The sequence below is a fragment of the Methylobacterium crusticola genome, assembly GCF_003574465.1.
GTDB classification, from domain to species: domain Bacteria; phylum Pseudomonadota; class Alphaproteobacteria; order Rhizobiales; family Beijerinckiaceae; genus Methylobacterium; species Methylobacterium crusticola.
On sequence record NZ_QOWC01000041.1, the window covers coordinates 1 to 46,093 of the forward strand.

General features: G+C 73.8%; 36 protein-coding genes and 1 pseudogene. 25 read left to right on the plus strand and 12 right to left on the minus strand.

The annotated features are described in order from the left end of the window. Nucleotides 1–217 (plus strand): annotated as a pseudogene (locus DT057_RS17140) (glutamine--fructose-6-phosphate transaminase (isomerizing)); the annotation flags it as partial. Between the two features lie 97 nt (nt 218–314). On the opposite strand, the gene DT057_RS17145 reads toward DT057_RS17140, so the two are convergent. The 3 genes from DT057_RS17145 to DT057_RS37240 form a co-directional block, all read right to left on the minus strand. Then, a complete protein-coding gene (locus DT057_RS17145) occupies nt 315–1,196 on the minus strand; it encodes a beta-keto acid cleavage family enzyme (protein WP_128563320.1) in 882 nt (293 codons plus the stop codon). An 88-nt stretch (nt 1,197–1,284) separates the two neighbouring features. Further along, nucleotides 1,285–2,043: an SDR family NAD(P)-dependent oxidoreductase gene (locus DT057_RS17150; RefSeq protein ID WP_128563321.1), complete on the minus strand. Its 759-nt coding sequence runs from the start codon at nt 2,041–2,043 to the stop codon at nt 1,285–1,287. A 73-nt stretch (nt 2,044–2,116) separates the two neighbouring features. Continuing rightward, the gene (locus DT057_RS37240) at nt 2,117–2,968 is read right to left on the minus strand and encodes an IclR family transcriptional regulator (protein WP_128563322.1); all 852 of its coding nucleotides are present in this window, start codon (nt 2,966–2,968) and stop codon (nt 2,117–2,119) included. Between the two features lie 285 nt (nt 2,969–3,253). Between DT057_RS37240 and DT057_RS17160 the strand changes: the two genes are divergently transcribed. From DT057_RS17160 to DT057_RS17180, 5 genes are all read left to right on the plus strand, one after another. Continuing rightward, on the plus strand, nt 3,254–4,492 hold the full coding sequence (locus DT057_RS17160; protein ID WP_128563323.1) for a branched-chain amino acid ABC transporter substrate-binding protein: 1,239 nt from the start codon (nt 3,254–3,256) through the stop codon (nt 4,490–4,492). Between the two features lie 130 nt (nt 4,493–4,622). Continuing rightward, entirely contained in the window at nt 4,623–5,576 is a 954-nt protein-coding gene (locus tag DT057_RS17165) for a branched-chain amino acid ABC transporter permease (RefSeq protein WP_128563324.1), read from the plus strand. Next, a complete protein-coding gene (locus DT057_RS17170; protein ID WP_128563325.1) occupies nt 5,573–6,907 on the plus strand; it encodes a branched-chain amino acid ABC transporter permease in 1,335 nt (444 codons plus the stop codon). The genes DT057_RS17165 and DT057_RS17170 overlap by 4 nt, the downstream gene beginning before the upstream one ends. Beyond that, nucleotides 6,904–7,656 carry an ABC transporter ATP-binding protein gene (locus DT057_RS17175; protein WP_128563326.1) on the plus strand — a complete coding sequence of 251 codons (753 nt, stop codon included), beginning with the start codon at nt 6,904–6,906 and terminating at the stop codon, nt 7,654–7,656. Before DT057_RS17170 ends, DT057_RS17175 begins: the two co-directional genes overlap by 4 nt. After that, nucleotides 7,653–8,408: an ABC transporter ATP-binding protein gene (locus tag DT057_RS17180; protein WP_128563327.1), complete on the plus strand. Its 756-nt coding sequence runs from the start codon at nt 7,653–7,655 to the stop codon at nt 8,406–8,408. Before DT057_RS17175 ends, DT057_RS17180 begins: the two co-directional genes overlap by 4 nt. An 8-nt stretch (nt 8,409–8,416) precedes the next feature. Here the strand turns inward: DT057_RS17180 and DT057_RS17185 are convergent, their stop codons facing one another. Then, nucleotides 8,417–8,839, minus strand: coding sequence for an FKBP-type peptidyl-prolyl cis-trans isomerase (locus tag DT057_RS17185; RefSeq protein ID WP_128563328.1), 423 nt, complete (start codon nt 8,837–8,839; stop codon nt 8,417–8,419). A gap of 162 nt (nt 8,840–9,001) precedes the next feature. After that, nucleotides 9,002–9,754 (minus strand): trehalose-phosphatase, encoded by a 753-nt coding sequence (otsB, locus tag DT057_RS17190; RefSeq protein ID WP_128563329.1) that lies wholly within the window; start codon nt 9,752–9,754, stop codon nt 9,002–9,004. A 371-nt stretch (nt 9,755–10,125) separates the two neighbouring features. Here otsB and DT057_RS17195 point away from each other — a divergent pair, with 371 nt between their 5' ends. The 4 genes from DT057_RS17195 (at nt 10,126) to DT057_RS17210 (ending at nt 15,088) form a co-directional block, all read left to right on the plus strand. Then, nucleotides 10,126–11,439: an FAD-dependent oxidoreductase gene (locus tag DT057_RS17195; RefSeq protein WP_128563330.1), complete on the plus strand. Its 1,314-nt coding sequence runs from the start codon at nt 10,126–10,128 to the stop codon at nt 11,437–11,439. A 128-nt stretch (nt 11,440–11,567) separates the two neighbouring features. Continuing rightward, nucleotides 11,568–12,041 carry a DUF427 domain-containing protein gene (locus DT057_RS17200; RefSeq protein WP_128563331.1) on the plus strand — a complete coding sequence of 158 codons (474 nt, stop codon included), beginning with the start codon at nt 11,568–11,570 and terminating at the stop codon, nt 12,039–12,041. Between the two features lie 272 nt (nt 12,042–12,313). Further along, nucleotides 12,314–14,287 carry a putative bifunctional diguanylate cyclase/phosphodiesterase gene (locus DT057_RS17205; RefSeq protein WP_203236299.1) on the plus strand — a complete coding sequence of 658 codons (1,974 nt, stop codon included), beginning with the start codon at nt 12,314–12,316 and terminating at the stop codon, nt 14,285–14,287. A 171-nt stretch (nt 14,288–14,458) separates the two neighbouring features. Next, complete coding sequence (locus DT057_RS17210) at nt 14,459–15,088, plus strand: metallophosphoesterase family protein (RefSeq protein ID WP_238313936.1); 630 nt, start codon at nt 14,459–14,461, stop codon at nt 15,086–15,088. Nucleotides 15,089–15,159: 71 nt separating this feature from the next. Here DT057_RS17210 and tkt read toward each other — a convergent pair whose 3' ends face one another. From tkt to DT057_RS17225, 3 genes are all read right to left on the minus strand, one after another. Further along, nucleotides 15,160–17,241, minus strand: a complete 2,082-nt coding sequence (gene tkt, locus DT057_RS17215) for a transketolase (RefSeq protein WP_128563332.1) — start codon at nt 17,239–17,241, stop codon at nt 15,160–15,162. 25 nt (nt 17,242–17,266) lie between these two features. Further along, a complete protein-coding gene (locus DT057_RS17220; protein WP_128563333.1) occupies nt 17,267–19,147 on the minus strand; it encodes a glycoside hydrolase family 15 protein in 1,881 nt (626 codons plus the stop codon). 91 nt (nt 19,148–19,238) lie between these two features. Then, a complete protein-coding gene (locus DT057_RS17225; protein ID WP_128563334.1) occupies nt 19,239–19,904 on the minus strand; it encodes a hypothetical protein in 666 nt (221 codons plus the stop codon). 156 nt (nt 19,905–20,060) lie between these two features. Between DT057_RS17225 and DT057_RS17230 the strand changes: the two genes are divergently transcribed. From DT057_RS17230 to cysG, 10 genes are all read left to right on the plus strand, one after another. After that, complete coding sequence (locus tag DT057_RS17230; RefSeq protein WP_128563335.1) at nt 20,061–20,681, plus strand: ANTAR domain-containing response regulator; 621 nt, start codon at nt 20,061–20,063, stop codon at nt 20,679–20,681. Next, a complete protein-coding gene (locus DT057_RS17235) occupies nt 20,678–21,682 on the plus strand; it encodes a CmpA/NrtA family ABC transporter substrate-binding protein (protein WP_128563336.1) in 1,005 nt (334 codons plus the stop codon). The genes DT057_RS17230 and DT057_RS17235 overlap by 4 nt, the downstream gene beginning before the upstream one ends. Nucleotides 21,683–22,129: 447 nt before the next feature. Next, nucleotides 22,130–23,419: a CmpA/NrtA family ABC transporter substrate-binding protein gene (locus DT057_RS17240; protein WP_128563337.1), complete on the plus strand. Its 1,290-nt coding sequence runs from the start codon at nt 22,130–22,132 to the stop codon at nt 23,417–23,419. After that, the gene (ntrB, locus tag DT057_RS17245; protein WP_128563338.1) at nt 23,419–24,282 is read left to right on the plus strand and encodes a nitrate ABC transporter permease; all 864 of its coding nucleotides are present in this window, start codon (nt 23,419–23,421) and stop codon (nt 24,280–24,282) included. The genes DT057_RS17240 and ntrB overlap by 1 nt, the downstream gene beginning before the upstream one ends. Before the next feature lie 12 nt (nt 24,283–24,294). Further along, nucleotides 24,295–25,089 (plus strand): ABC transporter ATP-binding protein, encoded by a 795-nt coding sequence (locus DT057_RS17250; RefSeq protein WP_128563339.1) that lies wholly within the window; start codon nt 24,295–24,297, stop codon nt 25,087–25,089. Nucleotides 25,090–25,096: 7 nt separating this feature from the next. Beyond that, on the plus strand, nt 25,097–26,329 hold the full coding sequence (locus DT057_RS17255; protein WP_128563340.1) for an NAD(P)/FAD-dependent oxidoreductase: 1,233 nt from the start codon (nt 25,097–25,099) through the stop codon (nt 26,327–26,329). An 11-nt stretch (nt 26,330–26,340) separates the two neighbouring features. Continuing rightward, nucleotides 26,341–28,125: a NirA family protein gene (locus DT057_RS17260; RefSeq protein WP_128563341.1), complete on the plus strand. Its 1,785-nt coding sequence runs from the start codon at nt 26,341–26,343 to the stop codon at nt 28,123–28,125. A 91-nt stretch (nt 28,126–28,216) separates the two neighbouring features. After that, nucleotides 28,217–29,833 carry a sulfite reductase subunit alpha gene (locus DT057_RS17265; protein ID WP_128563342.1) on the plus strand — a complete coding sequence of 539 codons (1,617 nt, stop codon included), beginning with the start codon at nt 28,217–28,219 and terminating at the stop codon, nt 29,831–29,833. A 104-nt stretch (nt 29,834–29,937) separates the two neighbouring features. Next, nucleotides 29,938–32,619: a nitrate reductase gene (locus tag DT057_RS17270; RefSeq protein ID WP_128563343.1), complete on the plus strand. Its 2,682-nt coding sequence runs from the start codon at nt 29,938–29,940 to the stop codon at nt 32,617–32,619. 39 nt (nt 32,620–32,658) lie between these two features. After that, nucleotides 32,659–34,122 carry a siroheme synthase CysG gene (gene cysG, locus DT057_RS17275; RefSeq protein ID WP_128563344.1) on the plus strand — a complete coding sequence of 488 codons (1,464 nt, stop codon included), beginning with the start codon at nt 32,659–32,661 and terminating at the stop codon, nt 34,120–34,122. Between the two features lie 81 nt (nt 34,123–34,203). On the opposite strand, the gene DT057_RS17280 is transcribed toward cysG, so the two are convergent. Together DT057_RS17280 and serA are read right to left on the minus strand one after the other, a co-directional pair. Then, the gene (locus tag DT057_RS17280) at nt 34,204–36,288 is read right to left on the minus strand and encodes a putative bifunctional diguanylate cyclase/phosphodiesterase (protein WP_128563345.1); all 2,085 of its coding nucleotides are present in this window, start codon (nt 36,286–36,288) and stop codon (nt 34,204–34,206) included. A 156-nt stretch (nt 36,289–36,444) separates the two neighbouring features. Next, a complete protein-coding gene (gene serA / locus DT057_RS17285) occupies nt 36,445–37,692 on the minus strand; it encodes a phosphoglycerate dehydrogenase (RefSeq protein WP_128563346.1) in 1,248 nt (415 codons plus the stop codon). Nucleotides 37,693–37,996: 304 nt separating this feature from the next. On the opposite strand from serA, the gene DT057_RS17290 reads away from it, so the two are divergent. Next, a complete protein-coding gene (locus tag DT057_RS17290) occupies nt 37,997–38,590 on the plus strand; it encodes an SCO family protein (protein ID WP_128563347.1) in 594 nt (197 codons plus the stop codon). Nucleotides 38,591–38,682: 92 nt separating this feature from the next. On the opposite strand, the gene DT057_RS17295 is transcribed toward DT057_RS17290, so the two are convergent. Next, complete coding sequence (locus DT057_RS17295; protein WP_128563348.1) at nt 38,683–40,527, minus strand: glycosyltransferase family 2 protein; 1,845 nt, start codon at nt 40,525–40,527, stop codon at nt 38,683–38,685. A gap of 41 nt (nt 40,528–40,568) precedes the next feature. On the opposite strand from DT057_RS17295, the gene DT057_RS17300 reads away from it, so the two are divergent. Continuing rightward, complete coding sequence (locus DT057_RS17300) at nt 40,569–41,480, plus strand: transporter substrate-binding domain-containing protein (RefSeq protein WP_128563349.1); 912 nt, start codon at nt 40,569–40,571, stop codon at nt 41,478–41,480. Nucleotides 41,481–41,490: 10 nt separating this feature from the next. Here DT057_RS17300 and DT057_RS17305 read toward each other — a convergent pair whose 3' ends face one another. Further along, nucleotides 41,491–42,285 carry an SDR family NAD(P)-dependent oxidoreductase gene (locus DT057_RS17305; protein ID WP_128563350.1) on the minus strand — a complete coding sequence of 265 codons (795 nt, stop codon included), beginning with the start codon at nt 42,283–42,285 and terminating at the stop codon, nt 41,491–41,493. A gap of 307 nt (nt 42,286–42,592) precedes the next feature. Between DT057_RS17305 and DT057_RS17310 the strand changes: the two genes are divergently transcribed. From DT057_RS17310 to DT057_RS17320, 3 genes are all read left to right on the plus strand, one after another. Then, nucleotides 42,593–43,606: an LLM class flavin-dependent oxidoreductase gene (locus tag DT057_RS17310; protein ID WP_128563351.1), complete on the plus strand. Its 1,014-nt coding sequence runs from the start codon at nt 42,593–42,595 to the stop codon at nt 43,604–43,606. A gap of 151 nt (nt 43,607–43,757) precedes the next feature. Continuing rightward, nucleotides 43,758–45,461 carry a lysine--tRNA ligase gene (locus DT057_RS17315; RefSeq protein WP_128563352.1) on the plus strand — a complete coding sequence of 568 codons (1,704 nt, stop codon included), beginning with the start codon at nt 43,758–43,760 and terminating at the stop codon, nt 45,459–45,461. 113 nt (nt 45,462–45,574) lie between these two features. After that, nucleotides 45,575–45,943, plus strand: a complete 369-nt coding sequence (locus DT057_RS17320; RefSeq protein ID WP_128563353.1) for a hypothetical protein — start codon at nt 45,575–45,577, stop codon at nt 45,941–45,943. The last annotated feature ends 150 nt before the right edge of the window (nt 45,944–46,093 follow it).

Below are 46,093 nucleotides of genomic sequence, written 5' to 3' on the forward strand. Positions count from 1 at the left end.
CCGCGGCGGCCGGATCGTGCTGATCGGCGACGCCCGCGGCGCCGACGCCGCCGGCCTCGACACGCTGGCGACGCTGATGATGCCCGACCTCGACCCGGTCGTGGCCCCGATCGTCTACGCGGTGCCGGTGCAGCTCCTGGCCTACCACACCGCCGTGGTGCTCGGGAAAGACGTCGACCAGCCGCGCAACCTGGCGAAATCCGTCACCGTGGAGTGAGCCCGGGCGCGCCGGCCCCGGCGCGCGCCTCCCCGGGTGCGCCGGCGGGAGCCGGGCCCGGGGCCGCGCCGGGATCTGGTGCGCGGAGGCGGCCGCCTCAGCGCGGCGCGATCCCGAAGATCGCCCGCGCCTCCGCCGGGCTCGCGGGGGCGCAGTCGAGATGCGCGAGCAGCGACACGGCCTTCTCGACCAGGGCCGCGTTGCTCGGCGCGAGCTGCCCGCGCGCCAGGTAGAGGTTGTCCTCGAGCCCGACCCGGACGTGGCCGCCGGCCGTGGCGGCGAGGGCCACCATGGGGAACTCGGCCCGCGCGATGCCGAAGCCCGACCACACCGCGTCCCGGGGCAGCCGGTCGCGCATCTGCAGCAGGGTCTCGGGGGTCGCGGGCGCCCCCCAGGGGATCCCGAGGCAGATCTGGAACAGGGGCGGGGAGGCGAGGTGGCCCTCCGCGAGCAGGTGCCGGGCGAGCTCGATCTGGCCGAGGTCGAACACCTCGATCTCCGGCTTGGCGCCCGCCGCCGCGATCCGCGCCGCCATCGCCCGCAGGTGGGCCGGCGTATTCATGAAGGCGTGCTCGCCGAAGTTCATGGTGGCGACGTCGAGGGTGCAGAGCTCGGGCCGCAGCGCGCCGACGTGACGGGTGCGGACCTCGGGCGAGGCGAGCGTGGTGCCGGCACCCGCCACCGCGGGGTCGGGCTCGCCCGCCACGTACCGCCCGCCCGCGCCCGTGGTGAGGTTGAGGATCACGTCCGCGTCGCGCTCGCGGATGCGCTCCACCACCTCGCGGTAGAGGGCGAGCTCCATGCTGGGCCTGGCGGTCTGCGGGTCGCGCACGTGGATGTGCACCACCGCGGCCCCGGCCGCGGCCGCCTCCAGGGCCGATCGCGCGATGGCCTCCGGGGTCACCGGCACCGCGGGGTTCTTCGACGGCGTGTCGAACGACCCGGTGAGGGCGCAGGTGATCACGGTCTTGCGGGACATGGCAGGTCTCCCCGGGTTGGGATCGATCGGGCGAGGGGGTCGTCCCGGCGGCGGGCCGCCGCGGCCCGGCGGGGCGCGGCGCGAGCCCTCACGTCGCGCCGCCGTCGACCACCAGGGTCTCGCCCGTCATGTAGGCGGCGCCAGCGGCGAGGAAGAGCATCGCCTCGGCGATGTCCTCGGGCCGGGCGAGCCGGGCCAGCATGGTGCGGGCCAGGGTGTCGTCCTTGCGCTCCTGCGGCCAGCCGTCGGTCCAGGGCGTCTGCACGAGCCCGGGGGCGACGGCGTTGACGCGTACGTCCGGCGCCAGCGCCCGGGCGAGGCTGCGGGTGAGGTTGACGAGCCCGGCCTTGCTCGCCGAGTAGGCGATGCTCGAGCCCCGCCGCCCGAGGCCCGCCACCGAGGCGGTGTTGACGATGGCGCCGCGGCGCGCCCTGAGGGCGGGGGCCGCCGCCCGGGCGCAGCGGTAGGGACCGATGAGGTTCGTCGACAGGATCGTCTGCCAGAACTCCTCCGTCATGGCGTCGAGGTCGGTGAACTCGATCGGCTGGAGCGAGGCCGGGGTGCCGGCGTTGTTGAGGAGGACGTCGAGCCCGCCGAGGGCGTCGGTCGCCGTGGCGACCAGGGCCTCCGCCTCGCCCGGCACCGCGACGTTCCCGGCCACCGCCCGGACCTGGAGGCCCTCGGCCGAGAGGCGCGCCGCCGCTTCGGGGCCCCGGGCGTCATCGGGGAGGTGGTTGAGCGCCACGCTCCCGCCGCAGCGGGCAAACAGCGTCACGGCCGCGAGCCCGATGCCCGAGGCGCCGCCGGTGACGAGGATACAGCGCCCGCGCAGATCCGCACTGATCATGGGTGTTTCCGCCCTGCGAAATGGTGTTTCACGCAACCTGACAGGGCCCGGCGGAGGTGTCCAGAGCCGGGCCCTAATCGACGATCCCGAGGGCCCGCATCCGCCCGATCGCCGCGATCAGCTTCGGGCCGGTGTCGCCGCGCAGGACCTCCTCGGTGAGCAGGAAGGCGGGGCCGCTGACGTTGAGCGCGAAGGCGCCGCGGGCGCCGGGACTGTGGATCGGGGCCGCCACCGCGTTGACGTCGGGGTGCCAGACGCCGACGCCGACGCAGTAGCCGTGCTCGGCGATCTCCCGGGCGCAGCGCAGGAAGGTCCGCTCCAACTGCGGCCAGCCCGCCCCGCTGTCGCGGCGCAGGCGCGCCAGGAGGGGGGCGCGCTGCGCCTCGTCCATGCCCGCGAGGGTCGCCATCCCCATGGCGCTGCGGGCGAGGGGCAGGCGGTAGCCCACCTCGCTCGACAGGGTGATGCGCTGTCCCTGGCCGCGCCAGAGCTGGACGTAGACGCTGGAGAGCCCGTCGAGCACGCCGAGCGCCACGTGCGCCTGCACCGCGGTCGCGAGGTCCTGGAGGTAGGGCTTGGCCATCTGCGGGAACGAGTTCTGGCGCAGGAAGGCCGCGCTCAGGGCCAGCACCGCCGGGCCGAGGCCGTAGCGCTCCCCGTCCTCCCCGTGCACGAGGTAGCCGAGGGTGAGCAGCGTGTGCGTCAGGCGCGAGACCGTGGGCTTGGGCAGCCCCGTGCGGGCCGCGATCTCCCGGTTGCCGAGCATCTCGGCGGCGTCCCGGAAGGCGCGCAGCACCTGGAGGCCGCGGGCCAGGGCGGTGACGAACTGGCGGTCGCCGTCCTGCGCGTCGCCGTCCGCCGGCGTCGGCGCGGTAGAAGTGCGGCCGCGCTTGCCGTCGCGGGCCACGGCGATTGCCTGTGCCATGGTCTCACCCATCCGGTCGCAGCACGGGAGGCGCCCGGTTCCGCGGCCACCGTGACGGCGTCGCGCGCGATCGGCAACCTGTTTCGCGATGCGGATCGCGATTTCGCGTCTTGACCGCGCCCGAGCCGGCAGGCAGGGTCCCCGGCAGGCGCAGGGCCCGAGCCTGCCGAGGCCGGCGGGCCCGACGTCCCGCGGCCGGCCCGGCGGCATCGACGACCCGCCCGCGACGCCGAAGAACGGCGCGCCCGAGGAACAACGGGAAACGCCCATCCGGAGGAGGACGCCTTGGTCAAGACACTCGCGCGCATCACGGCCGCCGGCCTCGTGGCGCTGGCGGCCGGCACCGCGCTGGCCGCGCCGATGAGCCTGAAGATCGCCTTCGTGGACCCGCTCTCGGGCGGCGGCGCCAGCACCGGGGAGGCCGGGCTCCGGACCTTCCAGTACATGGCCGAGCAGCTCAACGCCAAGAACGCCGACCTGAAGCTCGAGGTCACGGGCTACGACAACAAGCTCAACCCGCAGGAGAGCCTCGTCCAGCTCCAGAAGGCGATCGATTCCGGCGCCCGCGTCGTGGTGCAGGGACAGGGCTCGGCCGTGGCAGCCGCGCTCGTCGACTTCGTCGGCAAGTACAACGACCGCAACCCGGGCAAGGAGGTCGTCTACCTCAATTACGCGGCGGTCGACCCGGCCCTGACCAACGCGAAGTGCAATTACTGGCACTTCCGCTTCGATGCCAATTCCGACATCAAGATGAACGCGCTGACCAACTACATCAAGAACAAGCCCGAGGTAAAGAAGGTCTACCTGATCAACCAGGACTACTCGTTCGGCCAGGCGGTACGCAGCGCCGCCCGGGCGATGCTGAAGGAGAAGCGTCCGGACGTCCAGATCGTCGGCGACGAGGTGGCGCCGCTGCAGAAGGTCACGGACTTCTCGCCCTACGTGGCCAAGATCAAGGCCTCGGGCGCCGACACCGTGATCACCGGGAACTGGGCGCAGGACATGGCGCTGCTGCTCAAGGCGGCGGGGGATGCCGGGCTCCAGGCGAACTTCTACACCTATTACGGCGGCGGCGCCGGCGGGCCGACGGCGATCAAGCAGGCCAACCTCTCGAACCGCGTCTTCCAGATCGCCGAGGGCTACGCCAACATCCCGTACCCGCCCGGGCACGAGTTCGAGAAGGCCTTCCGGGCCCGGATCGGCCAGGAGCTGACCTACCCGCGGGTGGTCAACCTGATGAACATCCTGGCCAAGGCCGCCCTCAGCGCGAAGTCCGTGGACCCCAGGAACCTCGCCAAGGCGATGGACACGATCCACAACGACACGATGTACGGCAAGGACAGCTTCTTCCGGCCGGACGACCACCAGATCTTCCAGCCGATGTACATCTCGCGCTTCGGCCCGGTGGACACCGCGAAGGACTTCGACGCCGAGAACACCGGCTGGGGCTGGACCGGCGACGGCGAGGTCAGTGCCCAGGACAGCCTGTTGCCGACGACCTGCAAGATGGACCGGCCGAGCTGAGGCGTCGGCCCGGCGCCCCGCTCCCCCGGGCGGGCGGGGCCCGCGGATCATGGGTCCGGCGCCCCGCAGCCGGGCCCCGGCGCCGCGGCGCAACGCGCCCGCCGACAGGACCCGCCCACGGAGGCACCCGGTGCTCGAACTCGTCATCGTCTCGACGCTGAACGGCGTGCTCTACGGCATGCTGCTGTTCCTCATGGCGAGCGGCCTGACGCTGATCTTCAGCATGATGGGCGTGCTCAACTTCGCGCATGCCAGCTTCTACATGCTGGGCGCGTTCTTCGGCTACCAGATCAGCCGCTTCACCGGCTTCTGGGTCGCGCTCGTCGCGGCGCCGGTGCTGGTGGGCGGCCTCGGGGCGCTCGTCGAGCGCTACGGCCTGCGCAACGTCCACCGCCACGGCCACGTGCCGGAGCTGCTCTTCACCTTCGGCCTCGCCTACGTGATCGAGGAGGTGGTGCAGATGGTCTGGGGCAAGCTGCCGGTCGACTACCGGGCGCCGGCGATCCTCGACTTCCCGGCCTTCACGATCTTCGGCACCAACTACCCGGCCTACAAGCTGTTCATGCTCGTGATCTCGGTGGCGATCTTCCTGTGCCTGCTGGCGGCGCTGACGCGGACCCGGGTCGGGCTGATCATCCAGGCGGCGCTGACCCACCCCAACATGGTGGCGATGCTCGGCCACGACGTGCCGAAGGTGTTCATGCTGGTCTTCGGCGTCGGCACCGGGCTCGCCGCGGTGGCGGGCGTCATCGCCGGGCCGGCGCTCGTGACCCAGGCGAACATGGCGGGCCTGCTCGGGCCGATCCTGTTCGTGGTCGTGGTGGTGGGGGGCCTCGGCTCCCTCACGGGCGCCTTCGCGGCCTCGCTCCTGATCGGGCTCGTGCAGACCTTCGCGATCTCCCTCGACGTCTCGGCCGCGAGCCTGTTCCAGGCGCTCGGCATCGCGGCGGCGCCCTCCGGGGGCGTGCTGGGCGATCTGTGGAACGTCACGATCGCGCAGATCGGGCCGATCATCCCCTACATCCTGCTGGTCCTCGTGCTGATCGCGCGGCCGACCGGCCTGCTCGGGAACCGCGAAGCATGAGCGACCTCGCCGACGCCGCGCCGGCCGGATCCGGCTGGACGACGGCCCAGCCGGGCCGGGCCTCGATCCGCCCGAGGTCCGGGAGCCTCGCCGGGCAGGCCGTGCCCTGGCTCGTCGCGGCGGCGATCCTGGCGGGCGCCCCCCTGGTGCTCACCAGCGGCACCGCGCTGACCATGATGAGCCTGATGGGCATCATGATCGTGTTCGCCCTGTCCTACAACATGCTGCTCGGCCAGACCGGGCTCCTGTCCTTCGGGCACGCGGTCTATTACGGGCTCGGCGCCTTCTTCACCGTGCACGCCATGACGGTCGTGGCGCAGAACCGCCTGCCCGTGCCCCTGCCGGTGATGCCCCTCGTGGGCGGCCTCGCCGGCCTCGTCTTCGGCCTCGCCTTCGGGGCGATCTCGACGCGGCGCGCCGGCACGGTCTTCGCCATGATCTCCCTCGGCATCGCCGAGCTGGTCTCGTCCGGGTCCAACATCCTGCGCAGCTTCTTCGGCGGCGAGGAGGGCATCACCACCAACCGCACCAAGATGCTGCGCGTCCTCGACCTCAACTTCGGGCCGCAGATCCAGGTCTACTACCTGATCGCGGCCTGGTGCCTGCTCTGCGCGCTGCTGATGTACGGCATCACCCGGACCCCCCTCGGGCGGCTCTGCAACGCCGTGCGGGAGAACCCCGAGCGGGTCGAGTTCCTCGGCTACGAGCCGCAATCGGTCCGGATCGCGGCCTTCAGCCTCTCGGCCCTGTTCGCCGGGATCGCCGGGTCCCTGGCCGCCATCAACTTCGAGATCGCGAACTCGGCCTATCTCGGCGTGCACCAGTCGGGCGTGGTGCTGCTCGCGGCCTTCATCGGCGGCATCGGCCACTTCGTCGGCCCGGTCGTCGGGGCCGTGGTGGTGACGCTGCTCCAGGTCTCCCTGAGCGACCTGACGGAGATCTGGCAGCTCTATTTCGGGCTCCTGTTCATCGCCATCGTGATGTTCGCGCCCGGCGGCATCGCGGGGCTCGCCCTGATGCACGGGCCGCTCCTGCGCGCCGGGACCGCCCACCGGCTGGTCCCGGCCTACCTCCTCGCCCTGGTGCCGTTCCTCGCCCTGACGGCCGGCCTCGTCGCGCTGATCGAGATGGCGTTCCGGCTCCTCGTCAAGGCCGGCGAGGGCAGCGCCATGACGCTCGCCGGCCTGCCGGTCGACGCCGCCACGCCCCTGCCCTGGCTCGTCACCGGGGCGATGGCGCTCGGCGGCGGGCTCGCCCTCCGGGCGGTCCGGCCGCGGGTGGCCGCGGCCTGGGACGAGGCGGCCGCGGCCGCCAAGGAGGCGCGCCCATGAGCCCCCCGGCGATCGCCCTCGCGGGCCTCACCAAGAGCTTCGGGCCGGCCCGGATCATCAACGGCGTCGACCTCACGGTGCCGGTCGGCGAGCGCCATGCCATCATCGGCCCGAACGGCGCCGGCAAGTCGACGCTGTTCCACCTGATCTCCGGCCGCTTCGCGCCCACGAGCGGCACGATCCGGCTCGAGGGCACCGACATCACCGGCTGGAAGCCCGCGGCGATCAACAGGGCGGGGCTCGCCCGCAGCTTCCAGGTCACGAACATCTTCCCCAAGCTCACCGTGTGGGAGAACGTGCGCTGCGCCGTGCTGCGGGCCATGGGCTACCGGCCGCTGTTCTGGCGCAGCGTCGAGGCCCTGCCGGGCGTGGCCGAGCGCACGGAGGAGATCCTGCGCAGCATCCGCCTCGGCCACCGGGCCTCGCTGGCGGCGGGCCTGCTCGCCTACGCCGAGCAGCGCGCCCTCGAGATCGGCATCGCCATCGCGAGCGACGCCCGGGTCATCCTGCTCGACGAGCCCATGGCGGGGATGAGCCACAGCGAGAGCGAGCACGCGACGCAGCTGATCCGCGAGGTCACGAGCGGGCGCACGCTGCTGATGGTGGAGCACGACATGGCGGTGGTGTTCGGCCTCGCCGACCGCATCTCGGTGCTGGTCTACGGCCGCATCATCGCCACCGACACGCCCGAGCGCATCCGGGAGAACAGGGCCGTGCAGGAAGCCTATCTCGGGGTCGCCGCCGCATGAGCGCCCTCCCCGACACCCGCCCGCCGCCCGCCGCGGCCCCAGCCCCCGCCCTAGCCCTCCTGGAGGTCGAGGACCTGCACGCCTTCTACGGCAAGAGCCACATCCTCCAGGGCGTGAGCTTCCGGGTGGGGGAGGGCGAGATCGTCTCGATGCTCGGGCGAAACGGGGTCGGGCGCTCCACCACCCTCAAGGCGATCATGGGCGACGTCGCGCCCCGCGGCACGATCCGCTTCAAGGGCCGGCCCATTGCCGGCCTGAGGCCCTACGCGGTGGCCCGCCGCGGCCTCGGCTACGTGCCGGAGGAGCGGGCGATCTTCCCCAAGCTCACGGTGCGGCAGAACCTGGCGTTGGGCGAGAAGGGCGGCGCCCGGTCCTCGCGCTGGGCCTACGCCGACATCTTCCGGCTGTTTCCCCGGCTGGAGGAGCGCATCGACACGCCCGGCGGCGTGCTCTCGGGGGGCGAGCAGCAGATGCTCACCATCTGCCGCACCCTGATGGGCGACCCCGACCTGATCATGATCGACGAGCCGACCGAGGGGCTCTCGCCCCAGATGGTGACGCGGGTCGGCGACATGATCGCCGAGATCGCGGCCCGCGGCGTCGCCGTGCTGCTGGTGGAGCAGAAGCTCACCATCGCCCTCAAGCTGTCGCAGCGCCTCTACGTCATGGGGCACGGCCACGTGGTGTTCGAGGGCACCCCCGACGCGCTCCTGGCCAACGAGGCCGTGCGCCGGGAGTGGCTCGAGGTGTGAGGGGCGCCTCAGCGCACCCCGAGGAGCTCGACGTCGAAGAGCAGCGTGGCGTTCGGCGGGATGACGCCGCCGGCGCCGCGGGGGCCGTAGCCGAGCTCCGGCGGGATCACGAGCGTGCGCTTGCCGCCGACCTTCATGGTCGAGAGGCCCTCGTCCCAGCCCCGGATGACCTGCCCGGTGCCGACCGCGAAGCTGAAGGGCTGCTTGCGGTCGTGGGAGCTGTCGAACTTCGCGCCCTTCTTGCCGGCCTCGTAGAGCCATCCGGTGTAGTGGACGTTCACGGTCTGCCCGGCCTTCGGCTGCGCGCCGGTGCCGACGACGTCGTCCTTGTACTGGAGGCCCGAGGGTGCGGTGACGAAGGAATCGGCGGAGGCTGAGGCGGTCATGGCGATCGTGAGGGCTCCGGCAAGGATGAAGGGCGAACGGTGCATCGCGGGGATTCGTTCCTGTTCTCTACGGATGGCCGGGTTAGAGCATTTCGGGGCGCGGTGGAATGGCGGCGTCCGCGCGGGCGCGCGGCAACCCGCCCGGGGAGGCCGCCCGGAGGAGGCCGCCCGGGGACTTCGTCTCGCGCCGGCGCCCCCGCCGGGGCGTCAGGCCGGCGGCAGGCCGCCCGGATCGAGGGCCGCGCCCCCGGCCCAGGCCAGGAGCACCCGGCGCACGTCGTCGGGGGCGTCGAGGCGGTGGTGGGCGATGGTGTCGCCGGCGCCGACCCGCACGCTGACGCCGCCGTCCCGGTTCACCGCCGCGAAGGCCTTCTCGTCGGTCAGGTCGTCGCCGAAGAACAGGGCCCGGCGCCCGGCATAGGGCGGCGCCTGGAGGAAGGACCGGATGGCGTGGCCCTTCGTGGCGTCGGCCGGCAGGATCTCGGCGACCGCCTTGCCGTGCTGGAGCCGGTAGGCGCTCCCGAGCCCCGCCGCGACCCGCTCGATCTCGTCCCGGGCCCGCACCGCGTCGGCGGGCGCGGCGAGGCGCCAGTGCACCGCGACCGAGCAGCCCTTGTCCTCGATCAGCACCGCGTCGAGCCCGGCCACGGCCTGCCGCAGGACGCCGACGCCGGCCCGCAGGGCCGGGTGCGCCCCGGGCTCGCAGCCGACGACCCGGTCGCCGAGGCGCTGCTCGACCCCGTGCAGGCCGCCGACGTCGAAGCGCTCCGGGGCGAGGAAGCCGTCGATCACGGCGATCGGCCGCCCGGTGATCACCGCGAGGGCCCCGCCGAGCCGCGCCCTCAGGCGCGTCAGGGCCGGCGGCAGGGCCGGCGGGACGCGGACCGCGTCGGGACGGGGCGCGATGTCGACGAGGGTGCCGTCGAAGTCCAGGAACAGCGCGAAGGCGGTGTCGGTCACGGCTCGGTTCTCCGTCGGGTCCCGGCGCGAGGGGTGACCCGCGCCACCGCTTAAAGCCGAACCCGGCCGGAACGCAAACACCCGCCGCGGCGCCCCGCCGCGGGTCGCGGGCCGCGCGGCGCCACGGCGGCGGGATCCCTGCGTCGCGACCGCGCCCGGCTTGTTGCGAGGCCGCAACAGCTCCGGTGTTCCCGGGCGCTTCTCCGCCGCCGCGGGCCGTGCTCCGCTTGCAACCTGCAGATGCGTCACGTCTACTCGCGGCGCCTGGAGCGGCCGCGCTGTCCAGGGCCGGCGCTCCGGGCCGGGGCGGCCCCGCCTTCCGGGCGAGCCCGCGCCGCGATCCCGGCGCCGCGACGCAGTGAGCACGGTGCATGGGGACGACGCGGCCCGGCGAGGAATCCTACGATGCCGTGGTCCTGGGGGCCGGCGTCAGCGGCCTGACGGCCGCCGCCCACCTGGCGCGAAGCGGCCGGTCCGTCTGCCTCCTGGACACGTATCCGGAGCCGGGCGGGAACCACCTGTCGTGGCACGTCGGCGGCAGCACGTTCGACATCGGCTCGATCTTCTTCATGTCCGACAATCCGCTGTTCGCGATCTTCCCGGCGATGCTGGATCGCTGCGTCCCGATCGACTGGACCATCCAGCGCGTCACGCCCGACAACAGGATCTCGCGCTACCCGTTCGATCTCCGGGACGACCTGATCTCGCGCAGGCCGGCCGACCTGCTGCGCATCGCGCTCGACGTCTCGCTCCACAAGGCGCGGCCGCGCGCACGCGCCTCCGCGGACGACTTCATCCGGTACTACCTCGGCACGATCATCCCCCGGCAGACCGGTCTCATCCACTACTTCAATCGGTTCTACGGGCTGGCGCCGAGCGAGATCAGCTACGACTTCGCCGAGAGGCGGATGGACTGGATCTCGCAGAACGCCGGCGTGCGCGCCCGGATCAGGCACCTCGTGCGCCCGCGGCGAGGCGGGCGCGAGGCGCGCCCGCGCTACGCCGTCGCCCGCCCGCGGGACGGCTTCGCGGCCATGTACCGGGAGGCCGTCCGGCAACTGGCCGAGAGCGGCGTCGTCACCCGGTTGCAGGCTCCCCTGCGCTCGGCCCGGCGCCGGTCCGACGGCTTCGTGCTGGACACCGCCGACCGGCGGGTCTCCGGCACGCGCCTGATCAGCACCATCCCGCTCCGGCGGGCGGCCGACCTGTTCCGCCTGTCGCTCCCCGAGGACGAGGCCCCCCGGTCGACGGCGCTGCTCACCCTGTTCTGCCACTTCCGCGGACGCAGGAACTTCGACGCGCTCATCCTCTACAACTTCTCGGCCACCGGCCCGTGGAAGCGCCTGACGATGCACTCGGACTATTACGGCAGGACCGGCACCTGGGAGTATTTCAGCCTCGAGATCGTCGAGACGACGACCGCTTCGGCGCCCGAGGCGCAGTTCCGGAGGTTCAAGGACGACATCCAGGCCTCCGGCCTGTTCGACGGAGAGGTCGTGCTGGTGGGCCATGCCCGGACCGAGTTCGCCTACCCGGTCTACGACCACGCCGCCGCCGCGAAGCGGGACAGGCTGAAGCAGGCGCTGGCGGCGCAGGGCGTCGAGTTGATCGGCCGGCAGGGCCTGTTCGAGTACATCCCGGCTTCCGGGCAGGCCGTCAGCCTGGCCCAGGCCGCCCTGGCCTGAGCCGCCGCGCGGGCGCCGGGCGGGGGCGGATGCGAAGATCGGACGCGGCCCGCTCCCCTCGCGACGCGCTATGACGATCGAGCGGGCGCCCGGCCGGGCGTCCGGCGGCGGGTGTGCGGGTGATCCGGATGACGACACGGACCGAGAGCGTGTGGGATTATCCGCGTCCGCCGCGGCTGGAGCCGGTGGGCCGGCGGCTGCGCGTCGTCCTCGCGGGACGCGTCGTGGCCGACACCGAGGCCGGCATGCGCGTCCTCGAGACCAGCCACCCGCCGACCTACTACTTCCCGCCCGACGCCGTCGCGGCCGGGGCGCTCGGGCCCCCGCGCACGGCCGGGATCTGCGAGTGGAAGGGCAGGGCGGTGCTGTTCGACGTCGCGGCCGGCGGCGCGACGGCCGCGCGGGCGGCCTGGAGCTACAAGGAGCCGACCCCGGCCTTCCGGGCGCTCGCCGGCTACGTCGCCTTCTACGCCGGGCCGATGGACGGCTGCTTCGTCGGCGACGTCCGGGTGGTGCCCCAGCCGGGCGGCTTCTACGGCGGCTGGATCACCCCGGACCTCGTTGGGCCGTTCAAGGGCGGCCCCGGCACGGCGGGGTGGTGAGCGGCCTCCCGTCGCGGAAAGCCGGTCCCGCCCCGTTACGGGACGCCGTTGCCCTACGGTCCGCCGCGACGCGCCGGCGCCACGACTGAGCGTTTTTCGCTCAGGCAGCCTCTAGCCTCGGTCGTGCTGAGGCCAAAACGCCCACGTCATTCACCCCTCTGCAATCGAGCTCGCTCGCGTTGCCCGCCGCGGGGTAACTTTTCCTTCAGCGTCCGGTGCGTCTACTTGCGCGGCGGCCATCATGTGATGGGGCCGAGCGGGGTGGGTGCGCGGTGGACAGATTGCACGCCATGATCCGGCCGCTGGTGCCGGCCTCTCCGGAGCCGGCGCTGGCCCAGGCCCAGCTGGCGGCCCTGCGCAACCAGGTCCCCCTGCTGTACGTGATCCTGGCGGTCAACTCGACCGCCGTGGCCTACACCCATGTCGGCGTCGCGCCGGACGCGATCACGATCTATCCGCTCGCCGGCCTGCTGCTGCTCTGCGGCGTCCGCCTGGCGGTCTGGATCAGGCGCGGGGACGAGCCCGTCTCGGACGCGCAGGCGGCGGCCTGCCTGCGGACCACGACCCGCCTCGCCGTGCTGCTCGCGGCGGGGTTCCTGAGCTGGGGCCTGTCGCTCGCCTCCTACGGCGACGCCTTCGCGCAGGTCCACGCGCTGTTCTACATCGCCACCACGATGATCGCCTGCGTGTTCTGCCTGATGCACCTGCGGATCGCGGCCCTGTCGGTGGCCGCGATCGTGATCGTGCCCTTCAGCCTCTGCTACGTCGGCTCGGGCCACGCCGTCCTGACGGCGATCGCCCTCAACCTGCTGATCGTCGGCGGCGTGATGGTGTTCGTGGTGATCGGGTACTCGAGCGACTTCACGCGCCTGATCGGCCAGCGGGCCGAGCTCGAGCGCCTGAGCCGGGAGAACCTGCGCCTGGCCAACATCGACCTCCTGACCGGGCTGCCGAACCGTCGCAGCTTCTTCGCCTCCCTCGACCGGGCGACCGCGGAGGGGCACCCCGACGGGCCGCCGGGCCCGGTGCCGGCGTTCATCGTCGGCATGGTCGACCTCGACGGGTTCAAGCCGGTGAACGACACCCACGGCCACGTCGCCGGCGACGCCGTGCTGCGCGAGACCGCCCGGCGCCTCGCGGCCGTCGCCCGCGAGGGCGACGTGGTGGCCCGCCTCGGGGGCGACGAGTTCGGGCTCATCCTCCGGTGCACGACCGACGCCGCCGCGATCGAGGGCCGGGGCGAGTCCCTCCGGGCCGCCCTGGCCGCCCCCTTCGACCTGCCGAACGGGGCGAGGACGCAGATCGAGGCCTCGATCGGCTTCGCGATCTTCCCGGAGGCCGGCCGCGCCGCGGCGGTGCTGATCGAGCGCGCCGACTACGCGCTCTACTACGCCAAGGCGCACCGGCGGGGGGCCGCGATCCTGTTCACCGAGGAGCACGAGACGCGCCTGCGCACGCAGAGCGTCATCGAGCAGGCCCTGCGGCACGCCGACCTCGACGGCGAGTTCAGCCTGATGTTCCAGCCCCTGGTCGACGTGGCGACGGGCCGCACGGTCGCGTTCGAGGCGCTGGCGCGCTGGACCAGCCCCGCCCTCGGCCCGGTCTCGCCGGCGGTGTTCATCCCGATCGCGGAGCGCTCCGGCCAGATCAACCGGATCACCGAGGTGCTGCTCGCCAAGGCGCTGGCGGCGGTTCACGCCTGGCCCGACCCGGTCGCGCTCTCGTTCAACCTCTCGATGGCCGACATCGCGTCGCCCCAGGCGGTGGCCCGCGTCGTCGCGATCATCCGCGACAGCGGCGTGCCGCCCCGGCGCATCGACCTCGAGGCGACCGAGACCGCGCTGATCCGCGACTTCGCCCAGGCCCAGGGCGTGCTGGCCGCCCTGAAGGCCCTCGGCGTCGGCATCGCGCTCGACGATTTCGGCACCGGCTTCTCGTCGCTCAGCTACGTCCACCGGCTGCCGATCGACAAGCTCAAGATCGACCGCAGCTTCACCAGCGAGGTCGTGCACGACCAGGCCTGCCGGGACATCGTCAAGTCGATCATCGACCTGAGCCGCAACCTCAAGCTCGCCTGCGTGGTCGAGGGCATCGAGACGGAGGAGCAGGCGCGGCTGCTGGAGAGCCTGGGCTGCTTCATCATGCAGGGCTACCACTTCCATCGGCCGATGGGGTTTTCCGACACGTTGCGCTACCTAGAGGGGCAATCGACATCGGCGGGGCCGCGCATCCAGGCGGTCGCCTGACACCGACAGGAGGGCAGGGTGCTGGGCAAGCTGCTGCCGCGCCTCGGGCGGGCACGGCCGGCCTCGGGAGAGGGCGCGCAGGACACGGCGGGCAGGGACGCACCGGCGCGGGAGGACCGGGCGCGGGGCGAGGCGGCGCGGGACGACGCGGTCACCTACGCGGTCGGCGACATCCACGGCTGCGCCGACCACCTCGACGCGCTCCTGAGGCTGATCGAGCGGCACCGGGCCGGACGCCCCCGCCGCCTGGTCTTCCTCGGCGACGCCGTCGACCGCGGCCCCGACAGCGCCCGCGTGCTCGCGACCCTGCGGGCCCTCCAGGCCCGCGAGCCCGACGCCGTGACCTGCCTCATGGGCAACCACGAGGCGTTGCTGCTCGACGCGGTGGCGGGCCGCCGGCGCGACCTCTGGATCATGAACGGGGGCGGGGCGGTGCTGGCCTCCTTCGGCGTGACCGACCCGGCGGCGCTTCCGGCCGAGGTGGTGGCGTGGATCGCCGGCCTCGCGAGCCTGCACGGCGACGTTCGGCGCTGGTACGTCCATGCCGGCCTCAAGCCCGGGGAGCCGGCCCCGGATTCCGACCTCGCGACCCGTCTCTGGATGCGCGAGCCGTTCCTCTCCGCCGACCACGATTTCGGCCGCCACGTCGTCCACGGCCACACCCCGGTGCTGGACGGGCGGCCGGAGGTGCGGGCCCACCGCACCAACCTCGACACGGGCGCGGTGTTCGGCGGCCCGCTCACGGCGGGCGTGTTCACCGCGCACCAGGGTCCGGCGGTGGACTTCCTGCAGGTCGGGTGAGCCTCGCGGCGCTGGGAGCCCGGGCCGCCGCGGGCTCAACCCCGCGGCGGGTCTCAGCCCCGCGCCGGGCCTCAGGCCCGCGTTGTCCGGGCGAGCTGCCGGCGCGCGGCCTCCAGCACCTTCTCGGGCGTGAAGCCGAACTTGGCGAGCAGGTCCTTGAGCGGGGCCGAGGACCCGAAGGTGTGCATGCCCAGGATCGTGCCGGCGCTGCCGGTGTAGCGGTCCCAGCCGATCACCGAGCCCTGCTCCACGGCGACCCGGGCCGTGACGTCGGGCGGCAGCACGCTGTTGCGGTAGGCCTCGTCCTGCTGCTCGAACAGGTCCCAGGACGGCATCGACACCACCCGGACCTTCGCGCCCTCGGCGCTCAGGGTCTCGTAGGCGCCGACGCAGAGCTGCACCTCGCTGCCGGTGCCGATCAGGATCAGGTCGGGCTTCCCGTCGGGCGCGTCGGCCAGCACGTAGGCGCCCTTGGCGACGCCCGCGGCCGAGGCGTATTTCTGCCGGTCGAGGGTCGGGAGCGGCTGGCGGCTCAGGGCCAGCACCGCCGGCTGGTGCTTCAGCCGCATGATCACCCGGTAGACCTCCGCCACCTCGTTGGCGTCGCCCGGACGGAAGGTGAGGAGGCCCGGGATCGCCCGCAGCGCCAGCATGTGCTCGACGGGCTGGTGCGTCGGCCCGTCCTCGCCGACGCCGATGGAATCGTGCGTGAAGACGTGGAAGATCGGCAGTTCCATCAGCGCCGCGAGGCGGATGGGCGGGCGCATGTAGTCGGAGAAGACCAGGAAGGTCGCCCCGTAGGCGCGCAGGCCCACGAGGCCGAGGCCGTTGACGACCGACCCCATGGCGTGCTCGCGCACCCCGAAGTGGATGTTGCGTCCCCCCGGCGTGAACGGCCCCAGGGTGCCGGCCTCCTCGCCCTCGAGCTTCGTCTTGTTCGAGGGCGCGAGGTCGGCCGAGCCGCCGAGCAGCCACGGCACGCGCCGGGCGAGCGCGTTCAGCACCTTGCCGGAGGATTCCCGGGTGGCGAGGCCCTTGGCGTCGGCCGGGAAGACCGGGATGTCGGCGTCCCAGCCCTCCGGCATGGCGCCGTCGAGGTAGGTCGCGAGCTGGCCCGCGAGGGCCGCGTCGCCCGCCTTCACCTCCTCGACGAGTTCGAGCCACTCGGACCGGAGCGCCGCGCCCCGGGCGCCGATGCCCCGGCGGAAATGGTCGTAGACCCCGTCCGGCACCAGGAACTCGGCGTCCTCGGGCCAGCCGTAGGCGCGCTTGGCGCCCTTGACCTCGTCGGGGCCGAGGGCGTCCGAGTGGGCCTTGGGCGTGCCCTGCTTCGTCGGCGCGCCGTAGCCGATCACCGAGTTCACGATGATGAGCGTCGGATGGTCGCTCGATTGCAGGAAGGTCTCGAGGGCGTGCGCCACCGCGTCGGTGTCGTTGGCGTCCGCCACCCGCAGGACCTGCCAGCCGTAGGCCAGGAAGCGGGTCGCCACCTCCTCGCTGAAGGCGAGGTCGGTGTGGCCCTCGATGGTGACGGTGTTGCTGTCGTAGATCCAGCACAGGTTCGCCAGGCGCAGGTGCCCGGCGAGGGAGGCCGCCTCCCCGGAGACGCCCTCCATGAGGTCGCCGTCGCTGCACAGGGCGTAGACGTTGAAGTCGAACAGCGGCCGGTCGCCGTAGGCCAGGTGCTCGCCCAGGAAGCGCCCGCCCATGGCCATGCCGACGGAGTTGGCGACGCCCTGGCCGAGGGGACCCGTCGTCACCTCGACGCCCGTGGTGAAGCCGTATTCCGGGTGGCCCGGGGTGCGGCTGTCGAGCTGGCGGAAGCGCTTGATGTCCTCGAGGCCCACCGCCGGCGCGTTGCCGCCGTCCTTCTCGGCCACCCCGGCGAGGTGCAGGAGGCAGTAGAGCAGCAGCGAGGCGTGGCCGACCGAGAGCACGAAGCGGTCGCGGTTGGGCCAGTGCGGGTGCGCCGGGTCGTAGCGCAGGTAGCGGTTCCAGAGCGTGAAGGCGACGGGCGCGAGGCCGAGCGGCGCGCCCGCGTGCCCGGAATTCGCTTTCTGCACCGCGTCGATGGTCAGCGTCCGGATCGTGTCGATGCTGCGCTGGTCGATCTCGCTGGTGCCGGCCTTCGCCGTCGTGTCCGCTGCGCTCATGGGGGCCTCGTTGATCTTGCGTCGGTCAGGAGGCCGGCGCGCCTCGCGCGGCCTGCGGGTACAGCACGGGACGCTCGCCCGTGTTCCCCTCGGCGTCGGGGTCTCCGCCGCGCTCCTTAGCGGGTCCGCTCGCGCGACTGAAGTTCAGAAGCGTGTTGACCAGCGCGACGTGGCTGAACGCCTGCGGGAAATTCCCGACTTGGCGCCGGAGCGCCGGGTCGTACTCCTCGGCGAGCAGCCCGACGTCGTTGCAGACCGCCAGGAGGCGATCGATCAGGGCGCGGGCCTCCTCGCGGCGGCCGAGCCCGATCAGGTTGTCGGCGTACCAGAAGCTGCACGGCAGGAAGGCGCCCTCGCCGGCCGGCAGGCCGTCCGTGGCCTGATCGTGGGTGTCGTAGCGCAGGATGAAGCCGTCCCGCATCAGGTCGCGGCCGATGGCCTCGACGGTGCCGACCACCCGGGGATCGTCCTGGGGCAGGAAGCCCATATGGGCCATCAGGAGCAGGCTCGCGTCGAGGTCCTTGGCGCCGTAATACTGCACGAAGCTGTTGAGGTCGCGGTCGAAGCCCTTCTCGCAGACCTCGCGGTGGACCTCGTCGCGGGCCGCCCGCCAGCGCGCGATCACGGCCTCGTCGCCCGGCATGCCGCCGTCCCGGCGCTCCTCCGCGAAGCGGACCGCCCGGTCGAACGCCACCCAGGCCATGACCTTCGAGTGCACGAAGTGCTTGCGCCCGCCCCGCACCTCCCAGATGCCCTCGTCGGGCTCGCGCCAGGCCCGCTCCAGGTGCTCGAGCAGGGCGCGGCCGACCCGGACGCCGGACTCGTCGGCCTGCATGCCGCGCTGGTGGGCCTGGAACAGCGCGTCGAACAACTCGCCGTAGACGTCGAGCTGGAACTGCTGCGAGGCGGCGTTGCCGATCCGCACCGGCCGCGAGTTCTCGTATCCCGGCAGCCAGTCGAGCTCGATCTCCGGCAGCAGCCGCTCGCCCGCGATGCCGTACAGGATGTGGGCCTGCTCCGGGCTGCCCGCCACCGCGCGGGTCAGCCAGTCGCGCCAGGCCCGGGCCTCCTCGATGTAGCCCGCATCCATCAGCGCCAGCAGGGTGAAGGTCGAGTCCCGCAGCCAGCAGAACCGGTAGTCCCAGTTGCGCACGCCCCCGATCTGCTCCGGCAGCGAGGTGGTCGGGGCCGCCACGATGCCGCCGGTCGGCCGGTAGATCAGGGCCTTCAGCGTCAGGAGCGAGCGCTTCAGGGCCGCGTCCCAGGGCGTTCCGCCCTGGCAGCGGAGCGACCAGGCGCGCCAGTAATCGGTGGTCGCGGCCAGCACCTTGCGGGGCTCGATCGGCGCCGGGTCCTCCTCGTGCGAGAGGCCGTAGCTCAGCACGAAGGCGAGGCTGCGCCCGGCCTCGACCACGAATTCCGACACCGTGGTGTGGCCGATGCCCTTGAGGGGCGCCTTGGTGCGCAGCACGAGCTTGTTCGGCCCGGCGATCGCCCTGAGGTCGTCGTTCTCGTTGCGGGACACCCACGGGACGGCCGAGCCGTAGTCGAAGCGCACCACGAGGTCCATGCGCATCGGCACGGCGCCGCGCACGCCCTCGACGAGGCGCACGAGGTGGGTGCCGTCCTCGACCGGCATGTAGTCGACGACCCGGACCGCCCCCGCCTCGGTCTCGTGCGTGGTCTCGAGCACGAGCGTGCCGTCGCGGTAGCACCGAGTGGTGCGGGCCGGGCCCGCCGGACCGATGCGCCAGTGGCCGTGCTCGGGCGTGCCCAGGAGGGCGGCGAAGCAGGCCGAGGCGTCGAAGCGCGGCCAGCACAGCCAGTCGACGCTGCCGTCGCGCCCGATCAGGGCCGCGCTGCGCCCGTCGCCGACGAGCGCGTAATCCTCGATGTGCAGCGCCATGGCGGATCCCTGCGCAACCCTCGCGCCGTTAGCTAGAGCGCAGGCCGCGAGGGTCCAACCCCGCCGGATCGCGGACGGGGCCGCCGGCGCCTCAGCGCCGGCCGTCGATGAGGTCGATCATCGCGGCGCCCGCGTCCACGACGCTGTCGCCGAGCGCGACCATGCTCTGCACCACGACCCGGCCGGTGGGCGCGAAGGGCAGCCACGGCAGGCCGGGCAGCCGGCCCCGCCCGGAGGCCTCGGCCGGGGCCGCGCTCGCGGTCCGCTGCGCCGCCGCCTCGGGGACCGGGTCGGGACGAGGCGCCGCCGCGAGCCTGAGCGCCTCGGGCCGCGCCGGCGGCCGCACCCCGGCGAGGGCCGGCACCGCCCGGGCCCGGTGGGCGGAGGCCCGGCGCGGCCCGCCCCGCGCATCTGGCGCGGGCAGGACCGGGGTCGCCTCGGCGGCGGGGGCCGCCAGGCCGGCGATCAGGGGGAATTGCTGCTCGAACTCGACCGGGTAGGGCGCGCGCACCCGGTGGTCCAACCCGTCGGGGGCGGTCCGGAACAGGTCGGCGCCGGGCGGCAGGGGCTGCACGGCGGCCACCTGGCCCGCCGGCGCGCGGGGCGGCGCGTCGCGCCAGTAGAACGAGCCGGCGGCGAGGCAGGCGGCCACGCAGGCGGTCGGGATCAACGGAAGGTAGCCGCGGGAGGTGTCGCCGAGCCCCTGCCCGACCGACCGCCCCGTCCCCGACTTGCGCATCCGACCGATCTCCGGCATCCGAACCTCCCGTATCCCCGATGCGCGAGTGAAGCCGGGGTTTCGGGCCGAAGCGGGGCCATTTCTTTGCCTCTTCGTGTCCGCCCCCGGCCGGCCCCCGCTCCGCCGATCCGCGCGGGCGGGCGCGGCCCGACATTTGCGTGATCCGGCCCCAAGATGTCCGACCGCGCCGCCCCCCCTCCGGCCCCGGCCCCCGGAGAGAGCCTGACCATCGCCGTCGTCGACCCGAGCCGCGCCCGGGCCGCGATCCTGGAGGAGGGCCTGCGCGCGGTCGCGGGCGCGCGGGTCGTGGTGATCCCCGACACCGCCGACCTCCCCGACCGCCTGTCGGCGCTCTCGCCCGACGTGGTGGTGATCCACCTCGAGAGCCCGAGCCGGGACCTCCTCGAGCAGATGTTCGGGGTGTCGCGCCTCGTCGAGCGGCCGGTGGCGATGTTCGTCGACCGCAGCGACACCCCGATGATGCAGGCCGCGGTGGATGCCGGCATCTCGGCCTACATCGTCGACGGCCTGCGGGCCGAGCGCATCAAGCCGATCATCGAGATCGCGATCCTGCGCTTCAACGCCTTCACGCGGCTGCAGCGCGAGCTGACGGAGGCGCGCAACGAGCTCGCCGACCGCAAGCTGATCGACCGCGCCAAGGGCATCGTGATGAGCGCCAAGGGCCTGTCGGAGGACGAGGCCTACAAGCAGCTCCGGCGCAAGGCCATGAACGAGAAGCGCAAGATCGTCGACATCGCCCGCGCCATCGTGACCGCCGCGGACCTGCTCGGATGAGGCTCCAGCTCGGCTACGTCCCGCTCACCGATGCCGCCGTGCTCATCGCGGCCGTGGAGGGCGGGTTCACGCGGGCCGAGGGCCTCGCGGTCGACCTCGTGGCCGAGCCGTCCTGGGCGACGCTGCGCGACAAGCTGGCGCTCGGTCTCCTCGACGGCGCCCACATGCTGGCGCCCCTGGCGCTCGCGAGCCACCTCGGCCTGAGCGGACCGCCGGCCCGGCTCATCGCCCCGGCGGCGCTCGCGCGCAACGGCAACGCCGTCGCCCTCTCGCGGGCGCTGTGGCGGGCGCTGGCGCCCGCCTCGGACGCTCTCGCGGACGTCGCGGGCGCGCTCGGCCGGGTGGCGGAGGCCCGGGCCGCCGAGGGCCGGCCCCTGACGCTCGCGACGGTGCACCCCTTCTCCAGCCACACCTACCAGTGGCGGCACCTGCTGGAGCGGGGGGGCAGCAGCCTCGCGGCGGTGCGGCTCGTGGTGGTGCCGCCCCCCCGCACCGTCGAGGCCCTCGGTTCCGGCCAGATCGACGGGATCTGCGTCGGCGCGCCGTGGGGCAGCATCGCGGTCGAGGCCGGGGTCGGGCGCATCGCGGCCCTCGGCGGCGCCATCGCGCCGGGCTGCCCCGAGAAGGTCCTGGCGCTCTCCCACGAGATGGAGGAGCGCGCCGTGCCGCTGCTGCGGGCCCTGCGCCGGGCCGCGCGCTGGTGCGGCGCGCGCCAGAACCGGGCCGAGCTCGCGGCGCTCCTCGGCGCGCCGCGCCACCTCGGCGTGGATCCGGCGCTGATCGCGCGCGGCCTCTCGGGGGCCCTGCGCCTCGACCCGGAGGGCCCGCTCACGGCCGTGCCCGACCACCTCGTGCTCGGCGAGGCGGAGCTCACCCCCGACCCCGCGGCGCTCTCCTGGCTGCTCGACGAGATGGCGGCGGCCGGGCAGATCGCGCCGAGCGCGGCGGCGCGGGAGGCCGGCCGCGCCCTCTACCGGCCGGACCTGCTGGCGGCCGCCTGAGCCCCCCGGGCGCGGGAGCGCCGGGAGCGGCGCGCCGTCCGCCGGGCTCCGGACCACCCTGGTGCACAATCGAACGGCACCCGAGGCTTTGCCCACGGGGCGGTCAGCCCGCCCACCATTTGTGCACCGCAACGTGCCCTCGGGACGGGCCCCGGGGGCCCGCGGCCAAGCCGTTTCATTGTTCTCGTTCCAACCACTTACGCGATGCCCCCGGCACTTGGCACGGAACCTGCTCACTCCCTCCGCGCCCGTCAGCGTCGACGGGCCATGACCGTCAGCAGAGCCGCTGACCCGAGTTCCCCTGTCGGGTGCCGCGCGGCGGTGCCGGCGGACGATCTTGGGCGGCGGCTCTCTGCGTTCGCGGCCACACCGGAGCCGCGGGCGGGCGCACGGCAGATGCCGTGCGGCACGGCATTCGGCAACACGGCTTTGGGGAAGCAGGTCTCGATGAGCAGCGGTGAGCACAGCACCCGTCGCGGCGTCCTGAAGGGAGCGGCCGCAACCCTCTCCCTGGCCGCCGCCGCCCGCGCGGCGCTGCCGGGCGGTGCCTTCGCGCAGGCGGCGGGGCCGGAGGTGAAGGGCGCCAAGCTCGGCTTCATCGCCCTCACGGACGCCGCGCCGCTCTTCGTCGCCAAGGAGAAGGGCCTGTTCGCCAAGCACGGCATGCCGGACGTCGAGGTGCTCAAGCAGGCCTCCTGGGGCACCACCCGCGACAACCTGGTGCTCGGCTCGGAGGGCAACGGCATCGACGGGGCCCACATCCTCACCCCGATGCCCTACCTGATCAGCGCCGGCCGGGTGACGCAGAACAACATTCCGGTGCCGATGTACATCCTGGCCCGGCTCAACCTCGCGGGCCAGTGCATCTCGGTGGCCAAGGAGTACCTGGGCGACAAGGTCGCCCTCGACACCAGGCCCTTCAAGGCGGCCCTCGAGAAGAAGCGGGCCTCCGGCAAGTCCATCAAGGCCGCCATGACCTTCCCGGGCGGCACGCACGACCTCTGGATGCGCTACTGGCTGGCGGCCGGCGGCATCGACCCCGACCGGGACATCGAGACCATCGTGGTGCCGCCGCCCCAGATGGTGGCGAACATGAAGGTCGGCACGATGGACTGCTTCTGCGTCTGCGAGCCGTGGAACGAGCAGCTCATCACGCAGGGGATCGGCTACACCGCCCTCACCACGGGCGAGCTGTGGAAGGACCATCCCGAGAAGGCGCTCGGCATGCGGGCGTCCTGGGTCGACAAATACCCCAGGGCCGCCCGGGCCCTGCTCGCCGCCGTGATGGAGGCGCAGCAATGGTGCGACGCGCCCGCGAACCGCGACGAGCTCGCCGGCATCGTGGCCAAGCGCCAGTGGATCAACGTGCCGGTGGGCGACGTGGTCAAGCGCATGAAGGGCGAGTTCGACTACGGTGACGGCCGCCGGGTCGAGAACAGCCCGCACATCATGAAGTACTGGGCCGACAACGCCTCGTACCCGTTCAAGTCGCACGACCTCTGGTTCCTGACCGAGGACATCCGCTGGGGCAAGTTCGATCCCCAGACCGACACCAGGGCCCTGATCGAGAAGGTCAACCGCGAGGACATCTGGCGCGAGACCGCCAAAGACCTGGGTGTCACGGCGCTCCCGGCCTCGACCTCGCGGGGCAAGGAGACCTTCTTCGACGGCAAGGTCTTCGACCCGGCGGACCCCTCGGCCTACCTCGGCAGCCTCGGCATCAAGAAGGTGGCGTGATGGCACTCGGCAGCACCCTCGGGGCCGTCGGCTCCGCCCGCAAGGGGACGGCCGGGCGCCGTCCCCTCGTCACCGCCGCCGCCCTGCGCTCCGTCGCGGCCCGGCTGGTGCCGCCGCTCGTCGTGCTGGCGCTGTTCCTGCTCCTCTGGGAGGTGCTGTGCAGCCGCCCCGGCGCCGGGCTGCCGGCGCCCTCGCGGGTGGTGTCGGAGGCCTGGGACATCATCGCCCACCCGTTCTACGACAACGGCGGCACCGACAAGGGGCTGTTCTGGCACATCTCGGCGAGCCTCCAGCGCGTGGCGCTCGGCTTCGCCCTCGCGGCGGTGGCCGGGATCCTGCTCGGCACCCTGGTGGGCCAGTCCGACTGGGCCATGCGCGGGCTCGACCCGATCTTCCAGGTGCTGCGCACGATCCCGCCCCTCGCCTGGCTGCCGCTCTCGCTCGCGGCCTTCCGGGACGGCCAGCCCTCGGCGATCTTCGTGATCTTCATCACGGCGATCTGGCCGATCATCATCAACACCGCGGTCGGCATCCGCAACATCCCGCAGGACTACCGCAACGTCGCGGCGGTGCTGCGCCTCAACGCCTTCGAGTTCTTCGGCAAGATCATGCTGCCCTCGGCCGCCCCCTACATCTTCACCGGCCTGCGCATCGGCGTCGGCCTGTCCTGGCTCGCCATCGTGGCGGCCGAGATGCTGATCGGCGGCGTCGGCATCGGCTTCTTCATCTGGGATGCGTGGAACTCCTCGCACATCAGCGAGATCATCGTGGCCCTCGTCTACGTCGGCGTGATCGGCTTCGTGCTCGACCGCCTCGTGGCCGGCCTCGGCCATCTCGTCACCCGCGGCACGGCCGCGGCCTGAGGGAGGAAGCCGGTGACCTATCTCAGCATCGACCACGTCGGCATCAGCTTCACCCGCGCCGGCCGCACCACCGAGGTGCTGCGGGACGTGAGCGTCAGGATCGCCAAGGGCGAGTTCGTCTCGCTCATCGGGCATTCCGGCTGCGGCAAGTCGACGGTGCTCAACATCGTGGCGGGCCTCCTGCGGGCCTCGGCCGGCGGGGTGCTGCTCGACGGGCGCGAGGTCAACAGCCCCGGCCCCGAGCGCGCCGTGGTGTTCCAGAACCACTCGCTCCTGCCCTGGCTCACGGTGCGCGAGAACGTGGCGCTCGCCGTCGACAAGGTGCTGCGGTCCCGCAAGAGCCGGGCGGAGCGGCGGGCCTGGATCGAGCACAACCTCGCCCTCGTCAACATGACCCACGCCGCCGACAAGCGCCCGCACGAGATCTCGGGCGGGATGAAGCAGCGCGTCGGCATCGCCCGGGCCCTCGCCATGGAGCCGAAGGTGCTGCTGATGGACGAGCCGTTCGGGGCGCTCGACGCCCTGACCCGGGCCCACCTCCAGGACCAGCTCATGGAGATCCACGGGCAGCTGCGCAACACCGTGATCATGATCACCCACGACGTCGACGAGGCGGTGCTGCTCTCCGACCGGATCGTCATGATGACGAACGGCCCCTCGGCGACGGTGGGCGAGATCCTGACGGTGCCGCTCGCCCGGCCGCGCAGGCGCCTCGACCTGGTGGAGGACCCGACCTACACCCACGCCCGGGCCGAGGTGCTCGAGTTCCTCTACGCGCGCCACGCCAAGCCGGCGCTGGCGGCCTGAGGCGGCGATGACCGAACGGCTCGTCGTCATCGGCAACGGCATGGCATCCCTCCGCTTCCTGGAGCGCCTGACCGAGCGGGCCTCCGGCCGCTTCGACGTGACCTGCGTCGGGGCCGAGCCGGTGGCGGCCTACAACCGGGTGCTGCTCTCCTCGCTGCTCGGCGGCGAGGTGGACGAGGCGGCCTGCACCTTCCGGGGCCTCGACTGGTACGCCGCCCACGGCATCACCCTGGTGACGGGCGCGCCCGTCACGGTGGTCGACCCGGGCGCGCGCATCGTACAGGTCGGGGAGGGGCTGGTGCTGCCCTTCGAGCGGCTCGTCCTGGCGGTCGGCTCGGTGCCGATCCGGCTGCCGAAGCCCGGCATGGACCTGCCCGGCGTCATCACCTTCCGGGACCTCGCCGACGTGGCGGCGATCCGCAAGGCGGCGGTCGCGGGCGCCCGGGCCGTGGTGATCGGCGGCGGCCTCCTCGGCCTCGAGGCCGCCGTGGGCCTGCGCCGCCTGGGCGTCGACACCACGCTCCTGCACGTCATGGACCGGCTGATGGAGCGCCAGCTCGACCACGCCGCCGCCGGCCTCGTGCGCGACGCCATGGAGGCCCGCGGCGTGCGGGTGCGGCTGCGCGCCGACACGGAAGCGGTCGAGGGCGAGGGCCGGGTCGAGCGGCTCCGCCTCACCGACGGCACGGTGCTGCCGGCCGACCTCGTGGTGATGTCCGTCGGCGTCCGGCCCTCGACGGCCCTCGCGGCCGCCGCCGGCCTCGAGGTCGGGCGCGGCATCCGGGTGGACGACCGCCTCGAGACCTCGGTCCCGGGCATCCACGCCCTCGGCGAGTGCGCCGAGCACCGGGGCGTGACCTACGGCCTCGTCGAGCCGGCCTACGAGCAGGCCGAGATCCTGGCGCGGCACCTCTGCGGCGAGGACGCCGCCTACGCCGGCACCACGCTCTCGACGAGCCTCAAGGTCTCGGGGCTGCCGGTCTTCTCCGCCGGCCTCGTGGACGTGCCGGAGGGCGCCGAGGCGGTGACCTGGAGCGACCCGGCGGCCGGCCTCTACCGCAAGCTCGTGATCGGGGACGACCGCCTCGTGGGGGCGGTCTTCGTCGGCGACGTCGGCGAGCAGGGCTGGTGCAAGACCCTGATCCGCACGGGCGACGCCCTCGCGCCGGGCGACCGCGACGACCTGATGTTCGGGCGCGCCCCGCCGCGGCCCGGTGCCGCCCACCCCCTCGCAGCGTGAAGGAGCCCGCGATGGCCGACAACTTCGACGCCGAGCAGAAGCGCTACCTCGAAGGCTTCTCCCACGGGATCACCGCGGTCCGCCTCACCGGCGGCCTCGGCACCGGCGCGCCCGCGGCGCCCCCCGCCGAGCCGACGGGGCCGGACGCGATCCACATCAAGGCCCAGGACCGCACGGTCAGGAACGGCGGCAAGCTCGCCGAGCAGGAGAAGTGGAAGCGGGCCGAGAACCCGTTCGAGGGCCACAACCGGCTGATCGCCGAGGCGGCGACCGGCAAGGCGCCCAAGCCCGAGGACAATTTCCGCTGGCGCTACCACGGCCTGTTCTGGGTCGCGCCGGCCCAGAACTCCTACATGTGCCGCCTGCGCATCCCGAACGGCATCCTGCACCACTGGCAGTTCGCCGGCATCGCCGACCTCGCGGACGCCCATGGCGGCGGCTACAGTCACGTGACGACGCGCGCCAACCTCCAGGTGCGCGAGATCGGCCCCGAGCACGGCCAGCCCTTCCTCGACGGGCTCGTCGACCTCGGCCTGACGGCGCGGGGCACCGGGGCCGACAACATCCGCAACGTCACCGGGTCGCCCACCGCCGGCATCGACGCGCAGGAGCTCCTCGACACGCGCCCGCTCGCCCGGGGCTGGCACAACCACATCCTCAACGACCGCTCCCTCTACGGCCTGCCGCGCAAGTTCAACGTCGCCTTCGACGGCGGCGGCATCCTGCCGGTGCTCGAGGAGACGAACGACATCGGCTTCCAGGCCGTCGAGGTCCTGCCGGGCGCCGCGGTCGCGCCGGGCGTGTGGATGCGCCTCGTCCTCGGCGGCATCACGGGCCACCGCGACCTCGCCCGCGACACCGGCGTGGTGCTGGCGCCGGGCGAGTGCAACGCCGTCGCGGACGCGATCATCCGGGTCTTCATCGAGAACGGCGACCGCACCAACCGCAACAAGTCGCGGATGAAGTACGTCCTCGACGCCTGGGGCTGCGACAAGTACCTCGCCGCCGTCGAGGAGACGCTCGGGCGCAAGCTCGCGCGGGTCGACCCGGCCCACGTGAAGCCCCGCGGCGGCTTCGACCGCTACGCCCACGTGGGCGTCCACGCCCAGGTCCAGCCGGGCCTGAACTGGATCGGCGTGGTCCTGCCGGTCGGCAAGATGACCAGCGACCAGATGCGGGCGCTCGCGGAGATCGCCCGCGCCTGCGGCGACGGCCAGATCCGCCTCACCGTGTGGCAGAACTTCCTGTTCTCCGGGGTACCGGACGCGAAGGTGGCGGAGGTGGAGGCCCGGGTCGAGGCCCTCGGCCTGTCCACGAAGGCCTCGAGCATCCGGGCCGGGCTCGTGGCCTGCACGGGCAACCGCGGCTGCAAGTTCGCGGCCTCCGACACCAAGGGCCACGCGCTCCTGATCGCCGACCACGTCGAGGCCCGCCTGCCCGAGCTCGACGTGCCGGTGAACGTCCACCTCACGGGCTGCCACCATTCCTGCGCCCAGCACTACATCGGCGACATCGGGCTCATCGGCGCCAAGGTGGTGGTGAGCGAGGAGGGCGACACCGTCGAGGGCTACGACATCGTGGTCGGGGGCGGCTTCGGCGAGGCGGCCCGGATCGGCACCGAGATCTGGAAGGCCGTGAAGGCCGAGGATTGCCCGTCCCGCGTCGAGAGCCTGCTGCGCGACTACCTCGGCCAGCGCGCCGGCCCGCAGGAGAGCTTCCAGGCCTACACCGCCCGCCGCGGCCCCGACGCCCTCCGGGCCCTGGCCGAGGACAGGATGCTGGAGGCGGCGGAATGAGGCGCTCGTCCCGGCGCGCCTGCCCGGCCGGAGACGCGACCCCGCTCCCGCGCGCATCCGGGCCCACCCCGCACCGATCCGGCAGCATCCGATGACCCAGCACGTCGCTCCCCCGCTCGTCCTGATCCCCGAATCGGCGCCCTTCAACGCCGACCAGCGCGCCTGGCTGTCGGGCTACTTCGCGGCCCTGCTCGGCCCGGCGCTCGAGGGCGCGACCGCCCTCGGGGCCGGCGAGGCACCCTCCGGCCCGGCGCTCGCCGACAACGGCGACGCGCCCTGGCACGACCCCTCGCTCAACCTCGACGAGCGCATGGCGATGGCCCGGGAGCGCTCCGAGCCGCAGAAGCTGATGGCCGCCATGGCCCAGCAGGATTGCGGCCAGTGCGGCTACAACTGCGCCGACTACGCCAACGCCCTCTTCCTCCGGAAGGAGGAGCGCCTGAACCTGTGCCAGCCGGGCGGCAAGGACACGCTCCGGATGCTCAGGAAGCTGGAGGCGGAGTTCGGCGCCGGGGCCCCCGCCGGGGCGGCCGCGCCCGCGGGCGACGGGGAGGCCCGGCCGGCCGAGGCGCCGACCGGTCCCTACGGCCAGTGCCGCGAGAACCCCGCCGAGGCCGTCTTCCTGTCCCGCCGCCGCCTCAACGCGCCGGGCGGCGAGAAGGAGACCTGGCACATCGAGATCGACCTCGCCGGCACCGGCATCGACTACGTGGTGGGCGATTCCCTCGGGCTGTTCCCGGCCAACGCCCCGGCCCTCGCCGACGCGGTGATCGCCGAGCTCGGCGCCCGGCCCGAGCGCGTCATCGCGACGAAGCTCGGCGAGAGGACCCTGCGCGACCACCTGCTCGTCAACTACTCGCTCGGCGGGGCGCCGGACGGCCTGTTCCAGCTCCTCTCGCTCCTGACCTCGGGGGCGCAGCGCAGGAAGGCGCAGGCGCTGAGCGCCGGCGAGGATCCGGACGGCGACGCCGCCTACCTCGACGTGCTCGGCGCCCTGCACAAGTTCCCGGGCGCCCGCCCGGACGCCGAGGTCTTCCTCGAGGCCCTCGACGAGCTGCAGCCGCGGCTCTACTCGATCTCGTCCTCGCCCAAGGCCGATCCGGGCCGCGTCTCGCTCACCGTCGACGCGGTGCGCTACAGCCACCGCTCGCGCCTGCGCCTCGGCGTCGCCTCGACCCATCTCGGCGAGCGCCTGGCAGAGACCGCCAGGGTGAAGGTCTACCTCCAGAAGGCGCACGGGTTCGGGCTGCCGGAGAACCCCGAGACGCCCGTGATCATGGTCGGGCCGGGCACCGGCATCGCGCCGTTCCGGGCCTTCCTGCGCGAGCGCGCCGCCACGGCGGCGCCGGGCCGGAACTGGCTGTTCTTCGGCCACCAGCGCCAGGCCACGGACTTCTTCTACCGCGAGGAGCTGACCGCCATGCGGGACGAGGGCGTCCTCACGCGCCTGTCCCTGGCCTGGTCGCGGGACGGGACGGAGAAGACCTACGTCCAGGACCGGATGCGGGAGAACGGCCGCGACCTCTGGCGCTGGCTGGAGGAGGGCGCGCACTTCTACGTCTGCGGCGACGCCAAGCGCATGGCCAAGGACGTCGAGCGCGCCATCATCGACGTGGCGGCGAGCCACGGCGGCAGGACCCCCGAGGAGGCCGTGGCCTACTTCGCGGCCCTCAGGAAGGCCGGCCGCTACCAGGCCGACGTGTACTGACGCGCCCCCGGCTCGCCCCTTGCATCCGAACCGTCCGCGACCCCCCGCTCAGGCCACCGGCGTCACGGCCCGCGGTCGGGTCGCCGCGGGATGAGGCGTAAACCATGAACCTGCACGTGCCGGCCCTCGGTCCCGAGGCCGACCCCGTCCGGACCACCTGCCCGTATTGCGGCGTCGGGTGCGGCGTGCTCGCGCGGCCCGACGGGCAGGGCGGGGCGAGCGTCGCGGGCGACCCCGCGCACCCGGCCAATCACGGCCGCCTGTGCTCGAAGGGCTCGACCCTCGGCGAGACCCTCTCCCTCGACGACCGCGTGCTCCACCCGGCCATCGCGGGCCGGCGGGTCGGCTGGGACGAGGCCCTCGACGCGGTCGCGGACGGCCTGCGCCGCACCGCCGAGGCGCACGGGCCCGAATCCGTGGCGTTCTACCTCTCGGGGCAGCTCCTCACCGAGGATTACTACGTCGCCAACAAGCTCGCGAAGGGCTTCATCGGCACGCCGCACGTCGACACCAACTCGCGCCTGTGCATGTCGTCCGCCGTGGCGGCGCACCGGCGCGCCTTCGGCTCCGACACCGTGCCAGGCTGCTACGAGGACCTCGACGAGGCCGACCTCCTGGTGCTCGTGGGCTCCAACACCGCCTGGTGCCACCCGATCCTGTTCCGGCGCATGCTCGACGCCCGGACGAAGCGCGGCACGAAGATCGTCGTCATCGACCCGCGCCGCACGCAGACCGGCGAGGAGGCGGACCTCTTCCTCGGGCTGCGGCCCGGCACCGACACGGCCCTGTTCTCGGGGCTGCTCGTCCACCTCTCCGACCACGGCGCCCTCGACGCCCGCTACATCGCCGACCACACCGCCGGCTTCGAGCCCGCCCTGGAGCGCGCCCGCCAGATCGCCCCCGACGCCGCGGCGACCGCTCGCGCGACCGGGCTCGGCGAGGCGGAGGTCGGCACCTTCTTCGCGCTGTTTCGCGCGACGCCGCGGGTCGTCACGGCCTTCTCGCAGGGCGTCAACCAGTCGGCGCAGGGCACCGACAAGGCGAACGCCATCATCAACTGCCACCTCGCCACCGGGCGCATCGGCACGCCCGGCACGGGGCCGTTCTCGCTCACGGGCCAGCCCAACGCCATGGGCGGGCGGGAGGTCGGCGGCCTCGCCAACATGCTGGCCGCCCACATGCACTTCGCGCCCGAGGAGGTCGACCTCGTGCGCCGGTTCTGGTCGGCGCCCCGGATCATCACCGGCGAGGGCCTGAAGGCGGTCCCGCTCTTCGAGGCGATCGAGCGCGGCAAGATCAAGGCGCTCTGGGTGATGGGCACCAACCCGGCGGTGTCGATGCCCCGGGCGGACCGGGTGCGGGCGGCCCTGGGCCGGCTCGACACCTTCGTGGTCTCGGAGGTCGCCGCCGGCACCGACACCGTGCGGGCCCGCAACGCCATCGTGCTGCCGGCGCTGGCCTGGGGCGAGAAGGACGGCACGGTCACGAATTCCGAGCGCCGGATCACGCGCCAGCGCACCTTCCTCAAGGCCCCCGGCGAGGCCAGGGCCGACTGGTGGATCCTGGCCCAGGTCGGCCGGCGCCTCGGGCACGCCAAGCAGTTCGCCTGGCCCACCGTCGCGGCGGTGTTCCGGGAGCACGCCGCCCTGTCGGAGTTCGAGAACCGCGGCAGCCGCGACTTCGACATCGGCGGCCTCGCCGACCTCTCGGACGCGGCCTACGAGGCGGCCGCGCCGGTGCAGTGGCCGCTCACCCGCAAGGCCAAGGCCGGAGAGAGGCGCCTGTTCGCCTCCGGGGGCTTCTACACCCGCGACCGCCGCGCCCGCTTCGTCGCGGTGCAGAAGCCGGCCCTCGCCGATGCCACGAGCGACGCCTTCCCGCTGCGCCTCAACACCGGCCGGGTGCGCGACCACTGGCACACCCTGACCCGCACGGGCAAGAGCCCGCGCCTCTCGGCCCACCGCGCCGTCCCGTTCGTCGAGATCCACCCCGACGACGCCGCCCGCGCCGGCGTCGCGGACGGCGACCTCGCCCGGGTGCGCACCCCCCACGGGGCCGCGGTGCTGGAGGTGACGGTGACCCCAGGGGCCCAGGCCGGAATGCTGTTCGCCCCCATGCACTGGAGCGAGGCCAACACCTCGGACGGGCGCGTCGGGGCGCTGGCGCAGGGCGCCGCCGACCCGGTCTCGGGCCAGCCCGAGCTCAAGGCGACGCCCGCCTCCCTCACCCCCGAGCCCTACCGCTCCCGCGGCTACCTCATCACCCGCGCGGCGGTGCCTGCCCCCCACGGCTGGTGGTGGGCCCGCGCCATCGTGGAGGGCGGCTCGGGGCTGATCTTCGCCAGCCAGGAGGGCGCCGCGGAGGCCGCCCTGCTGATGCGCGAGCTGTTCCCCGAGGCCGCCTTCAGCGAGTACGCCGACCCCGCCCGGGGCGTCTACCGGGGCGCCGCGTTCCGGGACGGCCGGCTCCTCGGCGCCCTCGCACTCGCGCCGGCGGCCGAGCGCCCGTCCTGGGAGGCCGCCAAGGCGTTCTTCCGCACGCAGGAATTGCTGGAGCCGCCGGCCCGCCGGGCGCTGATCTCCGGCCGGGCCGAGAGCGCGGGCAGCGGGCCGCTGGTCTGCGCCTGCCACACGGTCGGGCTCGACGTGATCCGGGGGGCGGTCGCGGACGGCGCCCGCAGCGTCGAGGCGGTGGGGGCGGCCTGCAAGGCGGGCACGAATTGCGGCTCGTGCATCCCGGAGATCCGCGAGCTGCTCGCCGCCGCGCTTGCGCCGAGCCCGGCCTAGGCGCATCTGATGCCGGCCCCCTATCCGAAGTCAGTCCCGATGCGTTCCCCCCGCTCCCCGCGCGAGACCCGCTCCCCCGGCCTCGAACCCCTGGCGGTCCTGCCGGTCTTCGTCACCCTCACGGGGAGGCGGGCGGTGCTGGCCGGCGCCAACGGCGGCGCGGCCTGGAAGGTGAAGCTGCTCGCCGCCGCCGGCGCCCACGTCGACGTCTACGCGCCCGAGCCCACCGAGGAGATGCGGGCCGCCCCCGGCGAGGCCGTCGCCGGCCGCGTGGTCCTGCACGAGCGCGACTGGAACCCGGCCGACCTCGAGGGTGTCGCCTTCGCCATCGCGGCCCACGAGGACGAGGCGGCCTGCGCCGCCTTCGTGGCGGCGGCCCGGGCCGCCGGCGCCATCGTCAACGCGGTCGACCGGCCGCACCTCTGCGACGTCTCGTTCGGGGCCATCGTCAACCGCTCGCCCCTCGTGGTCGGCATCTCGACCGAGGGCGCGGCCCCGGTCTTCGGCCAGACCGTGCGGGCCCGCATCGAGGCGATGCTGCCCGCGGGCTTCCGGGCCTGGGTCGCGGCCGCCCGCGACTGGCGGGCCGAGGTCGGCGCGCGCTACCACGCCTTCGCGGAGCGCCGGGCCTTCTGGGAGCGCTTCGCCGACCGCGCCTTCGCGGAGCCCGAGCGGGCGCCCGGGCGGGCCGACCTCGACGCCCTGATGGCCGAGAGCGAGGCCGGCCCGCGGGGCGGGGCGGTGACGCTCGTCGGCGCCGGCCCGGGCGACGCCGAGCTCCTGACCCTCAAGGCCCTGCGGGCCCTGCGGGGCGCCGACGTGATCCTGTACGACGACCTCGTGGCGCCGGAGATCCTGGACTACGCCCGGCGCGAGGCCCGCACGATGCTGGTGGGCAAGACCGGCCACGGCCCGTCCTGCCGCCAGGACGACATCAACGCCCTGATGGTGTCCCTGGCGAAGTCCGGCAAGCGGGTGGTGCGGCTGAAGTCCGGCGACCCCCTGGTGTTCGGGCGCGCCGGCGAGGAGATCGACGCCTGCCGGGCCGCCGGCATCCCGGTCACGGTGGTGCCGGGCGTGACCGCCGCGCAGGGCGCGGCCGCCGCCCTGGGCCTCTCGCTCACCCACCGGGACGCGGCGCGCCGGCTGCAATACGTCACCGGCCACGACCGCCGCGGCGCCCTGCCGGACGACCTCAACTGGGCGGCCCTCGCCGACCCGACGGTGACCACCGTGGTCTACATGCCCAAGCGCACGCTCCGCGCCCTCCTCGCCCGGGCGGTGGAGCAGGGGCTGCCGCCGGGGACCCCGGCCCTCGTGGTGTTCAACGCGACGCGGGCGGACCAGGCCGTCATCCGGGGCAGCGCCCGCGACCTCGCCGACCGGGTCGAGGCGGCGGGCGGAGAGGGACCCGCCATCGTCATGGTGGGCGACGCCCTCGGGCGGGACGCGCAGGGCGCGGCCGCGTCGGGCCGGCAGGCCGCGGCCTCGGGCGCCCACTGAGCCCCGCGGCGCGCGCCCCGAGCCCGGGGGCTCTGCCGGGCCGGTACCCGCGGCGGGATCCCGGACCCGGTGCGGGCCCGCTCAGGCGGCCGGGCGCACCGCGAAGGCCTCGGTCAAGGCCGCGATGAGCGGGATGTCGGAGGCGCTCGGCGCCGGCCGGCCGAGCAGGAAGCCCTGCACCTCCGTGCAGCCCTCCGCCACGACGAGGTCGAGATGGGCCTCGGTCTCGACGCCCTCCGCGACGGTCGTGACCCCGAGCCGGTGGCCGAGATCCGCCACCACCCGGACGATGGCGGCGCAGTCCGGCCGCCGCACCGCGTCCTGCACGAACGAGCCGTCGATCTTGATCTTGTCGAACGGGAAGGCGCGCAGGTGCGCGAGCGACGAGAAGCCGGTGCCGAAATCGTCGAGGGCGACCCGCACGCCCATGTCGCGGACCCGGCGCAGGTCGGCGAGCGCGTCCTGCTCGTCGCCGAGGAGCGCGCTCTCCGTCACCTCGATCTCGAGACGGTCCGGCGGCAGCCCGCTCGCCACCAGGGCGCCGAGCACGGCGGGCGCCAGGGTGCCGATTCCGAGCTGGCGCGGCGAGACGTTGACGGCGACCCGGGCCTGGTCCTCCCAGGCCGCGGCGTCCCGGCAGGCGCGCCGGATCACCCAGTCGCCGATCTCGCGGATCAGCCCGCTCTCCTCGGCGACCGGGATGAACTCGCCCGGCGAGATCCAGCCCCGGACGGGATGGTGCCAGCGGATCAGCCCCTCCCGCGCCGTCACCTTGCGGGTGCGCACGTCGGTGATCGGCTGGTAGAACAGGAACAGCCCCTCGTCCGCCTCGAGCGCGTGGCGCAGCTTGGCCTCGAGGCGCAGGCGCTCGTGCAGCCGCGTCTCCATGTTGGGGACGAAGAGCCGGAAGGTGCGCTTGCCCGCCGCCTTGGCGGAGTAGAGCGCCATGTCGGCCCGCGCCAGCAGGGTCTCGGGGTCGCTGCCGTGGACCGGCGCCAGCGCGATGCCGATGCTGGCCCCGACCTGGAGGCGCCGCTCCGCCTCGATCTGGTAGGGCGCCACGAGGGCGTCGATCAGGGAGGCCGCGAAGGCCTCGAGGGCGGCGATCTCGCCCCCCGGGACCACGATGGCGAACTCGTCGCCGCCCAGGCGCGCGACGACGATCCCGGGACGGTCGCAGCGCTCGCGCAGCCGGTCGGCGACGCGCTTGAGGAGGGCGTCCCCGACGAGGTGGCCGTTCGAGTCGTTGACGATCTTGAAGCCGTCGAGGTCGATGAAGAGCAGGCCGAGCGCGGCCTGCGCCGGGGCCAGCAGCGCCTCGAGGTGCTCGCGGAAGGTCGTGCGGTTGGCCAGACCCGTGAGCGTGTCGTAGTGGGCGAGCTGCTGGATGCGCGCCTCGGCGGCGACCTGCTTGGTGACGATCGACCAGGTCAGCATCGGCCCGAGATAGGCGCCGTCCGTGCCGGTCACCGCCGAGGCCTGGAGGTCGAGCACCTCGGGGCCGAGCTTGATGCGGGCGCGGTGGGGAAGGTTCGCCGGGTCGGCGAGGAGCTTGCGCTGGTGGGCCGGGTGCTTGTGGAAGACGTCGATCGAGGCGCCGAGCAGCGCGTCGGCCTGGATGGGCAGGTGCGCCTCGATCTGCCCGAGCGTGCGCTTCGAGGTCTCGTTCAGGTAGGTGATCAGGTAGGTCGCCGGATCCACCGTCATCACGGCCACCGGCATGTCGTCGATCATGCGCAGGAGGCGGTACTCCTCCTGCTCCTTGAGCACCTCGGCGGTCGCGATGGCCCAGACCAGGAGGGCGCGGCTGACCCGGCCGCCCGGCTCCGGCAGGGGGTGGATGTGCAGGTCGAGCCACTCGTCGCCGAAGCGGATCCGGGTCTTGTGCGGCAGGCGCGCCGTGTCGGAGAGCAGCGCGCGCTGGTGGGCCGGGACCTTGTGGAAGACGTCGATCGACGTGCCGATGATCGCGTCCGGATCGATCTTCAGCGTGTCACGGATGGAGTGGAGCAGCTCGATCGAGTAGCGGTTCGCGTAGTCGATGGTGAAGGTCGCGAGATCGCAGGTCATCACGCCGACCGGCATGATCTCGCAGACCTGGCTGAACGAGACCGGGCCCGCCGGCACGAGCGATCGGGAGAGGCCGGGAAAGGGGCATGTCGTCATCGTGATCTCGGCTCTCCGCCTGCAAGATGTCAGGCGCCCACTGAAGGGCGCGTGAAACCCTTGGTCAAATTGCCAGATAATGGTATCTCAATCCCTAATGACGCTGCGGAAACCAAAATGGATTAAGGCCGGGGCCCCGGCCCCGGCGCCGCCCGCTCAGCGCCGCTCGTAGAGCAGGCGCGCCCGGATCGTGCCCTCGATGGCGCGCATCTCCTCGAGCAGGGCCTCGGCGTCGGCGTCGACCGCGTCGGTCTCCACCACGACGTAACCGACCTCGCCGTCGGTCTGGTAGAACTGGGCCGCGATGTTGATCTGGCGCCGGGCGAAGATCTCGTTGAGGCGCCCGAGCATGCCCGGGAGGTTGCGCTGGACGTGGATGTAGCGCAGGCCCGTCGGGCGCGCCGGCAGCTGCACCTGGGGGAAGTTCACCGCCCCGACGGTCGAGCCGATGTCGGAGTAGTCCACGAGCTTGCGGGCGACCTCCGCGCCGATGCGCTCCTGGGCCTCCTCGGTCGAGCCGCCGACATGCGGCGTCAGGATCACGTTCTCCAGCCCCTGGAGCGGCGAGACGAAGCGCTCCTGGTTCGATGCCGGCTCGACCGGGAACACGTCGACCGCCGCGCCCCGCAGGTGGCCGTCGCGCAGGGCCGAGGCCAGGGCGTCGAGGTCGACGACGGTGCCGCGGCTGTTGTTGATCAGGTAGGCCCCCGGCTTCATCGCCCGGATCTGCGCCTCGCCGATCATGTTGTGGGTCGCGGCCGTCTCGGGCACGTGCAGCGAGACCACGTCGCTCTGGGCCAGGAGCTCGTCGAGGCTGTCGACCGGCTCGGTGTTGCCGTGGCGCAGGCGGTCGGTGAGGTCGTGGAAGATCACCCGCATGCCCATCGCCTCGGCGAGGTTGGAGAGCTGCGAGCCGATGTTGCCGTAGCCGACGATGCCGAGCGTCTTGCCGCGCACCTCGAAGGAGCCCGCCGCCGACTTGTCCCAGCCGCCGCCATGGGCCGAGACCGAGCGCGGCACGATCCGGCGCAGCAGCATCACGATCTCGCCGATCACGAGCTCGGCCACCGAGCGGGTGTTGGAGAAGGGCGCGTTGAAGACCGGGATGCCGCGGCGGCGCCCGGCCGGGAGGTCGACCTGGTTGGTGCCGACCGAGAAGCAGCCCACCGCCATCAGCCGGTCGGCGGCCGCGAAGGCGGCCTCGTCGAGCTGGGTGCGCGAGCGGATGCCCAGGATGTGGATGCCCTTGAGGGCCTCGTGCAGGTCCGCCGGGGCGAGGGCCTTGGCGAGCCGCGTGACGGTGACGTAGCCGGCCGCCTCCAGCAGCGACACCGCGCTGTCGTTGATGCCCTCGAGGAGCAGGACGCGAATCTTGTCCTTGGGCAGGGAGAGCTTGTCGGCCATGGCGGGTCTTCTTCGGTGGTCTTCTGGATCGAGGCCAGGGACGCGTCCCCGGGGGCCGACCGATAGGAGAGCCCCGGCCGCAACGCAACACGGGGCGGCGGGACGCAGGGCTGCGCTGCACCGGCCGCGGGCGGGGCGACCGCGTGCCCTCTTGCGCGAGGGCCCCCGGCCGTGATGTGCCGGCCTGCCCCGCGCCCCGTCCGGCCGGGCGCGCCAAGTCGGCGCCCGGCCGGACGGGGCGAGACCCGAAGGACCCCGGGCCGGGGCGTCCTCGAGGCCCGGCCAGACCGAGAAGGCCCCTGCCATGTCGCTCACCCCCCGGATGCGCCGCGCCGCGATCCCGCTCCTCGTGTTCGCGCTCGGCCTCGCGGTGCTCGGCCTCGCCGCCGTCACGATGCTCGGCCGCCCGAGCCCGGGGACGAGCGCCGTCGGCGGGCCCTTCACCCTGGTGGACCAGGACGGCCGCACCGTCACGGACCGCGATTTCCGGGGCGCGCCCCACCTCGTGTTCTTCGGCTTCACCCGCTGCCCGGACGTCTGCCCGACCACGCTCCAGCAGATCTCCGACGTGCTGGCGGCCCTCGGCCCCCGGGGCCGCGACGTGAAGGCGCTCTTCGTCAGCGTCGACCCGGAGCGCGACACGCCGGAGGCGCTCAAGGCCTACCTGTCGAGCTTCGATCCCCGGATCGTCGGCCTGACCGGCTCGCCCGAGGCGGTGGCCGCCACCGTGAAGGCCTACCGGGCCTACAGCCGCAAGGTGCCGCTGAAGGAGGGCGACTACACGATGGAGCACACGGCCCTCGTCTACATCATGGACGCGCGCGACGGCTTCGTGGGCTCCCTCAACCTGATGCGGCCGGCCGCCGACGCCGCCGCCGAGGTGGCGCGCCAGCTCTGACGGGACCTCCCCGGGGCGGCCGGCGCCGGACCTGCGCGGGCCCCCCGGCACCGGGAGGCCGGGGCTCTCGGCGCCATCGCTCTGCGCGGCCGTCACGGCGGCGCTCCTGCGGGTCCGAGCGCCCCGCTGCGCGAGGTCACGGCGAGGCCGTGCTCGGTCTTGTTCCAGCGGGCCGGGGCCACGATCAGCTCGACGATTCCGAGGCAGGCCGCGAGGCTGACGAGGCCGTAGTAGAAGGGCAGCAGCGCCACCCAGGGCAGCAGGCTCCACCAGCCGCGGCGGCAGCAGCCGAGGATCGCCGGCAGCAGCATCGCGCCGAGCCCGGACCCGAACACCAGCAGGCCGAGGGCCGCCGGCATGTTCTCCGGCAGGGTGGGCGCGGCCGGGAGCGGCGCCGCGAGGAAGCGCCAGGCGGCGAGCGCCATCAGGACCGGGTAGGCGAGGGCGGACAGGAGCGTGCCGGGCACCATCGCGACGGCGCAGAGCAGGCCGAGCGGGCCGAGGCGCCGGAGGCTGTCGCGCGGGTCGCGGCCGTGGGTGATCGCCGTCTGGAGGAAGCCCTTCATCCAGCGGGTGCGCTGGCGCAGCCAGGGCCCGAGCCGCGCCGGCGCCTCCTCCAGGGTGGAGAGCTGCAGATCGCCGACGTGGTAGCCCGCCAGCGCCAGCCGCATGCCGAGGTCGGCGTCCTCGGTGACGTTCCAGGCGTCCCAGCCGTGCAGCGCCCGCAGGGTCTCGGTGCGGAAATGCGTCGTGGTCCCGCCGAGGGGCACCGGCAGCATCCAGGCCGCGAGCGCCGGCAGGAGCACGTCGAAGAGCGCGGCGTACTCGAGGGTGAAGCAGCGCGTCAGCCAGGAATCGCGGGTGTTGTCGATGACGAGGCGGCCCTGGAGGCAGGCGGTCCGGAGCGGGGCGGCCGCGAACAGGGCCGCGGCGGCGCGCAGCTGGCCGGGATCGGGCACGTCCTCGGCGTCGTAGACGACGAGGTAGCGGCCGCGGGCGAGGGGCAGGGCGAGGTTGAGCGCCCGCGGCTTGGTGCGGGGCAGGCCCGGCGGGACCGTGACGACCTCGAAGCGGTGGGGCGGCGCCACCGCCGCGATGGCGGCCGCGGTCTCGCGGTCGTCGGCCTCGATGACGAGCTTGAGGTCGAGCTTCGTCGCCGGGTAGTCGAGCCCGGCGAGGGCCTCCACCAGCCGGGGCACCACCCGGGCCTCCCGGTGGAGCGCCACCATCACGGTGTAGACCGGGAGGGCGGCGTCCGGGACGCGGCCCGGATCCGGCGCCGGCGCCGGCGCGCCCCGCGTGAGCACGGCCGTCAGCCGGAACACCAGGACGGCCAGCATCGCGACGGCGCCGGCCGCGAGGGCGGCGAGCTGCACCCCCTCCGGCGCGTCGAGGAGGAGCGGCAGGGCCGCGAGGCCGAGCCAGAGGGCGAGCCACTGGGCCGGCCGCATCCCGGGCCGGTAGGCCCATTCGGGCGCCCGGATCCCGAGGTCCTCCGCCGCGTGGGCGGCGGCCTCGGGCCCGCGGGCGCGCATGACCGCGGCGCGCAGGTGGCCCGGCGCCGTGACGGCGACGGCGCGCCGGGGTTCGGCGAGGAGCGCCGCGACGGCCCGGCCCTGCGGCGCCACGACGAGGCCGCCCTCCGGCGCCGGCGCCGCGTCGGCGACGAGGTCGTCGGGGAAGCGGACGCCCGGGCCGAGGGCGAGGCCGGCCCCGCGATAGGGCACGCCGAGCGCGCGGGCGAGGGCGGCGTAGTAGGCCTCCTCGTCCATCAGCCCCGTGCGCAGGAGCGCCGTGACCGGGTCGGAGCCCTCGCGGCGGGCGACGCGCGCGGCGATGAGCAGGATCTCGGGGGGCACGCCGTCGCCGACGAGGAACGCCAGTTCCGGCGGCAGGGCGAGCGCCGCGCCGCGCAAGGGGCTGGCCGGGACGAACATGGCAGGGCTCCCGGCGGCGCGGGTTCGTGATACGAGACCCTATGGGCCACCACGTCTCCGAGACAGTTCCCGGGCGCGCCGCGCACGGATTTCCCGCGACCGTGGCGCGGTTGCCGCAGCGTCAGCTCCGCCGCGCTCTCTGCGCGCTCCTGCTCGCCCTGTCGCCCGGCGCGGCGGGGGCCGCCGAGGGCGTGACGATCCCGAACTTCTGGAACCCGCGCGCCCGGCTCGAGCGGCCCGAGCCGCCGCAGGCGACGCGGCCGATCCGGTTCATCACCGACGACGAGTTCCCGCCCCTGCACTTCGCCGGGCCGGACGGCAACCCGACCGGCTTCTCGGTCGAGCTCGCCCGGGCGGCCTGCGAGAAGCTCGCCCTGAGCTGCACCGTGCAGGTCCGGCGCTTCGACACGCTGCTCGACGCCCTCCAGGCCAACCAGGGCGACGTGGTGGCGGCGGCGCTGCCCCTGACGGCCTCCCTGCGCGCCGCCACCCTGGCGACGCGGCCCTACTTCCGCTGGCCCGCCCGCTTCGTCGCCCGGACCGAGCGCGCGCTCGCGGCGCCCGACGTCCGGGTCCTGTCCGAGCACGCGACCGGGGTCGTGGCCGGCACCGCCCACGAGGCCTATCTCAAAGCCTTCTTCCGCATCGCCCCGAGGCCCTTCCCCGACCTCGCGAGCGCCGAGGCGGCCCTGCGCCGGGGCGAGATCGACTACCTGTTCGGGGACGGGCTGAGCCTGGCGCTCTGGATCGGGGGCACGGAGGCGGCCGGCTGCTGCGCCTTCGCGGGCGGCGACTACCTGGAGAACCGCTACTTCGGCGAGGGCATCGGCTTCGTCACCCGCAAGGACGACGAGGTGCTGGCCCGCGCCCTCGACGACGCCCTCCAGCGCCTCTGGGACGAGGGCAAGTACGCCGAGCTCTACCTGCGCTTCTTCCCCGTCAGCCCCTACTGAGCTGCCCGGCTCAGCCGGGCGCGCGGCGGGGCACGAACGGGTGCGTGCTCGAGAGCCCGCCGTCGACCGCGAGCGCCTGCCCGTTGACGTAGGAGGCCTCGTCGCTCGCCAGGAACAGGGCGGCGGCCGCGATCTCCTCCGGGGCGCCGGGCCGGCGCAGGGGGTTGAGCTGCCCGATGCGGTCCTGCCGGCCCCGGGCGCGGGCGGCGGAGAAGAGCGCCGCGGTCATGCCGGTCTCGATCAGGCCCGGGCAGACCGCGTTCACCCGCAGGCCCGTGCCCGCGAAGGCGTCGGCCGCGTTCTGCACCAGGCTGATCACGCCCGCCTTGCTGGCGCTGTAGGCGGCGCCCGCGGCGTTGGCCCGCAGGCCCGCCACCGAGGCGGTGCACACGATGGCGCCGCCGCCGTGCCGCAGCAGCGCCGGCGCCCCGTGCTTGATCGCCAGGAAGGCGCCGATCAGGTTGACCCGGAGCACCTCCTCCCAGAGCGCGACGCTCTGTTCGGCGAGCGGCGTCGTGCCGCCGCCGATGCCCGCGTTGGCAAACAGCGCGTCGAGGCGCCCGAACGCCGCCTCGGCCCGCGCCAGGGCGCCCGCGACGTCCTCCTCGCGCCCGGCATCGCCCGGGATCGCGAGCGCCCGGCCGCCCCGCGCGGTCACGGCCCCGGCGGTCGCCCGCACGGCGTCCGCGTCGCGGTCGAGCGCCGCGACCGCGGCGCCCTCGCGGGCAAACAGCAGGGCGGCGGCGCGGCCGATGCCGCTGCCCGCGCCCGTGATCACCGCGACCTTGCCGCCGAGCCGTGCCATCGCGCCCTCCCGCCGCCCGCCCCCGGCGCGCCGGGGCCGGGGAGCGGGCGGGCCCTCACCCTCGGCGATGGGCGCGGGCGCGGCAAGGGGGCTTTCGAAAGGCCGGCATGGCCGCGCGCCGCTGCGCGAACGGCGTATCGGGAAGGGCGGTACGGCGCCGGCGGGGGCCCGCCGGGGTCCGGGGCCGCCCGCGCACGACGCGCATGTCACGCATGGCCCCGGCGCGCTTGCATCCGCGGGCCCGCGGCCGAATCCTGCGCCGACGCAGTGGGATAAAGACCCGCGCCGAACCACGGGACCCGGTCACATGCCGCCACTCTCCGTCCTCGACCTCGCGCCGATCCCGAAGGGATCGACGCCCGGCGACGCCCTGCGCAACACCCTCGACCTCGCCCAGCACGCCGACCGCTGGGGCTACACCCGCTACTGGGTGGCCGAGCACCACAACATGGTGGGCATCGCGAGCGCCGCGACCTCCGTGGTGGTCGGCTACATCGCCGGCGGCACGCACCGCATCCGGGTCGGGGCCGGCGGCATCATGCTGCCGAACCACGCGCCGCTCGTGATCGCCGAGCAGTTCGGGACGCTCGCCTCGCTCTATCCGGGGCGCATCGATCTCGGCCTCGGGCGCGCGCCGGGCACGGACCAGCGCACCCTGCGGGCCCTGCGCCGCGACCCCTCGGCCGCCGACACCTTCCCGCAGGACGTGCTCGAACTGCAGACGCTGCTCGGTCCGCTCGACGCCGGGCGCACCGTCCAGGCGGTGCCCGGCACCGGCACCGGCGTGCCGCTCTGGATCCTCGGGTCGAGCCTGTTCGGGGCGCAGCTCGCCGCGATGCTGGGCCTGCCCTACGCCTTCGCGTCGCACTTCGCGCCCGACGCCCTGATGCAGGCCCTCGAGGTCTATCGCGCGCGCTTCCAGCCCTCGGCGCAGTGCGGGCGGCCCCACGCGATGATCGGCGTCAACGTGATCGCGGCCGAGACGGACGCGGAGGCGCGGCGCCTGTTCACCTCGGCCCAGCAATCCTTCACCAACATCTTCCGGGGCACGCGCGGGCAGCTGCCCCCGCCGATCGACGACATCGAGGCCTACTGGTCGGGCCACGAGCGGGTGCAGGCCTCCGGGATGCTGGCCTGCTCGGTCGTGGGCTCGCCCGAGACGGTGCGGCGGGGGCTCGACGCCGTCGCGGCCCGTACGGCCGCCGACGAGATGATGATCGCCGGCGCGATCTACGACCACGGCGCGCGCCTGCGCTCCTACGAGATCGTGGCGGAGCTGCAGCAGGCCGCCCCGGCGCGGCGCGAGCCCGCCCACGCCTGAGCCGGCCCGCGCGGCGGGCGCCGTCGGCCCGGGGCGCGGTCCCCGCGCCGACGGCGCGGGCGCCCGCGTTGACCCGGGAGAGTGCCGCCCATAGGGTTGCGGCCCCCTTTCTCGTGACCGGAGAGTCGCGCCGCGCGCGCCTCGCAGACCCATGCCCGCACCGCTCCGCATCGATCCCGCCCTCGCCGAGGCCGTCGCCGCCGCGCCCGCCTGGCCCTTCGAGGAGGCGCGCAAGCTCGTCGCCCGGCTCGCGCGCGCACCGAAGGCCGAGGTGGTGTTCGAGACCGGCTACGGCCCCTCGGGCCTGCCCCACATCGGCACCTTCGGGGAGGTGGCCCGCACGTCCATGGTGCGCCACGCCTTCCGGGTGCTGACCGACGACGCGGTGCCGACCCGCCTCGTCGCGTTCTCGGACGACATGGACGGCCTGCGCAAGGTGCCGGACAACGTGCCGAACCGGGCGCTCCTGGCGGAGAGCCTCAACAAGCCGCTGACCGCGGTGCCCGATCCCTTCGGCACGCACGACAGCTTCGGGGCCCACAACAACGCCGAGCTGCGCCGCTTCCTCGATTCCTTCGGCTTCGACTACGAGTTCCTGTCGGCCACGGACTGCTACCGCGCGGGCCGGTTCGACGCGGCGCTGCTGCGCGTGCTGGAGCGCTACGACGCCGTCATGGCGGTGATGCTGCCCTCGCTGCGCGCCGAGCGCTCGGCCTCCTACTCGCCGTTCCTGCCGCTGCACCCAGTCACCGGCCACGTCATGCAGGTCCCGGTCGAGGCGGTGGACGTCGCGGCCGGCACCATCGCGTGGCGCGACCCGGCGACCGGCGAGGCCTACGTGACGCCCGTCACCGGCGGCCGCGCCAAGCTGCAGTGGAAGCCCGACTGGGCGATGCGCTGGGTCGCCCTCGGCATCGACTACGAGATGGCCGGCAAGGACCTGATCGACTCGGTGAAGCTCTCCGGCCGGATCGCCCGGGTCCTCGGCGCCGAGCCGCCCGAGGGCTTCAACTACGAGCTCTTCCTCGACGAGAAGGGCCAGAAGATCTCGAAGTCCAAGGGCAACGGGCTCACCATCGACGAGTGGCTGGCCTACGGCACGCCCGAGAGCCTCTCGCTGTTCATGTACAACAAGCCGCGGGAGGCCAAGCGCCTGCACTTCGACGTGATCCCGCGCCACGTCGACGACTACCTGAGCTTCCTCGACAAGTTCCCGGACCAGGAGCCGAAGCTGAAGCTCGGCAACCCGGTCTGGCACCTCCATGCCGGCGCGCCGCCGGATCCCGAGCGGGTCGGCAGCGGCGGCGCGATCCCGTTCGCGATGCTGCTGAACCTCGTCGCGGTGGCCAACGCCGAGGATCCGGGCGTGCTCTGGGGCTTCATCCGCCGCTACGCGCCGGAGGCCTCGCCCGGGACGCATCCGGGCCTCGACCGGCTGGTCCACCACGCCGTGCGCTACTTCCGCGATTTCGTGCGGCCGGCGAAGTCCTACCGCGCGCCCACCGAGGCCGAGGCCGCGGCGCTCGCGGACCTGTCGGAGACCCTGGCGGCGCACGCGGGCTCGACCGACCCGGAGGCGCTGCAGGCCGTGGTCTACGAGGTCGGCCGCCGGCACTTCCCCGACCTGTCCGGCAAGGCCAAGAGCCCGGACGGGCGGCCGGGGGTGGCGCAGGCCTGGTTCACCACCCTCTACGCCACGCTGCTCGGCGAGAGCCGCGGCCCCCGCTTCGGCTCCTTCGTCGCCCTGTACGGCGTGGCCGAGACCCGGGCGCTCATCGCCCGGGCCCTGTCGGGCGCCCTGGCGCAGGAGCACGCCGCCTTCCTGGCGAGCCGGGAGCCCCCGGCGGCGGCGTGAGGCCTCACCCGGGCGGACCGGCGCGGCGGCCCTGGCCGCCGCCGCAACCTTGGCAGTGGGGAAGCGCCCGTGCTATAGAACATATCGGGAACGCACCTATCAGGACCCTGCCCATGCGCGCTCTGATGCCGCTCGTGATCCTCCTCGCCAGCCCCGTGCAGGCGCTGGAGACGGCGCGGCCGGCGCCCGAACGGCCGGCCATCGCGCGGCTGGAGGGGTGCCTTGCCCGGGAATCGGCGGTCGCGCGGGTGCGGCACGAGGCGCCGGCGCACTTCGCGCTGCGCGCGCAGCACGTCTGCCTGTCCGCCAAGCGCGAGGCCGCGCGGGCCCGGGCCGTGGCCCTGGTGGCGGCGGGCTTCACCGAGGCACCCGACCTCGTCGGGGCGGTCGAGCAGTTGCTCAGCGACCACGAGCGGCGCACGGCCGAGACCTATGCCCGCCGCTACGGGCGCCGGCGCCTCGCCGGCGGGGCCGGGCCGTGAGCCGCAGGCAGGCCGGACTTGATCGCGCGCCCCTAACCCTCTAAGCGGGCCCCGCCTTCCGCTCAGGGCCCGGCGTCTGTCCGGGTGGGTGATGGGCGGGCTTGCCGCAGGTGATGGAAATGGCCAAGGAAAAGTTTTCGCGGACGAAGC

Coding starts and splice junctions, on each gene's coding strand:
- DT057_RS37240 (WP_128563322.1), bottom strand. CDS start 2,968: ATGGCACAGGCAATCGCCGTGGCCCGCGACGGCAAGCGCGGCCGCACT.
- DT057_RS17180 (WP_128563327.1), top strand. CDS start 7,653: ATGAGCGCCCTCCCCGACACCCGCCCGCCGCCCGCCGCGGCCCCAGCC.
- DT057_RS17145 (WP_128563320.1), bottom strand. CDS start 1,196: ATGTCCCGCAAGACCGTGATCACCTGCGCCCTCACCGGGTCGTTCGAC.
- tkt (WP_128563332.1), bottom strand. CDS start 17,241: ATGAGCGCAGCGGACACGACGGCGAAGGCCGGCACCAGCGAGATCGAC.
- DT057_RS17230 (WP_128563335.1), top strand. CDS start 20,061: ATGTCCGACCGCGCCGCCCCCCCTCCGGCCCCGGCCCCCGGAGAGAGC.
- DT057_RS17240 (WP_128563337.1), top strand. CDS start 22,130: ATGAGCAGCGGTGAGCACAGCACCCGTCGCGGCGTCCTGAAGGGAGCG.
- DT057_RS17175 (WP_128563326.1), top strand. CDS start 6,904: ATGAGCCCCCCGGCGATCGCCCTCGCGGGCCTCACCAAGAGCTTCGGG.
- DT057_RS17295 (WP_128563348.1), bottom strand. CDS start 40,527: ATGTTCGTCCCGGCCAGCCCCTTGCGCGGCGCGGCGCTCGCCCTGCCG.
- DT057_RS17300 (WP_128563349.1), top strand. CDS start 40,569: ATGGGCCACCACGTCTCCGAGACAGTTCCCGGGCGCGCCGCGCACGGA.
- DT057_RS17255 (WP_128563340.1), top strand. CDS start 25,097: ATGACCGAACGGCTCGTCGTCATCGGCAACGGCATGGCATCCCTCCGC.
- DT057_RS17315 (WP_128563352.1), top strand. CDS start 43,758: ATGCCCGCACCGCTCCGCATCGATCCCGCCCTCGCCGAGGCCGTCGCC.
- ntrB (WP_128563338.1), top strand. CDS start 23,419: ATGGCACTCGGCAGCACCCTCGGGGCCGTCGGCTCCGCCCGCAAGGGG.
- DT057_RS17220 (WP_128563333.1), bottom strand. CDS start 19,147: ATGGCGCTGCACATCGAGGATTACGCGCTCGTCGGCGACGGGCGCAGC.
- DT057_RS17310 (WP_128563351.1), top strand. CDS start 42,593: ATGCCGCCACTCTCCGTCCTCGACCTCGCGCCGATCCCGAAGGGATCG.
- cysG (WP_128563344.1), top strand. CDS start 32,659: ATGCGTTCCCCCCGCTCCCCGCGCGAGACCCGCTCCCCCGGCCTCGAA.
- serA (WP_128563346.1), bottom strand. CDS start 37,692: ATGGCCGACAAGCTCTCCCTGCCCAAGGACAAGATTCGCGTCCTGCTC.
- DT057_RS17150 (WP_128563321.1), bottom strand. CDS start 2,043: ATGATCAGTGCGGATCTGCGCGGGCGCTGTATCCTCGTCACCGGCGGC.
- DT057_RS17225 (WP_128563334.1), bottom strand. CDS start 19,904: ATGCCGGAGATCGGTCGGATGCGCAAGTCGGGGACGGGGCGGTCGGTC.
- DT057_RS17305 (WP_128563350.1), bottom strand. CDS start 42,285: ATGGCACGGCTCGGCGGCAAGGTCGCGGTGATCACGGGCGCGGGCAGC.
- DT057_RS17290 (WP_128563347.1), top strand. CDS start 37,997: ATGTCGCTCACCCCCCGGATGCGCCGCGCCGCGATCCCGCTCCTCGTG.
- DT057_RS17280 (WP_128563345.1), bottom strand. CDS start 36,288: ATGACGACATGCCCCTTTCCCGGCCTCTCCCGATCGCTCGTGCCGGCG.
- DT057_RS17320 (WP_128563353.1), top strand. CDS start 45,575: ATGCGCGCTCTGATGCCGCTCGTGATCCTCCTCGCCAGCCCCGTGCAG.
- DT057_RS17185 (WP_128563328.1), bottom strand. CDS start 8,839: ATGCACCGTTCGCCCTTCATCCTTGCCGGAGCCCTCACGATCGCCATG.
- DT057_RS17235 (WP_128563336.1), top strand. CDS start 20,678: ATGAGGCTCCAGCTCGGCTACGTCCCGCTCACCGATGCCGCCGTGCTC.
- DT057_RS17270 (WP_128563343.1), top strand. CDS start 29,938: ATGAACCTGCACGTGCCGGCCCTCGGTCCCGAGGCCGACCCCGTCCGG.
- DT057_RS17260 (WP_128563341.1), top strand. CDS start 26,341: ATGGCCGACAACTTCGACGCCGAGCAGAAGCGCTACCTCGAAGGCTTC.
- DT057_RS17265 (WP_128563342.1), top strand. CDS start 28,217: ATGACCCAGCACGTCGCTCCCCCGCTCGTCCTGATCCCCGAATCGGCG.
- DT057_RS17195 (WP_128563330.1), top strand. CDS start 10,126: ATGGGGACGACGCGGCCCGGCGAGGAATCCTACGATGCCGTGGTCCTG.
- DT057_RS17200 (WP_128563331.1), top strand. CDS start 11,568: ATGACGACACGGACCGAGAGCGTGTGGGATTATCCGCGTCCGCCGCGG.
- DT057_RS17170 (WP_128563325.1), top strand. CDS start 5,573: ATGAGCGACCTCGCCGACGCCGCGCCGGCCGGATCCGGCTGGACGACG.